The sequence below is a fragment of the Erwinia aphidicola genome (genome assembly GCF_014773485.1).
GTDB lineage: Bacteria > Pseudomonadota > Gammaproteobacteria > Enterobacterales > Enterobacteriaceae > Erwinia > Erwinia aphidicola.
Window position 1 is genome coordinate 341,451 of sequence record NZ_JACXBP010000001.1, and the last position, 56,314, is coordinate 397,764.

General features: G+C 55.7%; 56 protein-coding genes, 3 tRNA genes and 2 pseudogenes (1 of these 61 running past the window's edge). 37 read left to right on the top strand and 24 right to left on the bottom strand.

The genetic code is table 11. From position 1 onward, the window contains the following. Positions 1-42 precede the first annotated feature (42 nt). Both ID864_RS01600 and ID864_RS01605 read right to left on the bottom strand, forming a co-directional pair. Positions 43-567: a rhodanese family protein gene (locus ID864_RS01600; protein WP_191149308.1), complete on the bottom strand. Its 525-nt coding sequence runs from the start codon at positions 565-567 to the stop codon at positions 43-45. A 1-nt stretch (position 568) separates the two neighbouring features. After that, positions 569-883 carry an ArsR/SmtB family transcription factor gene (locus ID864_RS01605; RefSeq protein ID WP_062818141.1) on the bottom strand — a complete coding sequence of 105 codons (315 nt, stop codon included), beginning with the start codon at positions 881-883 and terminating at the stop codon, positions 569-571. A 276-nt stretch (positions 884-1,159) separates the two neighbouring features. Between ID864_RS01605 and ID864_RS01610 the strand changes: the two are divergent. From ID864_RS01610 to ID864_RS01635, 6 genes and pseudogenes are all read left to right on the top strand, one after another. Next, positions 1,160-2,364, top strand: a pseudogene (locus tag ID864_RS01610) (IS1182 family transposase). Positions 2,365-2,775: 411 nt separating this feature from the next. Then, on the top strand, positions 2,776-2,946 hold the full coding sequence (locus ID864_RS01615; RefSeq protein WP_180276796.1) for a hypothetical protein: 171 nt from the start codon (positions 2,776-2,778) through the stop codon (positions 2,944-2,946). 282 nt (positions 2,947-3,228) lie between these two features. Further along, a complete protein-coding gene (locus ID864_RS01620) occupies positions 3,229-3,726 on the top strand; it encodes a hypothetical protein (RefSeq protein WP_224750357.1) in 498 nt (165 codons plus the stop codon). Next, complete coding sequence (locus tag ID864_RS01625; protein WP_191149309.1) at positions 3,726-4,145, top strand: WapI family immunity protein; 420 nt, start codon at positions 3,726-3,728, stop codon at positions 4,143-4,145. The genes ID864_RS01620 and ID864_RS01625 overlap by 1 nt, the downstream gene beginning before the upstream one ends. Before the next feature lie 232 nt (positions 4,146-4,377). Continuing rightward, complete coding sequence (locus ID864_RS01630) at positions 4,378-4,998, top strand: dTMP kinase (RefSeq protein ID WP_048915704.1); 621 nt, start codon at positions 4,378-4,380, stop codon at positions 4,996-4,998. Next, positions 4,995-5,477, top strand: coding sequence for a glutathione peroxidase (locus ID864_RS01635; protein ID WP_191149310.1), 483 nt, complete (start codon positions 4,995-4,997; stop codon positions 5,475-5,477). Before ID864_RS01630 ends, ID864_RS01635 begins: the two co-directional genes overlap by 4 nt. Positions 5,478-5,547: 70 nt before the next feature. Here the strand turns inward: ID864_RS01635 and ID864_RS01640 are convergent. Next, positions 5,548-5,623: transfer RNA gene (locus ID864_RS01640), tRNA-Asn, on the bottom strand. Between the two features lie 377 nt (positions 5,624-6,000). Between ID864_RS01640 and katG the strand changes: the two genes are divergently transcribed. Beyond that, positions 6,001-8,169 carry a catalase/peroxidase HPI gene (katG, locus tag ID864_RS01645; RefSeq protein WP_230049209.1) on the top strand — a complete coding sequence of 723 codons (2,169 nt, stop codon included), beginning with the start codon at positions 6,001-6,003 and terminating at the stop codon, positions 8,167-8,169. Positions 8,170-8,228: 59 nt separating this feature from the next. On the opposite strand, the gene ID864_RS01650 is transcribed toward katG, so the two are convergent. Genes ID864_RS01650 through ID864_RS01665 form a run of 4 tightly spaced genes read right to left on the bottom strand, consistent with a single transcriptional unit; the run spans position 8,229 to position 11,618 of the window. Beyond that, positions 8,229-9,068 carry a metal ABC transporter permease gene (locus ID864_RS01650; protein ID WP_191149311.1) on the bottom strand — a complete coding sequence of 280 codons (840 nt, stop codon included), beginning with the start codon at positions 9,066-9,068 and terminating at the stop codon, positions 8,229-8,231. Next, positions 9,065-9,919, bottom strand: coding sequence for an iron/manganese ABC transporter permease subunit SitC (sitC, locus tag ID864_RS01655; protein WP_191149312.1), 855 nt, complete (start codon positions 9,917-9,919; stop codon positions 9,065-9,067). Before sitC ends, ID864_RS01650 begins: the two co-directional genes overlap by 4 nt. Further along, the gene (locus ID864_RS01660) at positions 9,919-10,710 is read right to left on the bottom strand and encodes a manganese/iron ABC transporter ATP-binding protein (protein ID WP_191149313.1); all 792 of its coding nucleotides are present in this window, start codon (positions 10,708-10,710) and stop codon (positions 9,919-9,921) included. The genes sitC and ID864_RS01660 overlap by 1 nt, the downstream gene beginning before the upstream one ends. Continuing rightward, complete coding sequence (locus ID864_RS01665) at positions 10,707-11,618, bottom strand: metal ABC transporter substrate-binding protein (RefSeq protein WP_048915693.1); 912 nt, start codon at positions 11,616-11,618, stop codon at positions 10,707-10,709. The genes ID864_RS01660 and ID864_RS01665 overlap by 4 nt, the downstream gene beginning before the upstream one ends. A gap of 252 nt (positions 11,619-11,870) precedes the next feature. Between ID864_RS01665 and ID864_RS01670 the strand changes: the two genes are divergently transcribed. Then, positions 11,871-12,164 carry a hypothetical protein gene (locus ID864_RS01670; protein ID WP_191149314.1) on the top strand — a complete coding sequence of 98 codons (294 nt, stop codon included), beginning with the start codon at positions 11,871-11,873 and terminating at the stop codon, positions 12,162-12,164. Positions 12,165-12,180: 16 nt separating this feature from the next. Here ID864_RS01670 and ID864_RS01675 read toward each other — a convergent pair. The 3 genes from ID864_RS01675 to ID864_RS01685 all read right to left on the bottom strand — a co-directional run bounded on the left by ID864_RS01675 (position 12,181) and on the right by ID864_RS01685 (position 13,928). Then, positions 12,181-12,256: transfer RNA gene (locus ID864_RS01675), tRNA-Asn, on the bottom strand. 100 nt (positions 12,257-12,356) lie between these two features. Next, positions 12,357-13,151 (bottom strand): DgsA anti-repressor MtfA, encoded by a 795-nt coding sequence (gene mtfA / locus ID864_RS01680; RefSeq protein WP_099754819.1) that lies wholly within the window; start codon positions 13,149-13,151, stop codon positions 12,357-12,359. 120 nt (positions 13,152-13,271) lie between these two features. Next, positions 13,272-13,928: a hypothetical protein gene (locus ID864_RS01685; protein WP_062818142.1), complete on the bottom strand. Its 657-nt coding sequence runs from the start codon at positions 13,926-13,928 to the stop codon at positions 13,272-13,274. A 585-nt stretch (positions 13,929-14,513) separates the two neighbouring features. On the opposite strand from ID864_RS01685, the gene ID864_RS01690 reads away from it, so the two are divergent. Then, positions 14,514-15,218, top strand: a complete 705-nt coding sequence (locus tag ID864_RS01690) for a phosphohydrolase (RefSeq protein WP_048915759.1) — start codon at positions 14,514-14,516, stop codon at positions 15,216-15,218. A 72-nt stretch (positions 15,219-15,290) separates the two neighbouring features. Then, a complete protein-coding gene (locus ID864_RS01695; RefSeq protein ID WP_048915708.1) occupies positions 15,291-15,536 on the top strand; it encodes a hypothetical protein in 246 nt (81 codons plus the stop codon). 44 nt (positions 15,537-15,580) lie between these two features. On the opposite strand, the gene ID864_RS01700 is transcribed toward ID864_RS01695, so the two are convergent. Then, positions 15,581-17,176 carry a methyl-accepting chemotaxis protein gene (locus ID864_RS01700; protein WP_048915709.1) on the bottom strand — a complete coding sequence of 532 codons (1,596 nt, stop codon included), beginning with the start codon at positions 17,174-17,176 and terminating at the stop codon, positions 15,581-15,583. A 246-nt stretch (positions 17,177-17,422) separates the two neighbouring features. Here ID864_RS01700 and ID864_RS01705 point away from each other — a divergent pair, with 246 nt between their 5' ends. After that, on the top strand, positions 17,423-18,835 hold the full coding sequence (locus tag ID864_RS01705) for a DNA cytosine methyltransferase (protein WP_191149315.1): 1,413 nt from the start codon (positions 17,423-17,425) through the stop codon (positions 18,833-18,835). 34 nt (positions 18,836-18,869) lie between these two features. Further along, positions 18,870-19,337 carry a very short patch repair endonuclease gene (locus ID864_RS01710; RefSeq protein ID WP_048915711.1) on the top strand — a complete coding sequence of 156 codons (468 nt, stop codon included), beginning with the start codon at positions 18,870-18,872 and terminating at the stop codon, positions 19,335-19,337. Positions 19,338-19,373: 36 nt separating this feature from the next. Here the strand turns inward: ID864_RS01710 and yedA are convergent, their stop codons facing one another. Next, positions 19,374-20,288, bottom strand: coding sequence for a drug/metabolite exporter YedA (yedA, locus tag ID864_RS01715; RefSeq protein WP_048915712.1), 915 nt, complete (start codon positions 20,286-20,288; stop codon positions 19,374-19,376). 161 nt (positions 20,289-20,449) lie between these two features. Here yedA and ID864_RS01720 point away from each other — a divergent pair, with 161 nt between their 5' ends. The 4 genes from ID864_RS01720 to ID864_RS01730 all read left to right on the top strand — a co-directional run bounded on the left by ID864_RS01720 (position 20,450) and on the right by ID864_RS01730 (position 22,175). Then, positions 20,450-20,725: a hypothetical protein gene (locus ID864_RS01720; RefSeq protein ID WP_099753920.1), complete on the top strand. Its 276-nt coding sequence runs from the start codon at positions 20,450-20,452 to the stop codon at positions 20,723-20,725. 11 nt (positions 20,726-20,736) lie between these two features. Then, positions 20,737-21,648, top strand: a complete 912-nt coding sequence (locus tag ID864_RS01725) for a DUF808 domain-containing protein (protein WP_048915714.1) — start codon at positions 20,737-20,739, stop codon at positions 21,646-21,648. Positions 21,649-21,684: 36 nt separating this feature from the next. Then, entirely contained in the window at positions 21,685-21,816 is a 132-nt protein-coding gene (locus ID864_RS23840; RefSeq protein ID WP_263575950.1) for a hypothetical protein, read from the top strand. 179 nt (positions 21,817-21,995) lie between these two features. After that, positions 21,996-22,175, top strand: a complete 180-nt coding sequence (locus tag ID864_RS01730; protein WP_048915715.1) for a YodC family protein — start codon at positions 21,996-21,998, stop codon at positions 22,173-22,175. Positions 22,176-22,281: 106 nt separating this feature from the next. Here the strand turns inward: ID864_RS01730 and ID864_RS01735 are convergent, their stop codons facing one another. Next, positions 22,282-22,605, bottom strand: a complete 324-nt coding sequence (locus ID864_RS01735) for a DUF6388 family protein (protein WP_048915716.1) — start codon at positions 22,603-22,605, stop codon at positions 22,282-22,284. Positions 22,606-22,810: 205 nt separating this feature from the next. Here ID864_RS01735 and yedD point away from each other — a divergent pair, with 205 nt between their 5' ends. Continuing rightward, complete coding sequence (yedD, locus tag ID864_RS01740) at positions 22,811-23,278, top strand: lipoprotein YedD (protein ID WP_191149316.1); 468 nt, start codon at positions 22,811-22,813, stop codon at positions 23,276-23,278. A 36-nt stretch (positions 23,279-23,314) separates the two neighbouring features. Here the strand turns inward: yedD and amyA are convergent, their stop codons facing one another. The 4 genes from amyA to fliD all read right to left on the bottom strand — a co-directional run bounded on the left by amyA (position 23,315) and on the right by fliD (position 27,122). Then, positions 23,315-24,793, bottom strand: coding sequence for an alpha-amylase (gene amyA / locus ID864_RS01745; protein ID WP_048915718.1), 1,479 nt, complete (start codon positions 24,791-24,793; stop codon positions 23,315-23,317). A 139-nt stretch (positions 24,794-24,932) separates the two neighbouring features. Continuing rightward, on the bottom strand, positions 24,933-25,298 hold the full coding sequence (fliT, locus tag ID864_RS01750; protein ID WP_048915719.1) for a flagella biosynthesis regulatory protein FliT: 366 nt from the start codon (positions 25,296-25,298) through the stop codon (positions 24,933-24,935). 12 nt (positions 25,299-25,310) lie between these two features. Next, the gene (fliS, locus tag ID864_RS01755; RefSeq protein ID WP_048915720.1) at positions 25,311-25,709 is read right to left on the bottom strand and encodes a flagellar export chaperone FliS; all 399 of its coding nucleotides are present in this window, start codon (positions 25,707-25,709) and stop codon (positions 25,311-25,313) included. A 9-nt stretch (positions 25,710-25,718) separates the two neighbouring features. Next, positions 25,719-27,122 (bottom strand): flagellar filament capping protein FliD, encoded by a 1,404-nt coding sequence (gene fliD / locus ID864_RS01760; protein ID WP_048915721.1) that lies wholly within the window; start codon positions 27,120-27,122, stop codon positions 25,719-25,721. Between the two features lie 279 nt (positions 27,123-27,401). On the opposite strand from fliD, the gene ID864_RS01765 reads away from it, so the two are divergent. The 11 genes from ID864_RS01765 (at position 27,402) to ID864_RS01815 (ending at position 38,454) form a co-directional block, all read left to right on the top strand. Beyond that, entirely contained in the window at positions 27,402-28,607 is a 1,206-nt protein-coding gene (locus ID864_RS01765) for a FliC/FljB family flagellin (protein ID WP_191149317.1), read from the top strand. A gap of 83 nt (positions 28,608-28,690) precedes the next feature. Then, positions 28,691-29,896: a flagellin lysine-N-methylase gene (gene fliB / locus ID864_RS01770; protein WP_191149318.1), complete on the top strand. Its 1,206-nt coding sequence runs from the start codon at positions 28,691-28,693 to the stop codon at positions 29,894-29,896. 73 nt (positions 29,897-29,969) lie between these two features. Continuing rightward, on the top strand, positions 29,970-30,938 hold the full coding sequence (locus tag ID864_RS01775) for an HNH endonuclease signature motif containing protein (RefSeq protein ID WP_048915727.1): 969 nt from the start codon (positions 29,970-29,972) through the stop codon (positions 30,936-30,938). A 158-nt stretch (positions 30,939-31,096) separates the two neighbouring features. Further along, positions 31,097-31,819 carry an RNA polymerase sigma factor FliA gene (locus tag ID864_RS01780; RefSeq protein ID WP_048915728.1) on the top strand — a complete coding sequence of 241 codons (723 nt, stop codon included), beginning with the start codon at positions 31,097-31,099 and terminating at the stop codon, positions 31,817-31,819. 43 nt (positions 31,820-31,862) lie between these two features. Next, the gene (gene fliZ, locus ID864_RS01785) at positions 31,863-32,366 is read left to right on the top strand and encodes a flagella biosynthesis regulatory protein FliZ (protein WP_099753916.1); all 504 of its coding nucleotides are present in this window, start codon (positions 31,863-31,865) and stop codon (positions 32,364-32,366) included. A gap of 210 nt (positions 32,367-32,576) precedes the next feature. Then, positions 32,577-33,557 carry a D-cysteine desulfhydrase gene (locus ID864_RS01790; RefSeq protein WP_048915730.1) on the top strand — a complete coding sequence of 327 codons (981 nt, stop codon included), beginning with the start codon at positions 32,577-32,579 and terminating at the stop codon, positions 33,555-33,557. A 13-nt stretch (positions 33,558-33,570) separates the two neighbouring features. Then, positions 33,571-34,374 carry a cystine ABC transporter substrate-binding protein gene (gene tcyJ / locus ID864_RS01795; protein ID WP_048915731.1) on the top strand — a complete coding sequence of 268 codons (804 nt, stop codon included), beginning with the start codon at positions 33,571-33,573 and terminating at the stop codon, positions 34,372-34,374. Beyond that, positions 34,374-35,042, top strand: coding sequence for a cystine ABC transporter permease (tcyL, locus tag ID864_RS01800; protein WP_048915732.1), 669 nt, complete (start codon positions 34,374-34,376; stop codon positions 35,040-35,042). The genes tcyJ and tcyL overlap by 1 nt, the downstream gene beginning before the upstream one ends. Then, on the top strand, positions 35,039-35,791 hold the full coding sequence (gene tcyN / locus ID864_RS01805) for an L-cystine ABC transporter ATP-binding protein TcyN (protein ID WP_191149319.1): 753 nt from the start codon (positions 35,039-35,041) through the stop codon (positions 35,789-35,791). The genes tcyL and tcyN overlap by 4 nt, the downstream gene beginning before the upstream one ends. A 351-nt stretch (positions 35,792-36,142) precedes the next feature. Beyond that, the gene (locus ID864_RS01810) at positions 36,143-37,237 is read left to right on the top strand and encodes an acyltransferase family protein (RefSeq protein WP_048915734.1); all 1,095 of its coding nucleotides are present in this window, start codon (positions 36,143-36,145) and stop codon (positions 37,235-37,237) included. A 143-nt stretch (positions 37,238-37,380) separates the two neighbouring features. Further along, positions 37,381-38,454, top strand: coding sequence for an acyltransferase family protein (locus tag ID864_RS01815; protein ID WP_048915735.1), 1,074 nt, complete (start codon positions 37,381-37,383; stop codon positions 38,452-38,454). Between the two features lie 60 nt (positions 38,455-38,514). Here ID864_RS01815 and pcaD read toward each other — a convergent pair whose 3' ends face one another. The 4 genes and pseudogenes from pcaD to ID864_RS01835 form a co-directional block, all read right to left on the bottom strand. Beyond that, positions 38,515-39,270 carry a 3-oxoadipate enol-lactonase gene (pcaD, locus tag ID864_RS01820; protein ID WP_099753913.1) on the bottom strand — a complete coding sequence of 252 codons (756 nt, stop codon included), beginning with the start codon at positions 39,268-39,270 and terminating at the stop codon, positions 38,515-38,517. A 1-nt stretch (position 39,271) separates the two neighbouring features. After that, positions 39,272-40,474: a 3-oxoadipyl-CoA thiolase gene (pcaF, locus tag ID864_RS01825; RefSeq protein ID WP_191149320.1), complete on the bottom strand. Its 1,203-nt coding sequence runs from the start codon at positions 40,472-40,474 to the stop codon at positions 39,272-39,274. Beyond that, positions 40,467-41,130, bottom strand: a pseudogene (locus tag ID864_RS01830) (3-oxoacid CoA-transferase subunit B). Before ID864_RS01830 ends, pcaF begins: the two are co-directional and overlap by 8 nt. 4 nt (positions 41,131-41,134) lie before the next feature. Next, positions 41,135-41,830, bottom strand: a complete 696-nt coding sequence (locus tag ID864_RS01835; RefSeq protein ID WP_048915739.1) for a 3-oxoacid CoA-transferase subunit A — start codon at positions 41,828-41,830, stop codon at positions 41,135-41,137. A gap of 209 nt (positions 41,831-42,039) precedes the next feature. Between ID864_RS01835 and ID864_RS01840 the strand changes: the two genes are divergently transcribed. Genes ID864_RS01840 through catA form a run of 3 tightly spaced genes read left to right on the top strand, consistent with a single transcriptional unit; the run spans position 42,040 to position 44,420 of the window. Then, positions 42,040-43,149: a muconate/chloromuconate family cycloisomerase gene (locus ID864_RS01840; RefSeq protein WP_048915740.1), complete on the top strand. Its 1,110-nt coding sequence runs from the start codon at positions 42,040-42,042 to the stop codon at positions 43,147-43,149. A 17-nt stretch (positions 43,150-43,166) separates the two neighbouring features. Continuing rightward, entirely contained in the window at positions 43,167-43,457 is a 291-nt protein-coding gene (gene catC, locus ID864_RS01845) for a muconolactone Delta-isomerase (RefSeq protein ID WP_048915741.1), read from the top strand. A 42-nt stretch (positions 43,458-43,499) separates the two neighbouring features. After that, a complete protein-coding gene (gene catA, locus ID864_RS01850; RefSeq protein WP_099753909.1) occupies positions 43,500-44,420 on the top strand; it encodes a catechol 1,2-dioxygenase in 921 nt (306 codons plus the stop codon). Positions 44,421-44,468: 48 nt separating this feature from the next. Here catA and putA read toward each other — a convergent pair whose 3' ends face one another. Continuing rightward, positions 44,469-48,419 (bottom strand): trifunctional transcriptional regulator/proline dehydrogenase/L-glutamate gamma-semialdehyde dehydrogenase, encoded by a 3,951-nt coding sequence (putA, locus tag ID864_RS01855; RefSeq protein WP_191149321.1) that lies wholly within the window; start codon positions 48,417-48,419, stop codon positions 44,469-44,471. A gap of 432 nt (positions 48,420-48,851) precedes the next feature. Between putA and putP the strand changes: the two genes are divergently transcribed. The 6 genes from putP (at position 48,852) to phoH (ending at position 55,189) form a co-directional block, all read left to right on the top strand. Then, the gene (putP, locus tag ID864_RS01860) at positions 48,852-50,336 is read left to right on the top strand and encodes a sodium/proline symporter PutP (protein WP_048915744.1); all 1,485 of its coding nucleotides are present in this window, start codon (positions 48,852-48,854) and stop codon (positions 50,334-50,336) included. A gap of 204 nt (positions 50,337-50,540) precedes the next feature. Further along, positions 50,541-51,374 (top strand): iron uptake transporter permease EfeU, encoded by an 834-nt coding sequence (efeU, locus tag ID864_RS01865; protein ID WP_048915745.1) that lies wholly within the window; start codon positions 50,541-50,543, stop codon positions 51,372-51,374. 55 nt (positions 51,375-51,429) lie between these two features. Then, a complete protein-coding gene (efeO, locus tag ID864_RS01870) occupies positions 51,430-52,557 on the top strand; it encodes an iron uptake system protein EfeO (protein ID WP_048915746.1) in 1,128 nt (375 codons plus the stop codon). Between the two features lie 6 nt (positions 52,558-52,563). Continuing rightward, the gene (gene efeB, locus ID864_RS01875) at positions 52,564-53,847 is read left to right on the top strand and encodes an iron uptake transporter deferrochelatase/peroxidase subunit (protein WP_191149322.1); all 1,284 of its coding nucleotides are present in this window, start codon (positions 52,564-52,566) and stop codon (positions 53,845-53,847) included. A 276-nt stretch (positions 53,848-54,123) separates the two neighbouring features. Further along, positions 54,124-54,336 carry a hypothetical protein gene (locus tag ID864_RS01880; RefSeq protein WP_048915748.1) on the top strand — a complete coding sequence of 71 codons (213 nt, stop codon included), beginning with the start codon at positions 54,124-54,126 and terminating at the stop codon, positions 54,334-54,336. Between the two features lie 64 nt (positions 54,337-54,400). Next, positions 54,401-55,189: a phosphate starvation-inducible protein PhoH gene (gene phoH / locus ID864_RS01885; protein WP_048915749.1), complete on the top strand. Its 789-nt coding sequence runs from the start codon at positions 54,401-54,403 to the stop codon at positions 55,187-55,189. 50 nt (positions 55,190-55,239) lie between these two features. Here the strand turns inward: phoH and ID864_RS01890 are convergent, their stop codons facing one another. Next, positions 55,240-55,980 carry an NADPH-dependent oxidoreductase gene (locus ID864_RS01890; RefSeq protein WP_048915750.1) on the bottom strand — a complete coding sequence of 247 codons (741 nt, stop codon included), beginning with the start codon at positions 55,978-55,980 and terminating at the stop codon, positions 55,240-55,242. A gap of 262 nt (positions 55,981-56,242) precedes the next feature. Continuing rightward, a tRNA-Ser gene (locus ID864_RS01895) sits at positions 56,243-56,314 on the bottom strand; it runs 16 nt beyond the window's last position.

Sequence of the window (56,314 nt, forward strand, 5' to 3'; positions counted from 1 at the left end):
CGGGTTATACTCGGTCCTCCAGCCACAGCCTCAGAAGCCCTCTCAGGAATTCCTGTTCCATGGCATTTTTAACAAAATGTTCGCCATTCCACAAAACCCCGTTAAGCCTGCAAAAAGTAGTCCTGCACCGACAAAGCCTGATAAAAGAAACAGCCTGCTGTCAACGGCGTATCCCAAAATAACACCGGTAAGAACAAGCGTGCCCGCAGCAATCTGGACTTGCCTCATCACAGGCAGTGGTTGCTTTTTGTCTTCGATTGTCGGAAGGCCGACGCGCTTCCACGCGTTAATGCCACCTGACATCAGTAAAACCGGCGCAGGGCTTGCGGTATGGGTCAGCGCGTTAGCATTTTGAACCGTGCGCATTCCTGCCTGGCAGTGGAAAATGACAGGCTGTCGCGCCGCATTTTCCACCGTTTTACCTGCCGTAATCTCAGTGAGCGGAAGCGAGTTCGCATGGGGTATATGCTCACGCAAGTATTCAGCGCGTTCCCGGATATCAATGAGCACAGCGCCTGCTTCAATAAGCTTTTGGGCTTCTTGCGGTGAAACTGATTCTGGTGTCATGTTAACAATCCTCAGGACAGTAAATGTCTTTTAAGGTGGAGATAACTTTTTTCACCGCATCGTTTTTGATGAAATAGTTGACTTTTTGCGCGACCCTTTTTGACTCAATCAAACCCTCGTCTTTCATTTTCGCAAGGTGTTGAGAGGTTGCAGAAGGTGTTAAGCCGGTCAGTTGCCCCAGTTCACCCGAAGAGGTGCCGGGTTTATCAATGAGAATACAGAGGATTAACAGACGACTGCTGTTACTCATCGACTTAAGCAGCGTGGTTGCCCGCAAGGCACCCTCTTGTATGTGAAGTAGACTCGTTTCTTTCATTCTTATTTTAGTTTTTTCTAAATTTAGTAAAATCTAAATCAAATGATGCTCACGTGCAATCAAAGATTCTAAGTGCAGCAGGATATCTGCCGTTGTTGATTGCAGGCGGTGTTCAACTTAGCTGTCCGCTTCGTGCCCAGGCTGTGTGAAAACTGCTGATCACTTTTTGGTCTAAGTAGTGACTTTATATGATCAACCATTCTTGATAAACCCATGCGGCAACCTACTTTATTTAATAAAATTAAAAGCATACGATTAAATATTGCGGGTGTAGATATGACTCACCACATTAAAGGTCAAGGCAGACATCAGGTGACGTTGCTGCCTGAAGTGCTGGATGATTTTGTCACAGAAGACATCCCTGTCAGGGTTATTGATGTCTTTGTTGAGGGATTACAGCTTGATACACTTGGCTTCGAGCGCGTTAATGCAAAACAAACCGGGCGGCCAGGATACCCCCCCCCCCCGCAACCATGCTGAAGCTGTACATTTATGGATACTTGAACCGCATTCAGTCATCCCGCAGGTTAGAAAAAGAAGCCCATAGTAACGTTGAATTGATGTGGTTACTTGAGCGATTAACACCTGATTTTAAAACCATTGCTGACTTCAGATAAAACAATGGTAATGGCATCAAAAATGCTTGCCGGGCTTTCATTGATCTGCGTCGGCAGATGCAGATGTTCACCGATGTGGTGGTTGCCATTGACGGTAGTAAGTTCAAGGCGGTAAACAGCAAATCGAACTACTTCACGCCCCAGAAAACAAAAGGTCACATCGAAAGGGTTGAGCAAAGTATCGCTCTTTACTTGAATAAGCTCGATGAAGCTGACAAGGCTGTGGAGCCCTAAAAAATGCAGGTTTAACCGCTGCAAAACTGGCATGGCTGCAAAAGCGTTTGAAAGAACTCAAGCAAATCCAGCAGGCCGTTGCGCAGCACCCTGATAAGCAACTGTCACTGACAGATCCTGATTCCCGACTAATGAAGATAAACAATGTTAACCGCCAGGTTAGCTATACGTTCAGGCTGCCGTTGATGCTAAATATCACCTGATTGTTGCGCATGAAGTAACGAATACACCAGACCGTGGGCAGCTAACAGCGGTGACAAAATTAGCGCAAGATGCTGTTGGCAAAGCGGATATTACCGTACTGGCTGATAAAGGTTACTACAGCCGGGGTGATATTAAAGCAACGCAGGCCTTAGGTGCCATAGCCTTGGTACCAAAAGGCGATACCTCTGGCGCTGACCGCAAAGGTCTTTCAATCGTTCATTGTTCAAATATGACCAGGAAAAAGATATTTGTATTTGTCCGATGGGTAGCGAGCTTCAGAATAGATTTACGGTGGTTGAGGATGGTTACTTCCTGACGCAACGGTTTAAAAACGTCAGCACAGAAATCAGTCTGCATGTGCTGGCTTATAACCTGAAAAGGACGATGTCCATCTGGGGTACCGAAGGATTGGCCATTAAGCTGTGAGAACAATGCAACTAGCGGGAGTAACCGCTTTACCCCCCTAATAACAAGCGATTAGCACTCCATATCTAGCCACAAAAGCCTCGTTCTGCCTGTGCATACAAATCACAGCGGATACAGTCAATACATCCCTGACTGAGACTGAGGATAGTACTCAGAAACTGCAAAAACTGAGTTTTCACACAGCCTGTGCCAGGAGCGGACATGTTGTCTCTCGATTCAGGCGGCCAAATTCAGTAAACCACTTCATAGTGCGTAATAAGGCCGATCTGTTTCATCACACTTACCCGGTGCTGAAATCAGTATAATGGCGCCGTGCTACGAAGAACTGCGAACCGGCTATCTGTATCTGTGTAACCAGCTGGACTACGCCTTACCGGTTTACGTGTTCTCACCAGGGAAAGGAGCACAGTAATGAGCGGTATGATGTTAGGTCAGGTAGTGCTGATGGCCATTGTGATAGCTTGGCTTTTGTTAGTGCTGAAGTTTGACGTCTGGAAGCGCGGCGAGACAAAGATAATCACCATGGCCATGCTGGCAGCACTTCTTGAGCTGGCGATCGCCGAGATCATCTACATGCTGTGAACCGTAAGAAAAAATAATGCTTTGTTTGCCATTGCAGGACATGTGGTATTTAATTCCCTGAGGATATCACTACATAGAATCTTGTAATGGCAGTTTTAAACCAAACGGATCGGAATGAACCAGGGCATCAATACAATTTCAGAACACCTCTACCGCCAGGCGAGTATTTCGCAATTACTCCCACCTATCGCCCTCCTCATAACGCTCAGCCCATAATCGACGAACAAACTGGCGTATGCATTGGCTACTCTGTAGCTCAGGCACCTGGCCTGTGGCAGATATATGACGCTGATGGACCGATTTGCGATACTCGAAGAAGTCCCCTTAGAGACGCCGCTAATTGACCCTACTGATATTGCCTTATTCATGTTTGGTGCATTTCGTCTGCTGCGCACGGGTGTGGGATTGTTTGAGTCGGGCATCAGCAACAGAGTCAAGGCTGCATTAAGCGGCGGGGCACTCAATATCTTGAAGGGACGCTTCAAGGCTGGTCTGTCAGTAAGGAACTTGCTGTTCACTCAGGCCACTGCTAGGCATATGGCTGATCCCGGAAGGTATATCCCCGTTCATATCCTTGAAAAAGCGGTAAGGTTCGGAAAGCGAGGCCCGGACCCACAAAAGATACCCGGCCAGTTCGAATACATCATAGGCATGACCCGCCTCACTAAAAGAGTTGAAGGGAATGCGATCGTTTATAGACCTAAGAAGTACACCTTGCAGGTTATCATCAGAGAGAAGGACTGGACAGTAATGCACTATCACATAGAGGCGGTTCGATAATGTTTGAAATCAAAAACGAAAGTGTCTTATTCCGCTTCGCCTTTGTCGAGCGAATCGAAGTTCTGGAAGACCGCCGACAAGATCTGATTGTGTGCTGGCTGGAGATTGAGGAACCTTCCATAAAGCTGCAATGTGAGTGTGAGCTGACTCTTTTTGATTTGGAAAGGCTTCGGGACATGCTTTCGCGGTTCTATGACAAAATTTCGAACAACATAGAAGCGGCTCCTGAATTATTTACGCCAAGAGTGCCGGTATTTGCGTTTGAAGTCCGTGAGGTGGAAGGCGGTGATATTATCGGCTTCAACTTTACTGCCAGCCCTCAAGAAGATGAAGGGTGGACGCTTAAGGGGGGCATAGTGATAGACCAGTCTTATTTCCCCGGCCTGATTCGTGGGGTTGAGTCCATACTGACTAATTGATGGACTGACCTGCTCCCTGATAATTCACTCAGAAGGCTGTTAGCAATGTCCGCTCCTGGCTCAAAGCTGCCTCTCAGCGCTTATCTGCTTAAAAACAGACCTGGTGTGATTTTACAGACGGATCCCTTAAACTACACCGCACAGGGTGGTTAGCCGTTAATACCAGGGAAGTAAAAATGCTTTTGTCAGAGTGGAGTTTTACCAAAACAGTATGCCAACCGTTATTTCAGCGATGAGCCGTCAGCTGTTTGTCTCTCTGGATGGCCCAAAGGGCGCGGGTAAAACCACCTTGTTGGAAGCCATGACCACCGTACTCAGGGCGGACAACAAGAAGGTGATCCGGCTGTGCGAGAAAAAAAGCGATCCCTGCAGAGGGGAAACCATGGCTCTGGTCAACCAGCTGGCCAGACATCCCAGCCTGGATTTGGAACGGGAAGTTTGTCAGCGACTGGCGGATAGCCGGGCATGGATTTCCCGGCATGTACTGACGAAACAGCCAGCGGACTGCATTATCCTGATGGATCGCTGGTACCCCTCTGATGCCGCTTTTCGCCGCATGATGCCATTCGACGACATTCTGAAGCTTAATCTTGAGCGAAACGTACGCGCGCCAGACCTGCATGTCGGCGTTGTTACCGCGCCAGACATTTCATGGGCGAGAGCCGCGGCCCGGGCGCGTGGGTTAGGCAGTACGGTGATGTCTAAGCTGGCAGAGCATGTCTCCTGTACCGAGGCGTTCGAGCGGGAAATTGCCGATCGCGGCTGGATTTTATGCCGCAATGAAGGAACGCTAGAGGAGGCAACGATGCAGCTGGTTGCTGAGATTAACAACGCGATGAGATCCCCAGGATGACCACCTTTTATCAACATAGTGCCATCAGCCTGAGCGGCCAGCTCATCTCGATGGCCGACTACGCTGGCAAGCTGATTCTGGTGGTAAACACCGCCAGCCATTGTGGATTTACGCCCCAATACGCAGGCCTGGAAGCGCTTTACAGGAAATATGCCACCCAGGGACTGGTGGTGCTCGGTTTCCCCTGTAACCAGTTTGGTAAGCAGGAACCCGGCGGTACAGACGACATTATGCAGACCTGCCATATCAACTACGGTGTGAGCTTCCCGATGTTCGAGAAAGTGGTGGTCAACGGCGCTGCCGCCCATCCGCTGTTTCGATACCTGAAGGATGAATTGCCCGGCGTACTGGGCGGGCGCATCAAATGGAACTTCACTAAGTTCCTGATTGGACGGGACGGCAAACCGCTTAAGCGTTTTGCTCCGATCGCTACGCCGGAGAAAATAGAAGCCGCTATCATCGCTGCCCTGGAAAGCTAAGTGGTGCTTTAATCTGACCACTAAACGCAAAAAGCCCGCTCGGGTTTCCCCGAGCGGGCTTCTCTAAATATGGCTCCTCTGACTGGACTCGAACCAGTGACATACGGATTAACAGTCCGCCGTTCTACCGACTGAACTACAGAGGAATCGTGTGAACGGGGCGGATAATAAACATGCCCTGGCGATGTGTCAACGCTAAAAATCATCCTCTGCGGTTCGGTTGCTGATGTTTGCAACAACCTGATGATTTGTTCAGCATTTCATGATGTTTTCTCAGGCACAGGGACGTTTTCTTTGATGAAGATAAACCCCTACGCTTTGGCTGGCTACTCTATACTCAGTAATCTCTGGCACCACACAACCGGGCGTGCCGACTGCAGTTCCCCAAGAGAAAGCCTATCAAATGCATAGGGTGAGACAGGTTTGTGCGGGTGAGTTCCGCGTATAGAGTGTCTGTAATCAAGCGAAAAGGAGAAAGACCGTGAGCAATTCTGTTGATAACGAAGCGAATAGTGCCGAGCCCATTGTTGAAGCGGACAGGGAAGCCTCTGCCGGTAAGTGCCCATTCCATGCCGGCAAGTCAAATGATGTCTCTGGCGGTGGCACCAGCAACCGCGAATGGTGGCCGCAGCAGCTGCGAGTCGACCTGCTGAACCAGCACTCAAACCGTTCTAACCCGCTGGGAGAATCTTTTGACTACCGTCAGGAGTTCGCCAAGCTTGATTATTCCGCACTGAAAGGCGACCTGCGCGCGCTGCTGACTGAATCACAGGCCTGGTGGCCCGCCGACTGGGGCAGCTATATTGGTCTGTTTATCCGTATGGCGTGGCACAGCGCCGGTACTTATCGCTCTGTTGACGGGCGCGGCGGTTCCGGTCGTGGTCAGCAGCGTTTTGCTCCGCTTAACTCCTGGCCGGATAACGTCAGCCTGGATAAAGCCCGTCGCCTGCTGTGGCCGGTGAAGCAAAAGTACGGTCAGAAAATTTCCTGGGCCGACCTCTATATTCTGGCGGGCAACGTCGCGCTGGAAAACTCCGGCTTCCGCACCTTTGGCTTTGGTGCCGGGCGTGAAGACGTCTGGGAACCGGATCTTGACGTCAACTGGGGCGATGAGACCACCTGGCTGGAGCACCGTCACCCGGAATCACTGGCTAATTCACCGCTCGGCGCCACCGAAATGGGGTTGATTTACGTCAACCCGGAAGGCCCGGAACACAGCGGTGATCCGGCTTCTGCTGCCCCAGCTATTCGTGCCACCTTTGGCAACATGGGCATGAACGACGAGGAGATCGTAGCGCTGATCGCGGGTGGACACACCCTGGGTAAAACTCACGGTGCCGCCGATGCCAAACATGTCGGCGTCGACCCGGAAACCGCCCCGATTGAAGCGCAGGGCCTGGGCTGGGCCAGCAGTCACGGCACTGGCGTCGGCGCCGATGCCATTACTTCCGGTCTGGAAGTGATCTGGTCGCAGACGCCAACCCAGTGGAGCCACTACTTCTTCGAGAACCTGTTTAAGTACGAGTGGGTGCAGACGCGCAGCCCGGCAGGGGCGATTCAGTTTGAAGCATCGAATGCAGAAGAGATTATCCCCGATGCCTTTGACAGCGCGAAGAAGCATAAGCCGACCATGCTGGTCACCGACCTGACGCTGCGCTTCGATCCGGAGTTTGAGAAGATCTCGCGCCGCTTCCTGAACGATCCGCAGGCGTTTAACGAGGCGTTTGCCCGTGCCTGGTACAAGCTGACCCACCGCGATATGGGGCCAAAAGCACGCTATATCGGTCCGGAAGTGCCGAAAGAAGATCTGATCTGGCAGGATCCGCTGCCGCAGCCGAGCTATCATCCAACCCCCTATGACATCGCGCTGCTGAAAGAGAAAATTGCCGCGTCGGGCCTGTCGGTGGCAGAGCTGACCTCGGTAGCCTGGGCTTCTGCCTCAACCTTCCGCGGCGGTGACAAGCGCGGAGGGGCCAACGGTGCCCGCCTGGCGCTGCTGCCGCAGCGCGAATGGGAAGTCAATGCCGTAGCTGCACGCGTGCTGCCGGTGCTGGAAGCGATTCAGAAGACCGAACAGAAGGCCTCGCTGGCGGATATTATTGTGCTGGCCGGTGTCGTCGGTGTTGAACAGGCGGCGAAAGCGGTTAACGTCGACATCGAAGTGCCATTCACCCCGGGCCGCGTGGATGCGCGTCAGGATCAGACGGATATTGAGTCGTTTGAGCTGCTGAAGCCGAAAGCGGATGGTTTCCGTAACTATCGCGCGGCACCGGGGCGCACCTCGACCGAGAATCTGCTGATCGACAAGGCGCAGCAGCTGACGCTGACCGTGCCGGAGTTAACGGTGCTGGTGGGTGGCCTGCGTGCGCTGGGGGCCAACTTCGACGGCAGCCAGCATGGGGTCTTCAGCGATAAAGTCGGCGAACTTAACACCGACTTCTTCAGCAACCTGCTGGATATGCGTACCGAGTGGAAAGCCACCGATGCCAGCGGCGAACGCTTTGAAGGGCGCGACCGTCTGAGCGGCCAGGTGCGCTTCAGCGCGACCCGTGCCGACCTGGTGTTTGGTTCCAACGCGATTTTACGCGCGTCAGCCGAGGTTTACGCCAGCAGCGATGCTAAGCAGAAGTTTGTCAAAGACTTCGTTGCCGCGTGGACCAAAGTGATGAACCTCGACCGTTTCGATATCTGAAACTAGCCTGAGTCTGCAACCAGCCCGCCCGGCAAACCGGTGCGGGCTTTTTTTTATTCTCAGCGGGCCGTGATAGCGTGGCGATCGCGCCTGGCCGAGAAGATAAACGCGGCGATAAACAGCACCGCGAACAGCAGCACAATGGTCGGGCCGGGCGCGCTGTCGAGGAAGAATGACAGGTAAGTGCCGCTAAAACAGACCACCACCGACAGCAGCACCGAGCAGATCATCACCGAAGAGAAGCGGCGCATCAGCAGAATGGCAATGGCCCCGGGCGCGATCAGCAGCGCAATCGACAGCACAATGCCGACCGCCTTCAGCGTGGCAACGATAGTCAGGGCAATCATACTTAGCAGCCCATAATGCAGCAGCGCGGTATTCAGCCCGCAGGCTTTGGCCTGCTGCGCGTCAAACGCGTGCAGGACCAGATCGCGCCACTTGATGCCGATGATCATGGCAATCACACCGGCAATTGCGCCGCTTTGCCAGATATCCGCAGGCGAGATGCCGAGCATGTCGCCAAACAGGATGTGGTCGAGGTGCACCTCTGACTTGACGGAGATATAGATAATCAGACCGACGGCAAACATCCCCGAGAAGACGATCCCCATCACCGTATCCTGCTTGATGCGGCTGTTCTCCTTCAGGTAGCCCGTCGCCAGCGCGCAGAACAGCCCGGCGCAGAATGCGCCAATCGCCAGCGGGATGCCGACGATCCACGCTATAACTACCCCGGGAAATACCGCGTGGCTCATCGCATCGCCCATCAGCGACCAGCCTTTGATCACCATAAAGCTGGAGAGCAGGGCGCAGGGAATAGCGACAATCACCGAGATGGTCAGCGCGGCATGCATGAAATCAAACTCAAACGGACTAAGCAGCAGCTCTGTCAGACTCATCGTACCTCCTCCTCCTGGCTGACCCGACGGCGGCGCGCAAGCAGCCCGTGTTTCGGGGCGAAGACAAAGGCGATAAGAAACACCAGCGTCTGCGCCACCACGATAATGCCGCCGGTTGCGCCGTCGAGATAGTAGCTAACCCAGGCGCCGAAGAAGCTGGTGACGCTGCCTATCACCACCGCAATCAGCAGCAGCCGCTGGAAGCGGTCGGTCAGCAGATACGCCGTCGCCCCCGGCGTGACCACCAGGCAGATCACCAGAAAGGCACCGACGGTTTGCAGCGCGGCGATGGTGCAGGCCGCCAGCAGGGTGAAGAACAGCAGCTTCAGGCGGGTGGGATTGAGGCCGACCGAGCGCGCGTGGTTCTCGTCGAAGAAGGTCACCATCAGGTCTTTCCACTTCACCAGCAAAATCAGCAGTGAGGTAAAGCCGATTATCGCCAGCTGCAGGATATCTTCCGGGGCAATCGCCAGAATATTGCCCAGTACGATGGTCTGAATATTTACCGAGGTGGGGTTAAGCGACACCATAAACAGCCCGAGGCCGAAGAAAGAGGAGAAGATCAGCCCGATAATCGCATCCTCCTTCAGCCGGGTGCGCTGGTTGAGAAACAGCATGCTGCCCGCCGCCAGCCCGCCGGAGAGAAAGGCACCCAGCGCGAACGGCAGGCCCAGCATATAGGCTCCCGCCACGCCGGGCACAATCGAGTGCGACAGCGCATCACCCATCAGCGACCAGCCCTTAAGCATCAGATAGCAGGAGAGAAAGGCGCACACGCCGCCGACCAGCGCCGAAACCCACATGGCGTTCAGCATATATTGGTAGTGAAAGGGTTCCGCCAGCCACGCCATCAGCGCTGCCCCCCAACCACCGTCAGGCCCGGCTGCGGCAGCGCATCGCTAAACTCGACGCCGCGCAGCGCGCCGCTGAAGGCATTTTCCAGATTCTCCCGCGTGAAGGTGGTGGCAGTTGGCCCGCAGGCCAGCACCGTGCCTTTGACGATGGCGGTATGATCGCAGTAGTCGCTGACGGTGGCGAGATTATGGGTAGAGACCAGCATGGTGCGGCCCTCGGCGCGCAGCTCATGCAGCAGGCTGATAATTTGCCTTTCGGTGTTAACGTCCACCCCGGTAAAGGGTTCATCCAGCAGGATCACCTGCCCGCGCTGAGCAATGGCGCGGGCGAGGAACACGCGTTTTTTCTGCCCGCCGGAGAGTTCGCCAATCTGACGCTGGCGAAAATCCGTCATGCCGACGCGCTCCAGCGCCGCAGCGACCAGCCGTTTGTCCTCCGCCCGCGCTATGCGCAGCATCCCCATGTGCCCGTAGCGGCCCATCATCACCACATCCTCCACCAGCACCGGGAACGACCAGTCGACGTCTTCGGACTGCGGTACGTAGGCGATCAGGTTACTTTTCAGGGCGCGTTTTTCGCTCATGCCAAGCAGGGTGATTGACCCGCTGGAGAGCGGCACAAAGCCCATAATCGCCTTAAACAGCGTGGACTTCCCGGAGCCGTTGATGCCGAGCAGCGCGGCAATGCTGCCGGCCGGGATCTGTAAGGTAGCGTCGCGCAGGGCCGTGTGCCCGTTACGGTAAGTGACCGTCAGCTGGCTGACGTCGATACCGGGCTGCTGGTTCATTTTGCTAACCCCTCGTTGATGCCGTTGACCACGGTTTCGCTGGTGACGCGCAGCAGGTCGAGATAGGTCGGCACCGGGCCGTCTGCCGCACTCAGCGAGTCGACATACAGCACGCCGCCATAGTGGCTGCCGGTTTCCCGCGCCACCTGGCGCGCGGCTTTATCCGACACGGTGCTCTCACTGAACACCGCCGGGATCTGCTGCTGCTTCACCGTGTCGATCACTTTACGCACCTGCTGCGGCGTGCCCTGCTGGTCGGCGTTAATCGGCCACAGGTACAGCTCCTTCAGGCCGAAGTCGCGCGTCAGGTAGGAGAATGCGCCCTCGCTGGTCACCAGCCAGCGCTTGTCGGCGGGGATCTGCGCCAGCGCCTGCTCGACCGGGGCAACGGCAGCGCTGATTTTGGTTTTGTAGGCTTCAGCGTTCTGGCGATAGGTTGCCGCGTTGTCCGGGTCATACTTCACCAGCGCATCGCGGATATTATCGACGTAGATCAGCGCATTTTTCGGCGACATCCACGCGTGTGGATTGGGTTTGCCGCTGTACGGCCCTTCGCTGATGCCCATCGGCGCGATCCCGTCAGAGACCACGACCTCCGGCACCCCGGAGAGATGACGGTAAAAGCGCTGGAACCAGAGCTCGAGATTGAGGCCGTTGGCAAGGATCAGCTGCGCCCCCTGAGCGCGCTTGATATCGCCCGGCGTCGGCTGATATTCATGGATCTCCGCCCCCGGCTTGGTGATCGAGGCGACATCGGCGGCATCCCCGGCGACGTTTTTCGCCATATCGGCGATCACGGTGAAGGTGGTGATCACCTTGAATTTTTCAGCGGCGCTGGCCGGGGCCAGCGGTAACAGAGCAACCAGCAGGGCGCACAGCCCGCGTTTAATCCAAAGCCGTTCAGGCATCACAACCCCCATAAAAGTATAAAAAAGCGGCATAGTTAGCTATTGCTATAAGGTATAGCACAGGCTATATCGCAGAGTGAATCATTTTTACAGGGGATGACAATTCGATATTCGCGACTCCGGGGTTTTGATCAACTATTGTTGATCCAGAGCCAGAAGTGGACTGAGAAAAGATGTGACTATTAACGCGAGCGCGGTGAATCGGCCCGCTGCTTTATCAGGCTGAGCAAATAATCAGATAATGGTAATGATATGATTAAAAAAGCAGTTTTCGCGGCGTTAGCATTAACGGTATTTTTTCAGTCTCCTGTGCACGCAATTTCTGAAAAGTACCGTCAGCAGCTTGAGCGTTCCGGCTGCACTCAGCAGTCGGAACTGCAGGGGTGTGATATACACAAATCTAGGCAGCAGAACGCCCGCGCGGGGTTTTCTGACAAAACCATGGCGGGTGCAACTAAGGCAACAACAGCTGGAAAAACAGTCATTCAGACACCAGCAACCCAGCACGCGCCGAATAAAGCAAAAAGCCCGCTCAGGTTTCCCTGAGCGGGCTTTTTAAATATGGCTCCTCTGACTGGACTCGAACCAGTGACATACGGATTAACAGTCCGCCGTTCTACCGACTGAACTACAGAGGAATCGTGTGAACGAGGCGAATATTAGCGGTCCGCCCCGTGACTGTCAACTGCAAAAAAAAGTTTAGCTTTCAACTGGCTGCGTTTAAATCAACCCGGGCGATTAGTGTACAGTTCCGCCGGGATTGTGGTGTAACTGCTGCTGCTCCAGTCGCTGATTGGGATCCTGACGATAGAACTGGCGAAATCGCTGGTAGAGTGACGGGAAGCGGGCAATCAGTAGCTCCGGCGCGCTGAAGAAATACTCCGACAGCACGGCGAAGCACTCGGCCGGTTCGCTGGCAGCATAGGCATCAATACTGGCGGCGTTTTCGCCCACCAGGTCAATCTCATCCTGAATGTGGTTCATTGCCGCCATCAGCTCGCGTTCCCAGCTTGCGACATCGCGCATGGCCATGGCCGGTACGCCGTTCGCTTCGCCGCTGCCGCGTGCGTCCAGCTTGTGCGCCACTTCATGGATCACCAGGTTGTAGCCGGAGCAGTCAAAGGAGTCCTGAATATCCAGCCAGTTCAGCACAATCGGCCCCTGCTGCCAGCTCTGCCCGGCGTGGACCATGCGTTCACGATGCACCAGGCCAAATTCATCCTGCCACTCGTCGTCCACCGTAAACGGAGAAGGGTAGAGCAGCACCTCATGAAAGCCGTCCAGCCAGTCATAGCCCAGGCTCAGCACCGGCAGGCAGAACAGCAGCGCAATGCGGCAGCTTTTCAGCTCATCCAGCTCAAAGCCCTGTAACGCCACCAGCCGCTTCTGGCGCAGAAAGCGGTCGGCAAGCTGGATCAGGGTTTTGCGTTCGTCACTGCTCAGCGCAGACAGTAGTGGAATGTCCAGCGCCTGTTGCCAGGGAAGCCCGCTATTTATCGCGTCGTCATCGCTTTTCCATGGCCACTTGATCATGCAGTTGACACTCCACAAAAGTAAATAAAGGGAATATTCAATCAGTTATCGGGAAGTCTGTCTGTGACTGAACGCAAACAGCGCCGAAAAAAATCAGCGCTGCGAAGGTACCTGCTGGCCTCAGATGCGGTCGAAATCGATTACCCACACCCAGGGATTCACTTCCCAACTGGTGCCGCCGTACTGAATAGCCCACTGCTTGCGGTAGGCATCCTTCGCCGAAACGGCTTCGCTGTGCATGGTGAAAAAATTATTGAGGAAGTGCGAATCAACCTGCACCCCTTCGGCCATAACGTCGTCGTCGCTGATATCCTGGATTCTCTCCACGCGCACGCCGGTGACAAGCAGGTTAATACGGCTGGCCCAGCGCGGCATATGAATCCCTGCCTGCCAACCGAACTGGTCGTCCTCTTCATCGGTACTGTAAATGCTGGAGTCAGCGCGGTACTGGCAGTAATCGATATTTTTGAACTGCAATGGGGAGTGCTGGTACTGAGCCATTTCCTGCGGGGGCACGACCGGCCCACGCCAGGTTTCTCGCACCCACAGACGGTCGCCGGGTTGACCATACGGGCAGTGGTAGCTGAGATTTTCCATTCCCAGTACGCGGTTTCCCTGCAGGTTATTGCTTAATACATCAATGCCGTAGCAGCCTTCGTGGTTATCCTGAACCGACCCAAACAGCTGGGACTTCATGATGCGCCTTGTCTGCCGTTGCTGACCGGAGAGCAGGGCGCGCACCCGTTGATCGCTAAATAAAATCGGGCGTTCTTTCATGGCTTGACCTCTAATATGACTTTCTTGACCAGTGCCTGGCTCATAAGCAAAGTAAAAATACAATACAGACAATTCCTAACTTTAGCTTAAAAAAACAAACAGGTGGGTATTTTCACTAATCATCAGCAAGTCTTATAAAAAAAATGGCGCGAAAAATTTGCACCGGGAAAGTGTGCCGCCTTCCGTCTTTGCGGTGTGGCTTAAACCTGGCTGTCGTGCGGTAACACAAATGACATTTTACCATAATACAATATGTTACTGCGACTAAAGCTTGTACGATCGCGGCCATTGATAATGGGTATCAGTTCACTTCGCTGGCGGGTCAAAAGCCGTTTAAACCGTGCCAGCGTATAATTTATTGCGCAGCGCATGACTTCGGATCATAACATTCATTTATCTTTTGATCGAAAATTAGTCACACGCTAACGCATTGGTAAAAAGCTGAAAATGCAAAAAATGTTGTGAGAAGGTTAAAACAATCGCTATAAGTTTGATGTGGATCTCATTTATGCTGATATGGCCGTCCCGTTACAGTGGGCAACCACCACTGACATCTCAAAAAGTCCAAAAAATAAGGAGAAGTCTATGAACCTGACCCATTGGCAATCCCGCTTTGACGCTTTTCTTTTCGAAACCTGGCAGCATGGCGATAAAGCCCATGATATCGCGCACCTTAAGCGCGTCTGGCAAAGCGCGCAGCGCATCATGCAGGGGACAGAGGCTGACGAACTGGTGGTGCTCACCGGTTGCTACTTCCACGACATCGTAAACCTGCCAAAAAACCATCCCGAGCGTCATCTGGCCTCGAAACAGGCCGCAGATGAAACCCGGCGCATTTTGCGTGAGGTGTTTCCTGATTTTCCCGCAGACAAAATCGAGGCGGTGGCGCATGCGGTGCACGCCCACAGCTTCAGCGCTGGCGTGACGGCAGAAACGCTGGAGGCGAAAATTGTGCAGGATGCTGACCGCCTTGAATCGCTGGGGGCGATTGGCCTGGCGCGCGTGTTCTACGTTTCGGGCGCGCTGGGGCGTTCGCTATTTGACAGTAATGACCCGCTGGGGCGCGACCGTTCGCTGGATGATGCCGAATGGGCGCTGGACCATTTCCAGAAAAAATTGTTGAAGCTGCCTGAAACCATGCAGACCGCTGAAGGAAAAAGAGTGGCCGAATTTAACGCCAGTTTCCTGGTAACCTATATGGCGAAGCTATGCGCTGAATTAAAAGGGGATTTCTGTGCCCTCGATCAAAGCGTGCTGGAGGAGTTCAGCCCGCTAGCAGAGAAATATTAAATTTTTGTGACAGTATGGTTAAGTCGCACATTACGGGTTAGCTTGTTGAGACAATTCTCAGGAGAATCAGGTATGACCGACAAAGTCAGTTTAACTATCAAGATCGATCCTTCCCTTAAGGAAACGATCAAAGCCGTTGCTCTGGAAAACCAGCTTTCGTTGAGTGAAGTTGTGACGACTCACCTGGTGAAAAGCCTCTCTGCGCAGCCGGCGGCTGTTGACAGTCTCGATACTGAAGAAGCCGTCACTGAACAGCTCAGCGCTGCAGAACTCAAGCAGATCCGCAGCCTGCTGAAGAAATCGAAAAAGAAAAAATAAACCGCTTCTCAGCGTCCCTTATTTCAGGGACGCCATTTAATCCTCTACAACACAAACTGACTGACGCTATGCGACAGCCGTTGCGCATGATCGACCAGCGCTTCTGAGGTGTCAGCACTGCGGCGCGTCAGCTGCTCGCTCTCTTTTACCTGCTGATTCAGGCGACCAATCTCCATGGCGATGCTGTTAACACGCTTACTCTGCGCGTCGGCGTTGTGCTGCAGCTCGCTCAGCAGCGTCACCACGCCGGAGACGGCAGAGGCGATCTCCTGATACAGGCCGTCCAGCGCCTGCACCTGGTTGAAGCCGCTGTCGATGTGCTGGTGGGTGCTACCGATCAGCCCGTCGATGGTGCGGGTGGAGGCGCTGCTTTTCTCCGACAGCAGGCCGATCTCCTTCGCCACGATAGAGAAGCTGCGGCCATACACGCCCGCATGAGCCGATTCGATGGCGGCATTGAGCGCCACCAGTTTGGTTTGCAGGGATATCCCCTCCAGCAGCGTCACGATCCCGGCAATCTCGCCGGAGGCATCGACGATCTGGCGCATCTGTGACTCGACGGCAATCACCACTTCGCCACAGCGCTGGGTCAGGCTGTCGGTAGCCTGGACCTGCTGCGTGGCGTGGCGGGTGAACGCTACGCTGTGGCCGACCTCTTCCGCCACGCGGTTGAGGCGCTGGCTGATATGATCAAACGCAGCCGTCTGCTGCTGATTGTGGGCGCTAAACTCGTCGCTCTGCTGCGCCATGCGGTCAGCGCTGTCGCGCACCGCGCTGGAGATGGCATTGATCTCACCGACGATATGCTGCAAGCCGTGCTGCATCGCGCTGATGCTATCGGTCAGCTGGCATATCTCTGCCGACTGAAAAGCGCTGAGCTGCGGCTGTCGGGAGATGTCCCCGGTGGCGATCTGCGCCAGCCAGCTGGATACGCGGTCTAACGGTTGGATCACCCCGCGCAGCAGCAGGCCACCGCCAAGCAGCAGCAGCCCGCCCAGCAGTGCGGAGATTGCCAGCGACAGGTTGCGGCTATTGGTCAGGGAGGAGAGCGTGGACTGATTCAGTTCGCCGGACCGCTGGTTTTCCTGCGTCAGCACCTGATAGTAAGCGTCATTGAACTGCTGCTGAAACGCCTGCATCGGTACCATAAAGAAGGTATCGATATCTCTGGCATTCAGTCCTTTCAACTGCTCCTGAAGCCCGTCGGCCAGCAAAGTGAAATTCTGCCGCAGCGGGCTCTCTTTGCTGGCGGGGTACTGCCCGAACAGCTTACGCGCCTCATCCAGCGAGGCCTGGGCGGTCTCTGCCAGGCTTTTCCAGCTGTCGACCGATCCGGTCTGGTTATCCTGCATCAGATAGATGCCGGCGCGGTGGCTGTTATCACTGGCGGTCAGCAGCTCCATGCGCGCTTTGTCCAGCAGTGCCTGGCGGCTGGAGAGGGCGTGGGTTGCCGCCACGTTATCACCAGTGCTGCTCACCAGCCGGGTCAGCAGCAGCACGCCAGCGCACTGCAGCAGCGAAAAAATGATTAAAAACAGGATAAAGCTGCCGCGCAGGCTTTTCAGCCAGCCGGGTAGCGCGGTAAAGGAAAAACGAGGGCGACGTAACAGGCGCAGCGGTAGAACGGTCAGCAGTGACATAGTGGGTCCCGTAAAATAAAACGGAGTATTCGCCGCTTTTATGTCACCCGTGTTACAGCGCACCCGCCGCGGCAGCAAACAGAAAGCTGTGCGTTACAAAGGCAAATTAGTACCGGTAAAAACTGCTGGCGCGATACTGCCCTGAGCGAGTTTTGTACATTCCCATGCAGTGTTAACGATTTGCGCCTGGCGCTGGGTCAATGAGGTGATAGACTGGCACCCGTTTATCCCTTTTATTGAGTGATTATGAGCGATTTTGACCGCGTGGCAGCTGAACTGGCCGAACAGGCACGCGCACAGGCGCAGCAGAAAGAGGACCAGGACCGTCAGCTGCTGCTGCGCGTGCTGGAAATTTACGATCAGAAAACCGTTGCGGCAACGCTGCGTAAGGTCAGCCAGCAGGAGTGGACGCGCGAGTCGGTGAATCGCTGGGTGAAAGGCAACAGCCGTAAAATGCTAAGCGAAGCCGAAGTCAGCATGCTGCACGGCATGTTGCCCGCGCCACCCGCCCATCATCCTCACTATGCGTTTCGCTTTGTCGATCTGTTTGCCGGGATTGGCGGCATCCGCAGCGGCTTTGAAGCGATAGGCGGCCAGTGCGTGTTTACCAGCGAATGGAATAAGCACGCGGTGCGCACTTACAAAGCTAACTGGTACTGCGATGAACAGCAGCATCGCTTTAATCAGGATATCCGCGATGTGACGCTGAGCGGCAAGCCGGAGATTAACGAACAGCAGGCCTATCAGCACATCAGCCAGCAGGTGCCGGACCACGATGTGCTGCTGGCCGGTTTCCCCTGTCAGCCGTTTTCGCTGGCGGGCGTATCGAAGAAAAATGCGCTCGGGCGCGCGCACGGTTTTGAGTGCGAAGCCCAGGGCACGCTGTTTTTTGACGTGGCGCGGATTATCACCGCCAAAAAGCCGGCGATATTCGTGCTGGAAAACGTCAAAAACTTAAAAAGCCACGATAAGGGCAATACCTTCCGCATCATCATGCAGACCCTCGACGAGCTGGGCTATGACGTTGCCGATGCCGATACTTCCGGCCCGCAGGACCCGAAGATTGTTGATGGTCAGCACTTCCTGCCGCAGCACCGCGAGCGTATTGTGCTGGTCGGCCTGCGCCGTGACCTGAAGCTGCCGACCTTCAGCCTGAGTCACCTCTCTTCTCTCTACCCGCCTAAACGCACGCCGCTAAAAGCGCTGCTCGACCCGGTGGTAGAGGCGAAATATATCCTGACCCCGACGCTGTGGAAATACCTGTATCAGTATGCGAAAAAGCACCAGGCACGCGGCAATGGCTTTGGCTATGGGCTGGTGGACCCGGAGCGCGAGCAGGGCGTGGTGCGCACGCTGTCGGCGCGCTACTACAAGGACGGCTCGGAGATCCTTATCGATCGCGGCTGGGATAAAGCGCTGGGTGAGCAGGATTTCGATAATGCCAGTAACCAGAACAACCGGCCGCGCCGTCTGACGCCGCGCGAGTGTGCGCGCCTGATGGGCTTTGAGCTGCCGGGCAGCGCTGATTTTCGCATACCGGTTTCGGATACTCAGGCCTATCGCCAGTTTGGCAACTCGGTGGTGGTACCGGCGTTTGCCGCCGTGGCACGGCTGCTGCTGCCGTGGATCGAGCAGGCGGTGCGTCAGCGCCAGATTTAGCTAAACTTAAGGTCTTGATGAAAGGAATATCACCATGGCCGACGTTCACACCTCCGAGGTGCGCAGTAAGAATATGCGCGCCATCCGCACCCGCGATACCGCGATTGAAAAGCGGCTGGCCGAGCTGTTGGTTGAGCTTGGCCTGAGCTACCGGGTACAGGATAAATCCCTGCCCGGGCGCCCCGACTTTGTGCTGCCCGATCATCACGCCATTATTTTCGTTCACGGCTGTTTCTGGCACCGCCATCACTGCCACCTGTTTAAGCTGCCCGCCACGCGCACCGCGTTCTGGATGGGTAAAATCGACAGCAATGTGGCGCGCGATAAGCGCTACGTTGAGGAGCTGACGGCCAGCGGCTGGCGCGTTTTGCTGGTGTGGGAGTGCGCACTGCGCGGTAAAACGCGCCTGCAGGAGCAGGAGTTAAGCGCGCGTCTGGAAGAGTGGGTGTGCGCTGCCGAAAGAAACGCGGAAATTGACGAGAACGGTATTCGCCAGCTGTAGGGGCCGATCCTCTTTTCGATCGGCCCGCACCCCCGATTAAGGCTCGCAGGATTTTACGATCGGCTTTGCCGGGAACAGATATTTCCCCAACGTCACCAGAATCACCGCCAGCACGATAATCGCCAGCGCCAGCCATTCGCGGGCTGACAGGCTCTCCCCTGCGAAGGCTATACCCAGCAGCACCGCCACCACCGGATTGACGTAGGCGTAGCTGGTGGCGATAGCCGGGGTGACGTTGCGGATCAGAAACATATAGGCGTTAATCGCAATCACCGATCCAAACAGGCTGAGATAGCCGAGCGAGAAGAAGCCCGCCAACGAGGGTTTCTGCACCAGGTGTTCGCCGCTCAGCGTGCTGGCAATCAGCAATACTGCGCCTGCTGCCAGCATCTCCACTGCGCCCGCCATCATGCCGTTGGGCAGCGTAATGCGCGAACCCCATACCGAACCAAAGGCCCAGCTCAGAGAGCCGCCGAGGATCATCAGCGCACCCCACGGGTTGCCCGCCAGATGGCCGCCGCTGTTCAGCAGGATAATCCCCACCAGCCCAACGGCGATGCCCAGCCACTCGATCCAGCGCGTAGGAATGCCAAACAGGCGGCTGAAACACATGGCAAACAGCGGCACGGTCGCTACCATTACCGCCGCCAGCCCGGACGGCACCTGCTGATGCTCCGCCACGGTGACAGCGCCGTTGCCGAGCGCCAGCAGCATAATACCAACCAGCGCGGCATTACCGGCCGCGCGCAGCGACGGCAGCTTTTCACCTCTCAGCAGCAGAAAAGTCAGCAGCACCACGCCAGCCAGCAAAAAGCGCAGCCCGGCCAGCATCATTGGCGGCCAGCTCTCGACGCCAATGCGGATCACCAGATAGGTGGAGCCCCAGATAAAATAGAGGCAGAACAGCGCGGCCAGCAGCGGCAGCAGGGCGGGGGCACGGCGTAACGTCATGTTAAAGTCGTCCTGGTTATATCAAGTTATTAAAATGTTATAAGTGGCTAATTCTGCCACTAATTATCACGGTCGGAAGGATTTTTTTTACAAAATTTGCACTCTTTGCGCATAATTGTTTAGATCATCCTCCTCTTAAATACTGCAAAGCCAGGTGGGCCATGGCCAGTGTCAAACTGACGGTAAGACGGTTGTATAAACTTAGCGGCGAACGCATGGTCAATACCCAGGCAACGGCGCGTATTTTTGTCGGCGATCGTCTGATCGCCACGGAAGAGATTAGCGGGATGACCGAAAGCCCGGTGAGTAAATATCTGCACCACGCTGAGCCGCAGGGCCAGCCGGTGCGCGTTGAGTGGGACTGTGATGGCATTGCCGATATGGCGGTCGCCGAAATGGAGCTGTGCCCCTGTTGTCAACATGACGAACATGAATAAGGAATACGACTTTGGCAGGAACCAGCTTACTAACCTTACTGGATGATATTGCGACACTGCTTGATGATATAGCCGTGATGGGCAAAGTGGCAGCGAAAAAAACCGCCGGGGTGTTAGGCGACGATCTCTCCCTTAACGCTCAGCAGGTCAGCGGGGTAAAAGCCAATCGTGAACTGCCGGTGGTGTGGAGCGTGGCAAAAGGCTCCTTCCTCAACAAGTTGATCCTGGTGCCGCTGGCGCTGCTGATCAGTGCGTTTGCGCCCTGGGCAATCACGCCGCTGCTGATGGTGGGCGGGGCTTACCTGAGCTATGAAGGCGTGGAGAAGGTGCTGCACAGCCTGCATAAAAACAAAAGTGAGGAGACGCCGGAAGCGCGCGAAAAGCGCCTGCTGAAGGCGGCGCAGCAGGATGCCGGTGAGTTTGAGAAGAAGAAAGTAAAAGGGGCGGTGCGCACCGACTTTATCCTGTCGGCCGAAATTGTGGCGATTACCCTCGGCATTGTCTCTGAATCCCCGCTGCTGAATCAGGTACTGATCCTCTCCGGGATTGCCATTCTGGTGACGATTGGCGTGTACGGCATTGTGGCGGGCATCGTCAAAATTGACGATCTAGGCTTCTGGCTGCAGAAGAAAACCTCGGCGCTGGCTAAAGGGCTGGGTAATGTGCTGGTGGCGGCCGCGCCATGGCTGATGAAGATCCTGACCCTGGTTGGCACCATTGCGATGTTCCTGGTGGGGGGCGGCATTATCGTGCACGGCATTCCGCAGCTGCATCATCTGGTGACGGAATACAGCAGCGAGATGAGCGGCCTGATGAGCAGCGTTGTCAGCAATCTGGCGAACCTGGTGGTCGGGTTCATCGTGGGGTCGATTGTGCTGTTGGTGGTCAATGGGGTTGCCAAAATGCGTCAAAAATCAGTATAAAGACGCCTGAAGTTAGTGAGTAAAACGGGAGTAATGATGAAAGACGATATTTTTGAGTTCGATATTGATGCGCAGTTAGAGCAGGCAGAAGCGAACGCCGAGAAAAAAGCCGCCGAAGTTCCGGCTGATTTAGGTGACGAAGCCGACTGCGAAGGCTGTAAAATCTAAGCGCAAACTGCGACGGATTTCACATAAAAAGCGAGTAATAAGTTTACTCGCTTTTTTTATGTCCAGCGTTTTTAACTGCTTATTTGTATTTAACAAATGTTTTACCTGCCGTTAACAGCGGTAATAAGGCTCAGATGCTATAACTATTTGGTGATTTTAACCGGATAGGGAGGTGCTTTATGAGCTTTATAATCAGTGATGAAGTGCAGCATAAGGACGGTGGGCCTGCGATGATTGTCACAGGTGTTGCCAGTGGAATGGTGGAGTGCCGCTGGTATGACGGTTTTAGCGTGCGGCGTGAAGCGTTTAGTGAGCAAGAGCTTTGCGTTCTGGCTGATGCAACGCCTTTGGCGGGTTAGTTTTGTCGGTGCATGCCAGAGCCCGTAGGGGCCGACCCTTTTTTCCGGTCGGCCCTTGATGTCCGGCGGGCCGATCTTCTTTTTCGATCGGCCCACAGCGTCTATTTTACAGCTCGTTCTTAATACAGAACTCTTCCCAGCTCATGCCCAGCGCTTCGGCGTGGCTATGCAGATAGGCCTCAATCGCATCGACCATCACCGCTTTATCCGGCTCTGCCAGCTGAATAGCAAACAGCACGCCGTCCAGTTTCTTCTCGCGCACATATGCCGCATAAGCCCGCTCTTTCTGCAACTCGCGCAGCTGCTCAACGCTCATGCCCATGGTGGACGCTTGCTCAGCGGTCAGATTTTCAATGCCGGCCTTCAAATCCGGGTGCGCCTCAAGAAACAGATCTTTGGCGATGGCGTAATACTCTTCAACGGTTTTCATAACGGTCCTGCGGGGTGACGGTCTGGATAATGGCGGCTAGTGTACACAAGGTGCAGGGCAGGTGAAAGCCGGGCGAGATGCGGGCCGGCGGCTGCTGATCTCAGCGTTTATTCTATCATTTTAGCTGCAGGCTGCGCTTGGTGCTTGCGGCGGGGCAGGTAAAAATTATAACGTAGCGCGTAATTGATTAGCTCAGGATGAAAAAATGAATAAGTGGATGATGGCGGCAGTGACGGCCGTTACGCTCAGCGGCTGTGCGCAGCTACCAAATTATGAAGCGGCGGTCAAAACCGCCCCTCCGGCAGCGCTGGTGGGTAACTGGCAGACGGTTGGCCCGCAGAGTGGGCTGGTGAGTGACCAGGCGATGGCCAGCCTGATTATCACCCAGGAAGGGGATACCCTGGACTGCCGTCAGTGGCAGCGCGTTATTGCCAAGCCGGGCAAAGTCACCTTTTTCGATGACGAGTGGGTTAACGTGAACAAGCAGATGCGCGTGATGACGCTGGATCTGGAAGGTAACGAGCTGCATTACGATAAGCTGAAGATGCGTAAAGTGGATAAACCGACCGTCGAGTGCCAGCAGGCGCTGGAAAAGCAGGCGCAGCCTGACGCCACCCCGCAGCCGTCAACCGTGCCAGCAGCCAGCACCACCATTGCCGCCCCTCAGCCGTAATTCCCAGGTCGTGGCCGTCCGGCCACGACCTGATATCTAGCTAATAATCCACACGCTAACCGATCCTGGCGCACAGCGGAACGTGGCAGTGCCCTGCTCGTCGCTGCTCACCGTCTCGCCGATATGGCCCAGCAGGTCGCGCCAGTTTTTCCCTCCGTAGTTTTCCCCCAGCGCCAGGGTTTTCTCACCCGCTTCACCGTTCGACATAATCACCACGCAACCGGAGTGATGATCGGTGCCGCTGCGCGCAAAGGCGATGCAGTTAGGGTGATCGAACCATTCGGTCTGCACTCCGTGGGCATACAGCTGGCGTGCCCGGATCAGCGCTTCCAGTTCGGGGATCACCGGCATCTCTATCTGATACTGCCCGCCGTCGTCACCCTCATCCTCATAGCTGGCGCCGAACAGGTCCGGGTAGAACACCGCCGGAACACCGTTTTCACGCAGCAGGATCAGCGCATACGCCAGTGGTTTGAACCAGGGGTCCACCGGGGCTTCCAGCGCCTGCAGCGGCTGGGTGTCGTGGTTGGCGACAATGGTCACCGCGTGCCACGGATCGGTGGTGACCAGCGTGTCGTTGAAGATCTGGCTAAGGTCGTAGTCAGCCCCCTGTTTCGACGCGTTATGGAAGTTCATCTGCAGTGGGGCGTCAAACAGCATGGTTTTACCGTCCACCTGCTGGATATACTGCTGGAGTTTATCAACCTCATGCGACCAGTATTCGGCGACGATAAACAGCGGCTGCTCCGCCACCTCCTGCACGTGTTCGATCCACTCTTTATAGAACCAGGCGGGAATATGCTTCACCGCGTCGAGGCGAAAGCCGCTGCAGTGCACTTCCTCCATCACCCAGCGCGCCCAGTATTTCAGCTCTTCGGTTACCGCGCGGTTGCGGAAGTCGATATTGGCGCCCATCAGATAGTCGAAATTGCCCAGCTCGTTATCGACCTGATCGTTCCAGCCTTCGCCGGTGTAGTCGTTAACGATTTTGAACACGCCGTTCTCATCGGGGTTTTCAATGTGGTCGACGCCGCTGAAGCACTTGTGGTCCCAGATAAACTGCGAATACTGCCCGGCGCGCACCGGGAAGGTGAAGCGGGTCCAGGCTTCGACCTCAATCACTTCCTCGTCGATCTCCTCACGGTTATCCGGGTTGACGCGGTTAACCTGAATGCGCTCTTTCTCGTCGGCACCCATTTTGTGGTTGAGCACCACGTCAAGGATCACGCCAACGCCGTTAGCCTTTAGCGCCTCCACTGCTGCCAGCAGCTGCTGCTTATCGCCGTATTTGGTGGCGCGTGAGCCTTTCTGCTCAAATTCGCCAAGGTCAAACAGGTCATAGCTATCGTAACCGACCGAATAGCCGCCGGATTCACCCTTATAAACCGGCGGTAGCCAGACGTCGCTGATGCCAATTTCAGCCAGCCATGCGGCACGTTCGGCCGCTTCCGGCCACAGTTTGCCGCCTGTGGGGTAGTACCAGTGAAAGAACTGCAAAAGGGTGGGATTGTGCATATCCGTGCTCCATTTTTCGCCAGACGGGAAAATGAAGTATGGAGTAAGCGCAGCGAAAGGGTGGGCCAGGACGAAATTAATTATTCCGCGCTGGCCCCGGAAAGGTGTTGTATAAAGTCATACTGAGTAAACGTGAGGTTTATCCGTTCGATCCGGTAGGGAACAGCACCACGCCGGCGACATTGGTATAGGCACGATTGACGGACTTCTGGCGGCCGGCCTGCTGGATCAGCAAGGAGATTTCATCCTGGCGTGACTTCAGCAGCTTTTTGACTTCGGCTTCATTATCAAGAATGTGGCGCAGTATCGGGCGCAGCTGCTCCTGAGTACGAGCCGGAACCGGCTCATTCTGCGTAGCCTTAGCCAGCTTTTCCACGGCGCTGAGGTAGTCAACTTCCATATCGATCAGGTCGTCCCACTGGCCTTCACCCGCAAGACGCAGCATCGACTGGCTGTGGGTCAAAATTTCCTGATATATCGCGAGCAGATGTGGGGCAATGTTCATTTATACAGAGTCCTAAACCAGAGCGGTTGTGCCGGAAACCTCTTTCCAGGCATCGGCGATATTGCGCAACAGCGCTTCAACTTCTTCAATTCCGTCGGCATCGTTATCGATATTCGCGCGCAGCAGGCGGTGCACCATATAGCGGTACAAACCCAGCAGATTTTGCGTTAACTCGTCTTCAGAGGACTCATCCAGACCCTGCTTCAGACCGTTGTCGATAATGTTAATGGCTTTGGAGAGCGACTCCCCTTTTTTAACCGTATTGCCGTCCTGCAAAAACAGGCGTGCGCGAACCAGGGCGCTGAGCGCCCCGTCGAACAGCAGAGTGATCAGCTGGTCATTGCTGGCACTCATCACTGCACTTTCCACGCCGACTTTTGCATAGGCCTGGGTACCGCTTGCGCTATACATCATGGCTCCTTACTTGGTTGTACTGCTTGAAGTCTCAAACTGCGACGTCAGATAGCTACTGGTGTTGTTGAGCTTGCTGATCGTCACGTCCAGCGCGGTGAACTGGGTTTTTAAGCGCGCAATAGTGGCATCGATATTGTCGCTGACCTTGTTGTACTGTTGGGTCAGATTGTTCAGCGTTTTGCTGACGCCGTCGGTGGCCGCCTGCACCATGCCGGTGCTGGAGAGCCAGCTGGTCAGGTTGTTAGAGAGCTTAGTCGCGATGCCGGTGGTTTTACCGTCGCCAACGATCATTGCCTTAATGCCGTCCGGATCTTTCGCCAGGGCCGCATCCAGTTTAGTCTGGTCGGTATTCAGCTTGCCGCTGGTTGGATCGGTCGTAATGCCAATCTGTGACAGGGTTTTGTAAGTCGAGGTGCTGCTGGTATTGGTCAGCATATCTTTCATCTGCGACTGTATGGTACGCAGAGTGCTGTCGCCCAGCAGTGCACCATTGGTGGTGTCCTGCGCATCTGTCCCGGCATCCACTTTGGTGTATTTGGTCAGGGAGGCAAAGGCATCCTGCAGGGTGTTATAGGCTGTCACCCAGGCGGCAATCGTGCTGGACGCGCTGCTGGTATCTTTAGTCACGGTCAGCGTCTGGGTGCCGGTGGTTTCCCCGCTCAGGTTCAGCGTGATCCCTTCCAGCGCATCGCTGATAGTGTTGCTGCTGTTCTCAATCTCGACATTGTTAACTGACAGCTTGGCATTCTGCGCCGCAATGCTTTGCGTCATATTACTGCTGCTGGTGCCGTCATAATTGAGCATGCTTTGCAGCGCGCTGTCACCGCTGACGCTGATCGTGGCCGCATTGTCTACGCCGGTTTCGTTCGACGTCATGGAGAGACGATAGCTGCCATCGCCCGTTTTAATAATGCTGGCGGTGACGCCGGCATCAGCTTTATTGATCGCATCACGAATGCCGGTCAGCGAAGAGTTCGCGGCGCTTACCGTCACGTCTACTGCTTTATCACTGCCCGCCAGCTTAATTGAGATAGTGCTGTCAGCCGTCGCCAGCGCGGTGCTGTTACTGCTTTGGGTCGCCGAGGTCAGCGTCTGGGCTGACGCCAGCTGCGTGACGGCAATGGTATATTTACCTGCTACCGCACCCGTAGTGCTGGTGGCGCTGAAAGCGGTAGAGCTGCTGACTATTTTATTGGCGCTGAACAGCGTGGCGTCATTCAGCTTGGTGTTTGCCGTCTGAAAGGTGGTCAGCGCGCTTTTCATGGTGCTGTAGGCGCTCAGCTTTGAGGTGTAAGCCGTCTGCTGTGTTGAGATCGGCTTTAGCGCTGCTTTTTCCGCCGCCTGCATGCTGTCGAGAATCGAGCTTAAATCCAGGCCGGAGCCGATACCCAGGGTAGAGATGCTAGCCATGATATTTCCTTTATAGAGTCAACACGGAGAGTGAATACCGTGGTTATCGGCCATTGATGCACAAAGTTTACGATTAATTATCCGGCGGCAATAAAACGAATAGCGGTAATAAAGAGGGGTATTTCAGCGAGTAGGGGGAAGTGAAAAAAAATCGGCGCGGAACTAAAAAAATTCTAAAGGTTACCGTGGGGCAGACGATAACAACTTTGACGGCGATGAAGCCGGGGGGCAAACAAGCCCAACCACTTAACCCGAAATGATTTAACAGGAAACTTTATCATGGCACAAGTAATCAATACCAACAGCCTCTCGCTGATCACTCAGAACAACATCAACAAAAACCAGAATGCTCTGTCTACCTCTATCGAGCGCCTGTCTTCTGGCCTGCGTATCAACAGCGCGAAAGATGACGCTGCTGGTCAGGCGATTGCTAACCGCTTCACCTCTAACATCAAGGGCCTGACTCAGGCTGCGCGTAACGCTAACGACGGTATCTCTGTTGCACAGACTACTGAAGGCGCACTGTCAGAAATCAACAACAACTTACAGCGCGTTCGTGAATTGACCGTTCAGGCTTCTACCGGTACTAACTCTGATTCTGACCTGTCTTCCATCCAGGACGAAATCAAATCCCGCCTGTCTGAAATTGACCGTGTATCAGGTCAGACTCAGTTCAACGGCGTGAACGTTCTGGCTAAAGACGGCAAAATGTCTATCCAGGTTGGCGCCAACGATGGCGAAACTATCGATATCGACCTGAAGAAAATCGACTCCAAGACTCTGGGTCTGGACAGCTTCAACGTGAACGGCCCTAAAGATGCAGCCGGCACTCTCGGTACCGTAGCAAACGCCGACTTTACCTCTTACTATGGTGCAACCACTCAGGTCACCAAAGCCACCGTAGCAGAAACTGGTGCGGCAAACGATCTGTCAACCCGTCTCGGCCTGGCGGCTGGTGGCGCGACCATCAAGGGTGATGAAGTTTATAAGGATGATAACGGCAACCTGTTTGCAAAAGTTACCATCAAGCCAACTGGTGCTGCAGAAGTTAACAACCTGAAAGCCAACGGTTTCGAAAGCACTGACGGTGTAGGCAAAGACTACTTCATCGCGCTGGATCCGCAGTCTGCTACAACCACAGGTGACACTGCTGCGTTCAAAGTTGACACCAAGAACATCAGCCTTTCCAGCCTGACCAGCGGTGCTTCTTCTGACCCACTGGCTAAACTGGATGCTGCTATCGCATCAGTAGATAAGTTCCGTTCTTCACTGGGTGCGATTCAGAACCGTCTGGGTTCTGCGGTAACCAACCTGAACAACACCACCACTAACCTGTCTGAAGCACAGTCCCGTATTCAGGATGCTGACTACGCGGTGGAAGTGTCTAACCTGTCTAAAGCGCAGATCGTTCAGCAGGCGGGTAACTCCGTGCTGGCTAAATCGAACCAGGTTCCACAGCAGGTTCTGTCTCTGCTGCAGGGCTAATCGATTCTTCGATAAGCAGTTCAAAGGCGACCTCTGGTCGCCTTTTTATTGAGGTAATATTTCGATTTTAAGCGAGAGGCATTATGAAAGAGATCACCATTATCGAACCCGTTTTTGTTGCAGAGTTCCAATGTGCGGGCAGTACCTGCCGTGACCATTGTTGCAAAGGATGGGATATATTTCTCGATAAAGCATCGGTAAATCGGTATCTGAAAAGCCCGCAGATTGAAATCAGAAATATTGCTTCTCAGCATATCGCTACCCCGAAGAAAAGCTTTCAGCACTGGGGTAAGATGAAGCTAACATCGTCAGGAAACTGCGCTTTCCTTGATGAAGAAAGCTTGTGTAAAGTGCATAAAAATATGGGCGGAGCAGCGCTAAGCCAAACCTGTTCTACCTATCCCCGCTCACAAAATATGAGCAAATATGAAATAAATAAATCGCTTTCGCTTTCCTGCCCTGAGGCAACTAAACGGTTACTGAGCCGCCCAGATGCCATGATGTTGCACCAGTCGGTACAAATTCAGCCCAATGCTAATAACTCAGCGGATGTGGATAATCTGCAGAAATTAGTAAATTTGATGTGTGTAAATATAGTTAAAATTGCCGGCTCCCGCGCCAGCGAGGGTATATATGGCATCGCCATGTTACTGCTGCATCTGGAAAAGCTGAATAAAGAACCCGAGTTCAACAGTGAAGCATTGGAAAATTATTATTTCACTATAATCAATGCGATCGAAGAGGGTTCAATTGCCCGTAGCATTGACGATCTGACACCGAATTATGACCTGCAGTGGGCGCTTCTGCTGCGCATGCAGCCCTATTTCTCTGGCCTGATGAACGTGCGTTCTGCAACTACGCTGAATCATTATCTTAATAAACTGATACATATTCAGGTGGAGGGAGCAAAAGAAAATGATGTCAGCTCTTCCATAATTCGCCTGGATACAGCGTGGAATGACAAGGTCGTTCCCTGGCTGGCCGAGAGACCTCACGTCATCAGTAACTATTTGCAGTACCGGATATACAGTGACAACTTCCCCGGCTATCAAAATCGTTCACCATTAGCTTGTCTTTATTTGCTGACGGCAGAATGGTTTATGATTAAGTCATTAATCGCGGCCAATGCTGAGCTGGTGGGTAAGATTGATGAGGATGATGTTGTTAATATTATTTACAGTTTTCACGCACTAACAAAACACACCGAGCATGCATTGGCGGCATTTTTTGCCGAAATTGATAAAGTTAAAGTCAACGACGATCTTTCCTTAATTTATCTTTTGAAATAATTGCTCTTTTACCCTAAATCCTTGTGTCTTCATTAATCCCGCACCTGCGGGGTTTTTATCTCTGGAGTGTACTATGCGCTTCAATTATGACTTGTTACCCGGGGAACTGCTGCCGTTTGAGGAGATAAACGACCGCTACAGCAAAAAGTACCCTGACGATAAATCGTTGACTACCCGGGGGTTGCTTAGCCCGTCGACCTCCAGCAAGAACTGGACTATCCGCGCGATATTCGCCAGCAAAGATAGCCATATTCCGCTGGAAGACCTGCTGTTTATCAGCAACGATAACGAACGCAAAAACTACCTGCAGCGCTTCGAACACTATTTGCAGCGCCAGGAGAGCTTCCTCTATTTCCGTCGTCCGCTGGAACCCGCGCCGTGGAACAGCTGGAAGGTGATGGGTGAGAGCAGGGTGCTGGCAATGCTGGATCCGGCATCCATTATGGCGCAAAGCCTGCTGCAACAGCGTGGCTATACCTTAACGCTGCTGCGCAGTGATGAAGAGGATGAGTACTGGCAGCTGTACGACCGCCAGTCGCAGCCGTGCTTCGAATACTCGCGCCAGCTGCAGTTTATTGTGGTGCTGACCTCGCCGCTGCTGCCGCCGCCTGCCGGGGTGATCCAGGGGACGCAGGTCGGGCGGCGTGTAAAAGCCCGGCTGTGGCATCGTGCCAGCCATCATGAGTTCAGCAATGCGGTACGCGCGCGCTACGGCGCCTGCGTCATCACCGGCACGCTGCTAACCGACGAGCAGGCGTGGCCGTGGGTGGAAGCCTGCCACATCGATACGCGGGAAAATGAGCAGGGCTTCCTGCTGGATAACAGCGCGGATAACGGCCTGTTTCTGCGCAGCGACCTGCAACGGCTGTTTGCCAGTAAACGGCTGTCAATTGACCCGTTGAGTGGTTCGGTGCATTTTCGCCGCACGTTACAGGAAGATAACACCCTGCTGCCGTTTTATCAGCAGCTGGAAGGGAAAGTCTGCGCCCTGTGGTCACAGGTGCCGGAGAGCACGCGCCAACGTTTATCACTGAAAGCCTGATTACCGGGATCCCCGCGTCCTTTTTTTGTGACGCCGGGGATCTTTCAGGGCGACAAAAATGAAATAACCCGCCTTTTTTACCGCTATTCCCCCAATCAAAATGCCCTACAGAAACAGATAATCGTGCCGATAACTTAATTAACGCAGGGTAGGTCAGAGTGAACGATCTATATACCGCCGATGGCGTGATGGACAAACATTCGCTGTGGCAGCGATACATACCGCTGGTTCGCCATGAAGCGTTGCGCCTGCAGGTCCGTCTGCCGGCCAGCGTGGAGCTGGACGATCTGCTTCAGGCTGGGGGTATCGGGCTGCTGAATGCCGTAGAGCGCTACGACGCCCTTCAGGGCACCGCATTTACCACCTACGCCGTTCAACGCATTCGTGGCGCGATGCTCGACGAATTACGCAGCCGCGACTGGGCACCACGCAGCGTGCGCCGCAATGCGCGCGAGGTGGCGGGTGCCATGCATCGGGTTGAACAGGCGCTGGGGCGCACGGCATCCGAGCAGGAAGTGGCTGCGCAGCTTGATGTGTCGCTGGAGGAGTACCGGCAGATCCTGCTGGATACCAATAACAGCCAGCTGTTCTCTTATGACGAATATCGTGAGGAACACGGTGACAGCGCCGAGCTGGTGACGGATGGCCACGAAGAGGCTAATCCGCTGCATCAGCTAATGGAAGGGAATCTGCGCGAACGCGTCATTGAAGCGATCGAAGCGTTACCCGATCGCGAAAAAATGGTGCTGACGCTCTATTACCAGGAAGAACTGAATTTGAAAGAGATTGGCGCCGTGCTGGAAGTGGGGGAATCCCGCGTCAGCCAGCTGCACAGTCAGGCGATCAAACGCCTGCGCGCCCGGTTATCGGGAGCGCGCTGACAAAGTCAGTTTTGCACTCTCAACACCAACCGGGGAATCTCGCATGGGATCCAAAATTAAAATGAGGCCGTTGAGCCGTTATTTGAAAGACTACAAACACAGCCAGAGTAACTGTTCCCACTGCGGTAAGGTACTGGACAGAATGGCGCTGGTTTTTCGTGGTCAGATCATTAACAAAGAGGCCATCGCCCGGATGGATCAGCTGATCGACGATCAGGTCTGGTTAAAATTACAGAATGAGCTTACGGCGCTGTGCCGTTTTTGTAGCGATATCTTTTGCAACACGCATCCGACTTACTTTGACATCATGGCGTTCAAGCAGTACCTGTTTGAGCAGACCGAAATGAGCCACAGCACCATTCGCGAATACGTTGTTCGCCTGCGTCGCCTCGACGATATGCTGTCAGCGCGTAATTTTCCGGCGGAAAAACTCAAAGGCCCGAGCTGGCATGAGTGCCTGGAAAATGATCTGCCGGATGCCGGCAACAATAACTACCGTATTGCCCTGCGGAAATACGATCAGTTTCTCGGCTGGCAGCGTAATTAATACCCTTCATCCTTGAAGCTGCAACTGCGTTGGCTGCATGCGCTCACCCCAGTCACTTACTCGTGTAAGCTCCTGGGGACTTACGCACTTGCCGCCCTGTTGCAACGCCAATTATTTTGGGTATAGGTAAGTATGAATTCGAAGGTGACCAACCGGTCATCTTCTGTAACACTGTAGGGATAATATTAAACGCCTGCTGCGGAGGCTGCGTTGTCCTTACTGAACATCAATAATTTCCCCCGTCTCGAACTACTGGGTGCGCCCACGCCGTTAGAGCATCTTCCCCGCCTGTCCGAATATCTGGGCCGCGATATCTTTATCAAACGTGACGATGTCACGCCGGTTGCCCTGGGCGGCAACAAGCTGCGTAAGCTTGAATTCCTCGCAGCGGATGCCCTGCGTAACGGTGCCGACGTGCTGCTGACGGCCGGGGCGATCCAGTCTAACCACGTGCGCCAGACGGCGGCGGTGGCGGCGAAGCTTGGCCTGAAGTGCGTGGCGCTGCTGGAAAACCCAATTGGAACCCACTCTGCCAACTATCTCAGCAACGGTAACCGCCTGCTGCTGGAGCTGATGGGCACCGAGATCATTATGGTCGATGCGCTGCACGCGCCGGATGCGCAGTTAGAAGAGCAGGCCACGCTGCTGGAAGCCCAGGGCTTTCGCCCGTATGTGGTGCCGGTCGGCGGGTCGAACGCGCTGGGTGCGCTGGGCTACGTTGAGTGCGCGCAGGAGATCGCCCATCAGAGCGAAGGCGTGGTCGATTTTGCCGCAGTGGTGGTTGCCTCCGGCAGTGCCGGGACGCATGCCGGGCTGGCGGTGGGGCTGGAGCTGCTGCTGCCGGACACCGAACTGGTGGGCGTCACCGTGTCGCGCAAAGTGGCGGATCAGCTGCCAAAAGTGGAGAAGATCCGCGCCGAGCTGGCGCACTCATTAGCCGTGACCAGCAGCGCGCCGATTACGCTGTGGGATGACTATTTCGCGCCGCGCTACGGCGAGCCGAATGAAGAAGGAATGGAAGCGATTAAACTGCTGGCGCGTCTGGAAGGTATCTTCCTTGATCCGGTCTACACCGGCAAGGCGATGGCCGGGCTGATCGACGGTATTGCGCAACAGCGCTTCCGTCGTGAAGGGCCGATTGTGTTTGTTCATACCGGTGGTTCACCGGCGTTGTTTGCATATCATCAATAATAATGGGGTTGCTATGAAATTTTCGAAAGTTCGTCGCCAGTTGGTGATGGGAACCATGGCGCTGGCGCTGGTCGGCGGTATGACTATGCAGGCACAGGCAGCGGATGAAAACCTGCTGGCGAAAGTCAAAGAGCGCGGTTCGCTGCAGGTGGGGCTGGAAGGCACTTATCCGCCGTTCAGCTTCCAGGATGAGAATGGCAAGCTGGCCGGCTTTGAAGTCGACTTCGCCGAGGCGCTGGCGCAGCACCTGGGCGTTAAGGCCAGTCTGAAGCCGACCAAGTGGGACGGTATGCTGGCGTCCCTTGACTCTAAGCGCATCGATGTGGTGATCAACCAGGTCACTATCTCCGACGAGCGTAAGAAGAAGTATGACTTCTCTACGCCTTATACCATCTCCGGTATCCAGGCGCTGACCAAAAAGGCCAACGCGGGCAGCATCACCAAGCCGGAAGATCTGAGCGGCAAGAAAGTCGGCGTGGGTCTTGGCTCAAACTACGAGCAGTGGCTGCGCGAGAACGTGAAGGGCGTGGACATCCGTACTTATGATGATGACCCAACGAAATACCAGGATCTGCGCGTAGGCCGTACCGATGCCATCCTGGTCGATCGCCTGGCGGCGCTGGATCTGGTGAAGAAAACCGGCGATACCATGGCGGCAGCAGGCCCGGCATTCTCCCGTCAGGAATCAGGCGTGGCGCTGCGTAAAGGCAACGCTCAGCTGCTGGATGCTATTAACAAAGCGATTGCTGATATGCAAAAAGATGGCACCATGAAGAAGATTTCTGAAAAATGGTTTGGTACGGACGTAACTAAATAATGCACGAAAGTCTGCAACTGGTGCTGGATTCAGCACCATTTTTACTTAAGGGCGCACTGTTCACGCTGCAGCTGAGTATTGGCGGGATGTTCTTCGGCCTGCTGCTCGGCTTTTTGCTGGCGATGATGCGCCTTTCCCATTTCTGGCCGATTGCCTGGCTGTCGCGTTTTTACGTTTCAATTTTTCGCGGCACGCCGCTGATCGCCCAACTGTTTATGATCTACTACGGCCTGCCGCAGTTCGGCATTGAGCTGGACCCGATCCCGTCGGCGATGATTGGCCTGTCGCTGAATACGGCGGCGTATGCTTCTGAATCCCTGCGCGGGGCGATTGCCGCCATCGAGCGCGGGCAGTGGGAAGCGGCGGCCAGTATCGGCATGTCGCGCTGGCAGACGATGAAGCGGGTGATCCTGCCGCAGGCGGCACGCACCGCGCTGCCGCCGCTCGGCAACAGCTTTATCAGCCTGGTTAAAGATACCTCGCTGGCGGCCACCATTCAGGTGCCGGAGCTGTTCCGTCAGGCGCAGCTGGTCACCTCGCGCACGCTGGAAGTGTTCACCATGTATCTGGCGGCATCGCTGATTTACTGGGTGATGGCGACGCTCCTCTCCTTCCTGCAAAGCCGGCTGGAAGATCGTGTCAACCGCCAGGATCGGGAGTCGAAATGAGTACCATTGAAGTCAGTCAGCTGGTAAAGAAATTTAACGGACAGACGGTGCTGCACGGCATCGATCTGACGGTCAATGCCGGGGAAGTGGTGGCGATTATCGGGCCAAGCGGCTCCGGGAAAACCACGCTGCTGCGCAGTATTAACCTGCTGGAAGTGCCGGATAGCGGCACCATTCAGGTCGGGGCGATCCGCGTGGATGCCGCACAGTCGATGTCGAAGCAGAAAGAGCGCGTGCGCCAGCTGCGCCAGCAGGTCGGCTTTGTCTTCCAGAACTTCAATCTGTTTCCGCACCGTACGGTGCTGGAGAATATCATTGAAGGGCCAACCATTGTTAAAGGGGAGCCAAAGGCAGAAGCGATAGCGCGCGCCCGTCAGCTGCTCGAACGGGTGGGGTTGCAGGGCAAGGAAGAGAGTTATCCGCGCAAGCTTTCCGGCGGCCAGCAGCAGCGTGTGGCGATTGCCCGTGCACTGGCGATGCGCCCGGAGGTGATCCTGTTTGATGAGCCGACCTCGGCACTGGATCCGGAGCTGGTGGGAGAAGTACTGAACACCATCCGTTCGCTGGCGCAGGAGAAGCGCACCATGGTGATCGTCACTCATGAGATGAGCTTCGCCCGCGATGTGGCCGACCGCGCCATCTTTATGGACCAGGGTAAAATTGTGGAGCAGGGTGCCGCCCGCGAGTTGTTCTCTAATCCGCAGCAGCCGCGCACGCGCCAGTTCCTCGATAAACTCCTCAATCATTAAGTCTTCAGCGGGTCGACCAGAAAAGAAGGTCGACCCCTGAGGTATTCCCATAAAAAATAATCCCAATATTATCGCGGAACGTCAGGCGTCAGGTTTCAGGAGGGAGCATCAGCGTCGCGGTTTGAAAATCCACAGCGAGCACGATGATAGTGGGGGATGAGCCTGGTCCGCAGGGACCGCCCACTGAAAGTCATTAAGGTTATTCTTAAAAGCCCACGGCAAACACCCGGAATAACCGTGGCTTGTTCCAGCAGCGGCTGGGATAACGGTCAATTAGGACGATCCTCATAGTGATTAGCAGGCTAACGAGAGATACTTATCCAGTTAAAATAATTTTACTGGATTTTGATTATGTCTGTCTCTGGCAAGCAAGAAGTATTATGGATTAATACATTAAAAGGTGGCTGTATACTGCTGGTGGTTTTACATCACACCATCATCACGACGTTTATTCCATCATTGCAGTATTTAACGGCGGGGTTGTTACCGGCTGATATGTGGGTAGTGTTTAATAAATATCTCTCGCCGCTGCGTATGCCAGCGTTCTTTTTTGTTTCAGGCTTGCTGGCGGCTAGTGCCATCAGCAAAAAGAGCTGGAGCGAGGTATTTACTAAAAAATTCACCAACATCATTTATCTTTACATTCTGTGGGGCATTATCCAGTGGGTCAGTATTTATAATATCTCGACCAATTTAATTGGTCAGAAGCTCTCCTCTTCGGTCAATGCCGCCTATGCAGGATCGCCACTGGAATTTATTAAATTACTGACGCTGTCGATGACCAGCCTGTGGTATCTGTACGCGCTGGCGGGTTATTTCCTCGTGGCGAAACTGTTCCACAGCCAGAAAGTGGCACTGCTGGTGGTGGCAATTTTAGTGAACTACGCCACCCAGTTTAATCTGGTTCCTGGCTGGGGGCCGAACAGCGTGGCGCAGAACTTTGTCTACTTCCTGCTGGGCGCCTTCTTTAGCCATACCCTGATTGAGATCAGTCAGCTGTCGCGCCGTCATCTGGCGCTGCTGGCCGGGATGCTGGTGATTGGCGTGGCGCACCACGCCGCCGGCATGATGAAGAACCCGTTCTACTGCATGGTCGCAATTGTGTTTGGCATCGTGCTGTGCCGGGCGCTGAACAACCGCTTCAATATGGGGTGGCTGAACTGGATTGGCCGCAATACGCTGCAGATCTACGTGCTGCACCGTATCTTTATTGAACTGCTGGGATTGACCATGCTGACGCTGGCAGTGAAGTACAGCTTGTTCGACAACCAGGCCTTCTCACTGGCGTGGGCGCTGGTACTGCCAGTGTTTGCCGTGAGTATCACAACCTGCATTTCGCTGGTCGCCTGGACGCTACTTAATCGTGGTCCTGGCAAGGCGCTGTTTATCTATCCGCGCCTGTTGCGTAAACCGCAGGCGGCGGAAAAAATTGCCAGCAATGGCTGACACTGTTCTCTCTGGCCGATTTATTCGGCCATTTTTTTACCATTAAATAAATATAAAAATAATTAATCAGTATCCATTCTGGCATGACGGAGGATGTACCAGAACCCTTTACCAACATCGGACCACTACAGCTGGAGTATTTAATGAATACACCTCAGAAGAAAGAGATCGCCTGGGTAAATACCCTGAAAGGCGGTTGTATTTTGCTTGTTGTGCTTTACCACGTCGTTTTACCCGGTTATGCCGAAATGGTTTCTCATCTTACTGCCGGGCTGTTACCGGCTAAACTATGGGTGGCCTTTAATAACACTCTATCTCCGTTACGAATGCCGGCATTTTTCTTTGTCTCCGGCCTGCTGGCGGCAAATGCTATTTCTAACCGGCCCTGGAAACAGGTGTTCACTTCACGCGTCACCAATCTTTTTTATCTCTATTTTCTCTGGGGCGTGATCCAGTGGCTGATGATTAATGGCGTATCCAACAATATCATGGGCGATCATCTGTCGGATAATATCAACGCCGCCTGGGCCGAAACCCCCTGGCAGTTTCTCAAGCTGATGCTGCTGGCGATGAGCTCCTCCTGGTATCTGTATGCGCTGGGGTTGTTCTTCCTGGCTGCCAAGCTGTTCCGCCAGCAAAAAACGCTGGTGATGCTGGCGGCGGTGCTGCTGAACTATGCGGCAGTTACCAAAGTGATCCCAGGCTGGGGACCGGAAAGCCTGTCGCAATACTTTATCTTCTTCCTGTTTGGCTCATTTTACAGTGCGATCCTGATCCGCTGGAGCGAATGGCGGCGGGATAACGTGCTACCGTGGATGGTACTGCTGGCGCTGTCGCTGGTGCACATCTGGCTGGGCCTGGATAAGAGCCTGTTCCTGTGCGTGCTGGCAATTCTCGGCTGCATCGCCGCCTGCCGTCTCCTTAATCAGTACTTCAGCATGAAGTGGCTCAACTGGGTGGGGAAAAACACGCTGCAAATCTATGTGCTGCACCGCATCTTTATTGAGTTCTTTGGTATGTCGGCGATCCTGTTTGCCGTCAGCCATCAGCTGTTTGCCAGTAAAGCATTTTCCATGCTGTGGGCAATCGCTTTCCCGCTGGTGATGGTGGGGCTGTGCGTCGCCTGTTCGGTGGGGATCTGGACGCTGCTGAACCGCGGCTGGGGTAAATCGCTGTTTATCTACCCGAAGCTGCTGCGCATGAAGTTCGATAGCTAAGTCGCGAAGGGAGCATGCCTGAAGAGGGTCGGGCATGCCCGACCCCCTGCGGCCGGTGCGTCACGTATGCAGGAAATTCACCACGCTAGTGTTAAATTCCTCTGGGCAGGCGATGTTGGACAGATGTGCCGCCGGTAGCACCTCCAGACGAGCTTTGGCGATATGCTGATGCAGCCACTGGGCCTGGACCAGCGGGGTAATGGTGTCAAATTCTCCGGCGACAACCAGCAGCGGCAGGTTAATCCGCCCGGCATCAGCATGCAGGTCAGCCTGAGCCAGGACATCGCAGCACGCGGCATAGCCGACGGCACTGCCGTGTGACAGCTGCATCACCAGTCGGCTGACTTGAGGATGCGCATGGCGGATAAATTCTGGGGTAAACCAGCGTGCGGAAGAGCCGGCAGCCACCGCTGACAACCCCTGTTCGCGTACCTGCCGCGCCCGCTGCAGCCAGGCCTCCTCACTGCCGATACGCGCGGCCGTATTGGCCACCACCATTTTTCGGAAACGGGCAGGGTAATGACGCGCCAGCCATAATCCGGTTAATCCCCCCATCGAGATACCGCAGAAGCTGGCATTTTCCACGTCGAGATGATCGAGCAGGGCGATAACGTCGCGCCCGAGGATCTCCAGATTCAGCTCACAGCTGGGTAGCGGTGTGCTGCCGTGCCCGCGTGGGTTATAGCGCAGCACGTTAAAGTCGCGGGTCAGGGCCGCCATTTGCGGCTGCCACATATCCCAGGTGGTGCCTAATGAGTTGGCCAGCACCAGCATCGGAGCTTCTTTCGGGCCATCCAGGCGATATTCAATATTCATCTCAACTCCTTTCAATGATCAGCGCAATGCCCTGGCCGACACCAATACACATTGCGCAGAGTCCAAAGCGTGCGCCGCTTTTTTGTAGTTGCCAGGCGGCATTCATCACCAGCCGGGCGCCGGATGCGCCCAGCGGGTGGCCGAGGGCGATGGCTCCGCCGTTTGGATTAACGTGCGCAGCGTTATCGGGTAAGCCAAGATCGCGCATCACCGCCAACACCTGGGCGGCAAAGGCCTCATTCAGTTCGATCACATCAATCTGATCCAGCCTCAGTTTTGCCTGGCTCAGGACCTTACGAATCGCACCGGCGGGGCCAAACCCCATCAGTGCGGGTTCAATGCCGCTCACCGCGCTGGAAACAATCCGCGCCATCGGCTGCAGCTGATACTGCTGCACGGCGCGCTCGCTGGCCAGCAGCAGGGCACAGGCGCCGTCATTCAGACCCGAAGCATTGCCGGCGGTGATGCTGCCCTGCGGATGGACCACCGGCTTGAGTTTTGCCAGCATCTCCAGCGTGGTGTGACGTGGATGCTCATCGCGCACCATGTGCAGGGCGGCCCCTTTGCGCTGAGGAATGGTCACGTCCATCAGCTGCGGTTGATAAAATCCGCTCTCCTGAGCGTCGACCGTGCGCTGCTGGCTACGCAGGGCGTAAGCATCCTGATCGGCGCGGCTAATAGTAAACTTCAGCGCGACATTTTCTGCCGTTTGCGGCATCGATTCGACACCGTAAAGGGCGTCCATTTGCGGATTAATCAAGCGCCAGCCCATGGTCGTGTCCTCCAGCTTCATACTGCGGCTGAAGGGGTGCTCTGCTTTGCCCATCACAAAAGGAGCGCGCGACATGCTTTCCACCCCGCCCGCGATCGCCAGTGAGGCTTCGCCGCTTTTGATCGCCCGCGCGGCTATGGCGACCGCATCAAGACTGGACCCGCATAAGCGGTTAATGGTGCAGCCGGGCACAGAAGCGGGTAGCCCGGCCAGCAGCAGCGCCATGCGTGCGACATTGCGGTTATCTTCCCCGGCCTGATTCGCACAGCCGTAAAGCACATCATCCAGCGCCTGCCAGTCCAGACGCTGGTAACGCTCGAACAGGGCCTTCAGCGGCAGGGCAGCAAGATCGTCGGTGCGAACCGTTGCCAGGCTGCCGTTGAGCTTGCCGAACGGGGTACGAACGGCATCACACAGCCATGCACTATTCATCAGCTCCTCCTGGGGCAAACGTCAGCGCCACCGGGGTAATTGCCTGCAGCTGCTGCGGGGTGATATCGGTTAATATCTCCCGCACCCTCAGTCCCTGCGGGCTGACATCCATCACGGCCAGATCGCTGTAAATCCGGCTGATGCAGCCAATGCCGGTCAGCGGATAGCTGCACTGCGCCACGATTTTGCACTGCCCTTTTTTCGTCAGATGTTCAGTCATTACAAACACCTGACGCGCCCCGCTGGCCAGATCCATCGCGCCGCCGACCGCCGGAATCGCGCCGGGTTGACCGGTGCTCCAGTTGGCCAGATCGCCATATTGCGACACCTGGTAAGCGCCAAGCACGCAAATGTCGAGGTTGCCCCCCGCGCATCATGGCAAACGAATCCCCGTGATGAAAATAACAGCCGCCTGGCAGCAGCGTGACGGGCTGCTTACCCGCGTTGATCAGGTCTGGGTCCTCATTGCCACTGGCAGGTGCCGGGCCCATGCCAAGGATGCCGTTCTCGCTGTGCAGGAAAATATCTTTATTGGCGGGAAGATAGTTGGCGATTTGCGTTGGCAGGCCGATGCCAAGATTGACGTAGGCTCCGTCCGGGATATCGCGGGCGATGCGCTGCGCCAGCTGGTTATGCGTGAGGCGGATGAGTTGCATTGTGTCACGCTCCTGAGGCGATCGTTGCGGGGCAGAGATTGGCTGAACAGACCACGCGCTGCACAAAAATACCGGGAGTCACCACCGCCTCCGGGTCCAGCTTGCCCAGCGCGACGTGGCGGGAGACCTCAGCGATGGTGCAGCGGGCAGCCATCGCCATAATCGGGTTGAAGTTGCGTGCCGCTTTGCGATAGACCAGGTTACCCCAGCGATCACCGCACTGTGCTTTGATCAGGGCAAAGTCTGCCTTCAGCGCCAGTTCCAGCACGTACTGCCGCCCCTCAATTTCGCGCGTCTCTTTGCCCGCAGCCAGCTCAGTACCGAAACCCGTTGGGGTAAAAATGGCCCCCAGCCCGCTGCCACCCGCCTGAATACGCGCCACAAGATTGCCCTGAGGCACCAGCTCCAGCTCAATCTCTCCGCGGCGGTAGAGGTCGTCAAATACCCATGAGTCACTCTGGCGCGGAAAGGAACAGATCATCTTGCGCACGCACCCCGCTTTGAGCAGTAGCGCCAGACCCGAATCAGCGTTGCCAGCGTTGTTGCTTACCAGCGTGAGGTTCTGCGGCCGCCGCCGAATCAGTGCGTCCAGCAGCGCATAGGGCTGTCCTGCCGGGCCAAATCCGCCAATCATTAGCGTGGCACCATCGTGAATGTCAGCCACGGCTTCATCGGCCAAAAACAGACTTTTGTCGATCATCTCGCTCCTCCTGAGTTGGAGTCATCAGGGTGCTGACTTCACCGGTGAAAAAATAACCTAAAAGTGTCATTGGCACTAAAAGACGGTTTTATCGCAAGTTATGTGAGCTGGGGCGAACAGGCGCGATCTGCGCATCCTGATACCGCGGGTCAATCATTTTCAGCAGGATTTGGCTATCCCCGATCGGCAGGGTTCTATAGCGTAAAGCGATGATCAAAACTATTGAAACGCTGCTTCTTGATGTTCCTGCTATCCGTCCACATCGCCTGGCAATGGCCACGCTTCGGGTGCAAACGCTGGTGCTGGTCCATCTGGTGTGTGAGGACGGGTTTGAGGGCTGGGGAGAAGCCACCACCATTGGTGGCCTGAGCTACGGCGACGAAAGCCCCGAGAGCGTCAAAGTCAATATTGACCGCTGGATGACGCCGTTACTGATCGGTCAGGATGCGCGCCGCATCGCCCAGCTGATGGCGCGCCTGAATAAATCAGTGCAGGGCAACCGCTTTGCTAAATGCGCAATTGAAACCGCCTTGCTGGACGCTCAGGCACGGCGCCTGAATATTGCGCTCAGTGAACTGCTGGGAGGACGGGTGCGCGATGCGCTACCGGTGGCCTGGACGTTGGCCAGCGGCAGCACCGATAAAGATATTGCCGAAGCCCGGCAGATGTTAGCCCTGCGCCGTCATCGTATTTTTAAACTCAAAATCGGCCTGCGCGATGTCGATGCGGACGTAGCGCACGCGCTGGCCATCAGGCATGCGTTGGGGGATGAGGTCAGCGTGCGCGTCGACGTTAACCAGGCCTGGAGCGAGCGACAGGCCGAGCGCGGAATGGCAGCACTGGAAGCCGGCGGCATTGAGGCGGTTGAGCAGCCGATTGCGGCAGAAAATCGTGCCGGGCTGGCGCGACTGGCGCGGCGTTTCAGCCTGCCGGTCATCGCTGACGAAGCGCTGAAAGGGCCGCACGATGCCTTCGAGCTTGCCCGCCATGCTGCCGCTGATGTGTTCTCGATAAAAATTACCCAGTCCGGCGGGCTGACGCAGGCGCGCCGGGTTGCCGATATTGCCCAGCTGGCAGATATCGCGCTTTACGGGGGCACTATGCTGGAAGGCGCCGTAGGCACGGCCGCCACGGCGCATCTCTGCTCCACCTTCAACGATTTGAGTTTCGGCACTGAGCTGTTTGGCCCGCTGCTGCTGACCGAAGATATTCTCAGTGAACCGCTAGTTTATCGTGATTTTATGCTGCAGGTCCCGACCGGGCCTGGGCTAGGCATTGCCCTCGATCGCGACAAAATCGCGGCGCTGCGGCGCCCTTAACAGGAGGAAATATCACCATGCTGTTTCACGTAACCATGGATGTGAATTTGCCGCAGACGATGGCGGAAAATGTCGCCAGCGAACTTAAGGCACGGGAAAAAGCTTACTCTCAGGCGCTTCAGCGCTGCGGCAAGTGGCGACATATCTGGCGCATTGCCGGGCACTACTCCAACGTCAGCGTATTTGACGTGGACAGCGTTGAGGAGTTGCACCAGCTGCTGAGTGAGCTGCCGCTTTACCCCTTTATGACGATGCAGATAGTGCCACTGTGCCGCCATCCTTCAGCGGTCCGCGTGGATGACCGTTAAAACTTTTCTCTGCCTGAGCTGTACCTGAAATGGAGCGTCAATATGAACAGCAAAGAGATCGACAACCTGGTTAACCGCTTTATCGTCAAAACCGCGAAAGGCACGGTGAACCCACGTATTCAGCAGGTCACCGTTCGTCTCCTGAGCGATCTGTTTAAGGCGATTGAGGATCTGGACCTGCAGCAAACAGAGATCTGGAAAGGGCTGGAATATCTGGCCGATACCGGTATCGCTCAGGAAATGGGGCTGCTGGCGGCGGGAACCGGACTGGAGCGTTTTATGGATATCCGGGCGGATGAGGCCGAAATCAAGGCGGGGCTGCACGGCGGGACACCACGCACCATCGAAGGCCCACTCTATGTGGCCGGGGCGCCAGTCTGTCAGGCCTGGGCGCGACTGGACGATGGTTCTGAAGATAACCAGGGCGAAGTGCTGTTTATGCAGGGCACGGTATGGAACGAAAAGGGTCAACCGCTACCCGGCGCCAGCGTTGAAGTCTGGCATGCCAATACCCTCGGTAATTATTCGTTCTTCGATAAAAGTCAGAGCGCGTTTAACCTGCGTCGTACCCTTATTACCGATCGACAAGGGCGCTATCAGTTCCGCAGCATTGTGCCGTCAGGCTATGGCTGCCCCCCTGACGGGCCGGTGCAGCATCTGCTTAATCAGCTGGGGCGGCACGGTCGGCGTCCGGCTCATATTCACTTTTTCGTGACTGCCGCCGGCTACCGTAAGTTAACCACCCAGATCAACATTGATGGTGATGAATACCTGTGGGACGACTTTGCTTTTGCCAGCCGCGAAGGCCTGGTGCCTGAAGTCCATAAAGTGAACTCGCCAGAACAGATAGCCAGTAAAAATCTGAGTAAACCCTTCACCTCAATCGACTTCGACTTCACGCTCTATCAGGAGCGCGCTGCCGTGCCTGACTCGGTCGTTGAACGCCGACATGCGCAGGGATAGATGAGACGGGTCGACCGCAGTAACCGGTCGACCCGGGCAATGTGCTGATTAACCAATCGTCATCAGACTGGCATTTCCCCCCGCCGCAGCGGTATTGACGCTCAGCGAACGCTCCAGCAGCAGGCGCTCCAGCAGCAAATTGGTTTCGCCGCGGGCAAAGCCCTGCACCGAAACAATTGCGCCGTCGCGGGCCGCTACGGCTTCACACAGGCTGCGCAGCTGATCGGCATCGCCATGATAAATCACCGCATCAAAGGTGGTGCTCTCCAGCGGCTTTGCGGCCAGCGAAATACGCTGCTGCACAATCGCAGGGAGCTGCTGGCGCAGAGTGCGATGCAGATCGTCGTCCGCCCACAGCGCCTGGCTACCGACTGCCGTCACGGCCGCCAGCTGCACCAGCGCGTCCTGCTCGTTATCCGCCAGGCACAGCACCTGTTCGCGCGGCAGCAGGGCAAAGGTGTTGCGCTCGCCGGTTGGGCCAGGCAGCAGGCGTACGGTTCCACCCTGGCCCAGCGCCTCGTAGCGCGCACAGCAGGCGGCGAGTTCCGGACGATCTTTCGCCCATTCGCTTAGCGCCTGATGCGACGCCAGCAGAGCAGGGCGCAGAACGGCATCGACCGGGCGCTCTTTATCCTGACGATCGAGCGTCACGCGCAGTGCGCCGTCCGGGCGGTGCGACAGCAGGCGGTAAAGATAGAGCGGGCCACCGGCTTTCGGACCGGTGCCGGAGAGACCCTCGCCGCCAAACGGCTGCACCCCGACCACGGCACCGACCATGTTGCGGTTAACGTACAGGTTGCCAACGTGGGCTTTCTGCGTTACCTGAGCAATGGTCTCATCAATACGCGTGTGCACGCCGAGCGTCAGACCGTAACCTGAGGCATTAATATGCTCGATAATCTGCGGCAGCGCGTTACGCGCATAGCGCACCACGTGCAGTACCGGGCCAAACACCTCTTTGGTCAGGTCCGTCACGCTGTTCAGCTCAATCAGCGTTGGCATCACAAAGGTACCGGTCTGCCATTCGTGGCGATCTGCTGCCTGCGGCTGCGCGGCCTGGAACACGCTAAAGCCCTTGCTGCGCATAGTCTGGATATGCTCATCAATATTGCTTTTGGCCTCGGCATCAATCACCGGGCCGATATCGGTTGAGAAGCGCTCCGGGTTGCCCATGCGGCACTCGGCCATGGCACCGCGTAGCATCTGCAGCGTGTGCTCCGCCACGTCATCCTGAATACACAGCAGGCGCAGCGCCGAGCAGCGCTGGCCTGCGCTGTCGAACGCCGAAGCGACGATATCCGTCACCACCTGCTCGGTCAGCGCCGAGGAGTCGACGATCATCGCGTTCATGCCGCCGGTCTCTGCGATCAGCGGAGTCGGGCGGCCCTGCGGATCGAGGCGCCCGGCAAGGTTACGCTGCAGCAGGGTGGCAACGGCGGTAGAGCCGGTAAACATCACGCCGCGCACGCGCTCGTCCTGCACCAGCTGCGCGCCAACGGTTTCGCCGGCGCCCGGCAGCAGTTGTAATGCGCCAACCGGCACGCCAGCCTCATGCATAATGGCCACGGCCTGCGCGGCGATCAGCGGGGTCTGCTCGGCCGGCTTCGCCAGCACGCTGTTACCCGCCGCCAGCGCGGCAGCCACCTGGCCGCTGAAGATCGCCAGCGGGAAGTTCCACGGGCTGATGCAGACCACCGGGCCTAGCGGACGGTGGGTCTCGTTATCAAAATCGTCGCGCACCTGGCCCGCATAGTAGTGCAGGAAGTCTACGGCTTCACGTACTTCGGAGATGGCATTGCTAAAGGTTTTACCGGCTTCACGCACCAGAATGCCGATCAGTTGCTGCATCTGGCCTTCCATCATTACTGCGGCGCGTTCGAGTATCGCGGCGCGCTCCTGCGGCGGGGTGGCAAACCAGATCGCTCCTTCGCTGACGGCGGCATTGAGCGCGGCGGAGACTTCTGCGCGGGTGGCGCTGCGCACATAGCCCACCACATCTTTCGGCTCGGCGGGATTAACCACCGCCACGCTTTCACCGCTTTCCCGTTCGGCATCAATCAGCGGCTCTACCTGCCAGCTCTGGCTGGCGCTGTTCAGCAACGCGCTGGAGAGCGAGGCAAGGCGATGCTCGTTAGCGAGATCCAGACCGGCGGAGTTCTGACGTTTCTCACCGTACAGATCGCGCGGCAGCGGGATTTTCGGATGCGGCAGGCCCAGAGCGCCTTCAGCGTGCGCCAGCTTCTCGACCGCTTCCACCGGGTCGGCGACCAGCTCGTCAAGCGGCAGCGTGGCGTCGGCGATACGGTTAACGAACGAGGTGTTAGCGCCGTTTTCCAGCAGGCGGCGCACCAGGTAGGCCAGCAGGGTTTCATGCGTGCCGACCGGAGCATAGATGCGGCAAGGGCGGTTGAGTTTGCCGTCCGCCACTTTACCGACCACCTGCTCGTACAGCGGTTCACCCATGCCGTGCAGGCACTGGAACTCATACTGGCCAGGATAGTAGTTGTTGCCCGCCAGCTGGTAGATGGCTGCCAGCGTGTGGGCATTATGGGTGGCGAACTGCGGATAGATCAGGTTTGGCACCGCCAGCAGCTTGCGCGCGCAGGCCAGGTAAGAGATGTCGGTGTAGACCTTGCGGGTATAGACCGGGTAGCCTTCCAGGCCGTCCATTTGGGCGCGTTTGATTTCGCTGTCCCAGTAGGCGCCTTTCACCAGGCGGATCATCAGGCGGCGACGGCTGCGCTGGGCGAGGTCGGTCAGGTAGTCGATCACCATCGGGCAGCGTTTTTGATACGCCTGAATCACGAAGCCGATACCGTTCCAGCCTTCCAGCTCCGGTTCGAAGCACAGTTTTTCCAGCAGGTCGAGCGACAGCTCAAGGCGGTCGGCCTCTTCAGCATCGATATTAATGCCGATGTCGTAGGAGCGTGCCAGCAGCGTCAGCGATTTAAGGATTGGGTACAGCTCCTCCATCACGCGCTCGTACTGGGCACGGCTGTAGCGCGGGTGCAGTGCGGAAAGCTTAATTGAAATGCCCGGACCCTCATAAATGCCGCGCCCGTTAGAGGCTTTACCAATCGCGTTGATCGCCTGCTGGTAGGAGAGCAGGTAGGCTTTCGCATCCTGCGCCGTCAGCGCCGCTTCGCCCAGCATATCGTAGGAGTAGCGGAAGCCTTTCTCTTCCAGCTTGCGTGCGTTAGCCAGCGCCTCGGCAATGGTCTCTCCGGTGACGAACTGTTCGCCCATCAGGCGCATCGCCATATCCACGCCTTTGCGGATCAGCGGTTCGCCGCTCTTGCCGATAATGCGGTTCAGTGAACGCGACAGGTTCGCTTCGTTGTGGGTGGAGACCAGGCGGCCGGTGAACAGCAGGCCCCAGGTGGCGGCGTTAACGAACATTGACGGGCTGCGGCCAAGGTGGGAGTGCCAGTTACCGTTGCTGATTTTGTCGCGGATCAGGGCATCGCGCGTTGGCTTGTCGGGAATACGCAGCAGCGCTTCCGCGAGGCACATCAGCGCCACGCCTTCCTGAGAGGGTAAAGAGAACTCCTGCAGCAGGCTTTGCACCATTCCGGCGCGCCCCGTTGCACCTTTTTGGTGACGCAGCTTGTCGGCCAGCTGGTAAGCGAGGCGATGCGTGGCTTCCGCCAGCGGCTTCGGTAAACGCGCCTGCTCCAGCAGCATCGGCACTGCTTCGGTCTCCGGGCGGCGCCAGGCGGAAGTGATAGCGGCACGGGCTACGGACTGCGGCAGAATCTGCTCGGCGAAGTCGAGGAACGGCTGATGCTGTGACTCCTCCGGCGGGCGCTCATCGCCCTCTACTTGCTGGCCGTTTGACGGGATCTCCGGCAGCGCGGTGCCCTGTTCCACCTGCTGCAGATAGTTAAATATGGCCTGCTTAATCAGCCAGTGGGGCGTGCGGTCAATCTGCTGCGCTGCCAGTTTAATGCGCTCGCGCGTTACGTCGTCCAGCTTCACGCCCATAGTGGTTGTGCCCATGCCTTACAGCTCCTGAATCAGTAATCAATATTCGATGAGGTGCAATATCACTGATGTTGCAACTTTGTGCAACCCGGTTAAATGTGACCTCGCCCTCATTCCAGAAAAGCGTCATTTTGTTAACGCGAAAAAAGCGGCATGGATATTGCTGCAAGAATCCGGCCAGTTATGAAATGTGACGTAATACCTGGTTTTAAGCGGGTGATGACCAAGGTGCAACCCGGTTAAATGTGACGCAGTGCAACCTGCTGGCATTTGAACGTAACTAGCAGGTGAAATGGCTGTGGAGGATGTGTTAAATCGTTTGTGCGTCAACGCCGATTACGGCAGGATACCGCCCCCGGCAGAAAGCCCCCTGTAAAACGTGCCCCGTTCCGGCAGTTTCACGAGCGTCTTTCGCCTGAGGATACTGATAATAAGTGGAGAATCTGAATGACTGTAAGTACGCCAATGATGGTGACATTTTGTATTTATATTCTCGGCATGGTTTTGATCGGTTTTATTGCTTACCGCTCAACGAAAAACTTTGACGACTATATTCTGGGCGGCCGCAGCCTGGGCAGCGTGGTTACCGCGCTGTCAGCCGGGGCATCTGATATGAGTGGCTGGCTGCTGATGGGCCTGCCTGGGGCCATTTTCCTGTCCGGCATTTCCGAAAGCTGGATCGCTATTGGTCTGACGATCGGCGCTTACCTAAACTGGAAGATTGTTGCTGGCCGTCTGCGCGTGCAGACCGAGCACCATGACAATGCCCTGACGCTGCCGGACTACTTCTCCAGCCGCTTCGAGGATAAGAGCAAAGTTCTGCGGGTGATTTCCGCCCTGATCATTCTGGTGTTCTTCACCATCTATTGTGCCTCTGGCGTGGTGGCTGGTGCGCGTCTGTTCGAAAGCACTTTCGGTATGAGCTATGAAACGGCCCTGTGGGCCGGTGCCGCAGCGACTATCGTTTACACCTTTGTTGGCGGCTTTCTCGCGGTGAGCTGGACCGACACCGTGCAGGCCAGCCTGATGATTTTCGCGCTGATCCTGACGCCGGTCATCGTTATTCTGGCAGTCGGTGGCCTGGGTGATTCACTGGAGGTGATCCGCGCGAAAAGCGTTGAGAACCTCGACATGCTGAAGAACCTTAACTTTATCGCTATCGTCTCCCTGCTGGGCTGGGGCCTGGGCTATTTTGGCCAGCCGCACATCCTGGCGCGCTTCATGGCTGCTGATTCCCACCGCTCGATTCGTAGCGCACGTCGTATCGGCATGACCTGGATGATTCTGTGCCTCGGCGGTGCCGTGGCGGTGGGCTTCTTCGGGATTGCTTACTTCCAGAACCATCCGGATCAGGCTTCCGGCGTGTCTGAAAACGGTGAGCGTATCTTTATCGAACTGACGCGTATTCTGTTCAACCCGTGGATTGCCGGGATCCTGCTGTCGGCCATTCTGGCGGCGGTGATGTCGACGCTGAGCTGCCAGCTGCTGGTCTGTTCCAGCGCGCTGACGGAAGATCTGTATAAAAACTTCCTGCGCAAAAATGCCACTCAGCGCGAGCTGGTGTGGGTAGGGCGCCTGATGGTGCTGCTGGTGGCGGTGATTGCTATTGCCCTGGCGTCTGACCCGAACAACCGCGTGCTGGGCCTGGTGAGCTACGCCTGGGCGGGCTTTGGTGCTGCCTTTGGCCCGGTGGTGCTGCTGTCGCTGATCTGGAAACGCATGACGCGTAACGGCGCGCTGGCGGGGATGATCGTGGGTGCGGCAACCGTGCTTATCTGGAAGCAGTACGCCTGGTTTGGCCTCTACGAAATTATTCCGGGCTTCCTGTTCGCCTGCATCGCGATTGTGCTGTTCAGCCTGCTGGGCAAAGGCCCGTCGGCGGCGGCGCAGCAGCGCTTTGATGCTGCGGAAGCGGAGTATCAGGCAGACTAACGCTCAAGGGCCAGCCCAGTCTGGCCCTTTTCTTTTACGCCCACCCCCACCGTTACATCTGCTTAATGTTTTCCCCCCTCGCAAATCTCGAAAATATCCCCCGGCTGGCTTGTATTTCTTTGGCCGATAATGATAATCGATATCGTTCGTATTTTACTTATCTTTACTGGATTTGACTGAAGTTAACAGTTAGAGGGTTATGGCATGTTTGTCCCGTTTCTCATCATGTTACGCGAAGGGCTGGAGGCGGCGCTGATTGTCAGCCTGATCGCCAGCTACCTGAAGCGTACTCAGCGCAGCCAGTGGTTCCCCGCAATGTGGATTGGGGTGTTTGCCGCTGCTGCGCTCTGCCTTGCCCTTGGCTGGTTTATCAATGAAACCACCGGTGAATTTCCGCAGAAACAGCAGGAGCTGTTTGAGGGTATCGTTGCCGTGGTTGCGGTGGTGGTGCTCACCTGGATGGTGTTCTGGATGCGTAAAGTGTCACGCAACGTGAAGGCACAGCTGGAAGACGCCGTCGACAGCGCCCTGCAGAAGGGCAATAGCAGCGGCTGGGCATTGGTGTTTATGGTCTTTCTTGCCGTGGCGCGTGAAGGGCTTGAGTCGGTATTTTTCCTGCTGGCGGCTTTTCAGCAGGACGTGGGCTACGCGCCCCCGCTCGGCGCGATGCTTGGCCTCGGCACCGCCGTGGTGCTCGGCATGCTGATCTACTGGGGCGGCGTGCGCCTCAACCTGGGCAGTTTCTTCAAATGGACCAGCCTGTTTATCATTTTCGTCGCGGCTGGCCTGGCGGCGGGGGCGATCCGCGCCTTTCATGAAGCCGGTTTATGGAATCACTTCCAGGACGTGGCATTTGATTTCAGTCATACCCTCACGACGCACAGCGTGTTTGGCACTCTGCTGGAAGGCCTGCTGGGCTACCAGGAAGCGCCGAGCGTCAGCGAAGTGGCGATGTGGTTTATCTACCTTGTTCCGGCTCTGCTGCTGTTTGTTATGCCGGGACGTGTTGCAACCTCCACAGCGCCTGGCGTGCGCTGATTCCGCCGGACGGGCCTGGCCCGCCGATGATAATACTTTGACAGGGATTACCTCTATGACCATGCATTTTCGCCGTCATGCGCTGAACGCCGCGCTGCTGGCTGCTATAACGACCTCCGGCGCGGTGCTGGCGGCAGATATTCCTCAGGTTAAGGTCAGCGTAAACGACAAGCAGTGTACCCCGATGACGCTGACGGTGGACGCGGGTAAAACCCAGTTCATCATTAAGAACGACAGCCAGAAAGCGCTGGAGTGGGAGATCCTGAAAGGGGTGATGGTGGTGGAAGAGCGTGAAAACATCGCGCCGTCCTTTACCCAGAAGCTGACCGCCAACCTGGAAGCCGGGGAGTACGATATTACCTGTGGCCTGCTGAGCAACCCGAAAGGTAAGCTGATTGTCAAAGCCAGCGGCAGCAAAGCCAATGATGGCAAGCCGGACGTGCTGCAGCTGGTCGGACCGATTGCCGAGTACAAAGTGTACGTGACCAAAGAAGTCGAGCAGCTGGTTGCCAGTACCAAAGCCTTTACCGATGCGGTGAAAGCCGGAGATCTGGAAAAAGCCAAAGCCCTGTTTGCGCCAACCCGCCAGCACTACGAGCGCATCGAGCCGATCGCCGAACTGTTCTCCGACCTCGACGGTGCCATTGACGCCCGTGAAGATGACTTCGAGAAGAAAGCGGAGGACCCGAATTTCACCGGTTTCCACCGCCTGGAGAAAGTGTTATTTGCTGATAACACCACCCAAGGGATGGATAAATTTGCCGACCAGCTGTACACAAATGTGCTGGATCTGCAGACCCGCATCAACGAACTGGCCTTCCCGCCGGGTAAAGTGGTGGGCGGGGCTGCCGGTCTGATTGAGGAAGTCGCGTCCAGTAAGATTTCGGGTGAAGAAGACCGCTACAGCCGTACCGACCTGTGGGATTTCCAGGCCAATGTTGATGGCGCGCAGAAAATTGTTAACCTGCTGCGCCCGCTGGTGCAGAAACAGAACCCGCAGCTGCTGGCGAAGGTGGACGGTAACTTTAACAAGGTGGACACCATTCTCGCCAGGTACCGTACCAAAGACGGCTATGAATCCTACGACAAACTGACCGATGCGGACCGTACCGCACTGAAAGGCCCTATCACGGCGCTGGCCGAAGACCTTTCTCTGCTACGTGGCACGCTTGGCCTGGACTAATCAGAAATGGCAAAATCCGTTGACGACGTGGCGCTGACGTCACGCCGTCGTTTACTGAAAGGAATGGGCATCCTCAGCGGTGCCTTGGCCGTGGCGGGCGGTTGCCCGGTTCATGCCGCCGCTGAAGGGGACTCTTTCTCACCGGGGGCGTTATCGCCAAATGCCCGTCAGGAAAGCCAGCCGTTTTACGGCAGGCATCAGGCCGGGATCGTCACCCCGCAGCAGGCGTCGATGATGCTGGTGGCCTTCGACGTGCTGGCGACGGATAAGACGAGCCTGCAGCAGCTGTTCAAGCTGCTGACGGCGCGCATCGCGTTTCTCACCCACGGCGGGAAAGCGCCGCGGGTGACCAACCCGCAGCTGCCGCCGATGGACTCCGGCATTCTCGGTGAGGAGATCTACCCGGATAACCTGACGATTACCGTTTCCGTGGGGCAGTCGCTGTTCGATGAGCGCTTTGGGCTGCAGGCGCTGACTCCGCTTAAGCTGCAGCGTATGACCCGGTTCCCCAACGACGCGCTGGATGCCAGCCTGTGTCACGGCGACCTGCTATTACAGATCTGCGCCAATACCAATGACACGGTGATCCACGCGCTGCGCGATATCATCAAGTACACCCCGGACTTGCTCAGCGTACGCTGGCGGCGCGAGGGGTTTATCTCCGACCACGCCGCGCGCAGCAAAGGTAAAGAGACGCCGATTAACCTGCTGGGCTTTAAGGATGGCACGGCGAACCCTGATACGGCAGATACCAGCCTGATGGATTCGATTCTGTGGGTGAGCAAAGGGCAGGGTGAACCGGCATGGACGCTGGGCGGCAGTTATCAGGCGGCACGCATTATTCAGTTCCGCGTGGAGTTCTGGGACCGCACGCCGCTGCGTGAACAGCAGACCATCTTCGGCCGTGAAAAGCACAGCGGCGCACCCCTGGGTATGCACAACGAGCATGATGTGCCGGACTACAGCCAGGATCCGGATGGCGACATTATCCCGCTGGATGCGCATATTCGCCTGGCCAACCCGCGCACGCCGGAAACGCAAAACAACCTGATGCTGCGCCGTGGTTACAGTTATTCGCTGGGCGTTTCCCGTTCCGGCCAGCTGGAAATGGGGCTGCTATTTGTTTGTTATCAGCACGATCTGGAAAAAGGATTTTTAACCGTACAGAAACGATTAAATGGCGAAGCGCTGGAAGAGTATATAAAACCGATCGGCGGGGGCTATTTCTTTGTCCTACCGGGCGTACCTGATGCACAACACTATCTGGCACAGGGATTGCTGGAAGCCTGACCTAATTAGCGGATTTGACTTAAATCCGCTAATTCTCCTTTTAACTTACGCTCCCTCAAAATGACATCAGACAATCTTAACTGATTATAAAACACCCAGCCGCTGTTTTTACTGACGCCATTGTTAATAAAGTGATATTTATAACCTGATGATTAATAGCGTATTATCGAAAGTGTCATTATGCTCGTAAAAAAAGTGTTGCATTTTTTTTGTAAACTGCTGAATATGAAATTGCTGTTGATTTTCGCATATAGTTTCCCACTACGGAGATAGCGAATGCTGAAGTCCTTTAACGGACCACAAGTGAAAAAGTCATACATCGCCTTGATTCGCGAGGAGCTCATTTCCTCGGTAGCTTTCTCTTCTTTTACAATCCAACTGCTGTTCCAACACTCCTTTAAACCTTTTTTGGTGCATAGCCTGCAAGCGTATCGCTATGCATTTTTACCAACGGCTAGACCAGGCTTAAAAGGAAGCCATGACCTCTAAAGCGTTCACGTAATCGCATCGATAATAGGGATGCGGGAAATGAAACCAACTGTAAGGTGCCACTATGGGAAGACAGAAAGCAGTGATCAAAGCTCGTCGTGAAGCAAAACGTGTGCTTCGTAGCGATTCACGCAGTCACCGTCAGCGTGAAGAAGAATCGGTCACCTCGCTGGTGCAGATGGGTGGGCTGGATTCGATTGGCATGGCACGCGATAGCCGCGACCATTCACCGATTGAAGCTAGAAATGAAGCTCAGGCGCACTATCTCAACGCCATAGAAACCAAGCAACTGATCTTCGCTACGGGCGAAGCAGGTTGTGGTAAAACCTGGATCAGCGCCGCAAAAGCGGCCGAGGCCCTGATTCATAAGGATGTTGACAGGATTATAGTGACTCGCCCGGTACTTCAGGCGGATGAGGATTTGGGATTCCTTCCAGGGGATATCTCAGAAAAATTCGCCCCGTATTTCCGGCCGGTATATGACGTTCTGGTTAAACGTCTCGGCTCTTCCTTTATGCAGTACTGCCTGCGTCCCGAAATTGGCAAAGTGGAAATTGCGCCGTTTGCCTACATGCGAGGCCGCACGTTTGAAAACGCCGTGGTGATTCTGGATGAGGCGCAGAACGTCACCGCCGCCCAAATGAAGATGTTCCTGACGCGCCTTGGGGAAAACGTGACCGTCATTGTTAACGGCGATATCACCCAGTGTGATTTACCGTCCCATGTTCAGTCCGGCCTGGCTGACGCGCTGTCGCGCTTCCAGGACGACGAGATGGTGAGCGTGGTCCGTTTCGGAAAAGAGGACTGCGTGCGTTCTCAGCTCTGTCAGCGCACGCTGCTGGCTTACGGTTAATCGCTTAAGGCCTGATGAAAGCCCGGCCAGTTGGCCGGGCTTTTTTATGGCTACTCGTCAGTGCCGAAGCCCTGTTTCAGCACGGCTGGCTGCACCTGCGGGAAATAAATATGGTCGTAATAGCTGGCGGTGTTGTTACCCCAGTTATCGCCATCGGTTCGCCCGGTCTGCTGCCAGTGCGCGACCAGCACCTCGTTATACGCTTTGATCACCTCAGGCAGCATCGCGCTGTTATAGCGCTCCTCGTGGCGGAAGCCCGCCAGCGACATACGTGGTTTCTGAACGGCAGGTTGATCAACATACCCCAGCACTACCCCTGCCACCGGGAAGGTCAGCTCAGGCAGGTTAAGCAGCTCAATCATCGCCTGCGGCTCGCGGCGGATCCCGCCAATTGGCACCACGCCCAGCCCGTGAGAGCGGGCAGCGGTCATCACGGTCGCCAGCGCGATTCCGATATCGGTCGCACCGGAGATCAGGCTTTCCAGGCTCTCATGCGCGATCTGCTGTTTGCCTTCCGCCTCAATTGCCAGCTGGCTTTTGTGCATATCCAGCACAAAGGTGATAAACACCGGGGCTTTCGCGATCCACGGCTGTCCACCGGCAATTTCCGCGATTTTTGCGCGGGTGGCAGCATCACGCACCACCACCAGCGATACCTGCTGGGAATTTACCGAAGTTGGCGCACGCCAGGCCGTTTCGACAATGTCATCAATAATCGTGTCGGCAATGGGGGTGTCAAGATAGCTGCGATCGCTGCGGTGGCTTTTCAGCAGTTGAGTGATTTCGTTCATGTGATACCTGGTGTTCTGAATATGTAGAGTGTGAAGGTAGTGAAGATCCAGGGGTAACGGCTACGCATTTTGTGCGGCAGATCACATTTTTTGCTGTAGGGGGCGACCGCTTTTCTGGTCGCCCCGCAAAACCTTCAAAGCGGCGCTGGATATTAAATAACATCCCGTTGGTCGCGCAGGTGTAGGGGCGGGGCATGCCCGACCCCTACGCAAAATGCAAAAAAAATGCCTGAACTTTCGCTCAGGCATTTCTCTTTGAATATGGTGGTGAGAGAGGGGTTCGAACCCTCGATACGTTGCCGTATACACACTTTCCAGGCGTGCTCCTTCAGCC

Coding starts and splice junctions, on each gene's coding strand:
- ID864_RS01670 (WP_191149314.1), top strand. CDS start 11,871: ATGATTAAAAAAGCAGTTTTCGCGGCGTTAGCATTAACGGTATTTTTT.
- putP (WP_048915744.1), top strand. CDS start 48,852: ATGACTGTAAGTACGCCAATGATGGTGACATTTTGTATTTATATTCTC.
- yedA (WP_048915712.1), bottom strand. CDS start 20,288: ATGACGTTACGCCGTGCCCCCGCCCTGCTGCCGCTGCTGGCCGCGCTG.
- amyA (WP_048915718.1), bottom strand. CDS start 24,793: ATGCACAATCCCACCCTTTTGCAGTTCTTTCACTGGTACTACCCCACA.
- fliD (WP_048915721.1), bottom strand. CDS start 27,122: ATGGCTAGCATCTCTACCCTGGGTATCGGCTCCGGCCTGGATTTAAGC.
- efeU (WP_048915745.1), top strand. CDS start 50,541: ATGTTTGTCCCGTTTCTCATCATGTTACGCGAAGGGCTGGAGGCGGCG.
- ID864_RS01810 (WP_048915734.1), top strand. CDS start 36,143: ATGTCTGTCTCTGGCAAGCAAGAAGTATTATGGATTAATACATTAAAA.
- ID864_RS01730 (WP_048915715.1), top strand. CDS start 21,996: ATGAGCTTTATAATCAGTGATGAAGTGCAGCATAAGGACGGTGGGCCT.
- ID864_RS01665 (WP_048915693.1), bottom strand. CDS start 11,618: ATGCCTGAACGGCTTTGGATTAAACGCGGGCTGTGCGCCCTGCTGGTT.
- ID864_RS01710 (WP_048915711.1), top strand. CDS start 18,870: ATGGCCGACGTTCACACCTCCGAGGTGCGCAGTAAGAATATGCGCGCC.
- mtfA (WP_099754819.1), bottom strand. CDS start 13,151: ATGATCAAGTGGCCATGGAAAAGCGATGACGACGCGATAAATAGCGGG.
- sitC (WP_191149312.1), bottom strand. CDS start 9,919: ATGGCGTGGCTGGCGGAACCCTTTCACTACCAATATATGCTGAACGCC.
- ID864_RS01690 (WP_048915759.1), top strand. CDS start 14,514: ATGAACCTGACCCATTGGCAATCCCGCTTTGACGCTTTTCTTTTCGAA.
- ID864_RS01685 (WP_062818142.1), bottom strand. CDS start 13,928: ATGAAAGAACGCCCGATTTTATTTAGCGATCAACGGGTGCGCGCCCTG.
- fliZ (WP_099753916.1), top strand. CDS start 31,863: ATGGGATCCAAAATTAAAATGAGGCCGTTGAGCCGTTATTTGAAAGAC.
- ID864_RS01615 (WP_180276796.1), top strand. CDS start 2,776: ATGAGCGGTATGATGTTAGGTCAGGTAGTGCTGATGGCCATTGTGATA.
- tcyL (WP_048915732.1), top strand. CDS start 34,374: ATGCACGAAAGTCTGCAACTGGTGCTGGATTCAGCACCATTTTTACTT.
- fliS (WP_048915720.1), bottom strand. CDS start 25,709: ATGTATAGCGCAAGCGGTACCCAGGCCTATGCAAAAGTCGGCGTGGAA.
- efeB (WP_191149322.1), top strand. CDS start 52,564: ATGGCAAAATCCGTTGACGACGTGGCGCTGACGTCACGCCGTCGTTTA.
- catC (WP_048915741.1), top strand. CDS start 43,167: ATGCTGTTTCACGTAACCATGGATGTGAATTTGCCGCAGACGATGGCG.
- pcaD (WP_099753913.1), bottom strand. CDS start 39,270: ATGAATATTGAATATCGCCTGGATGGCCCGAAAGAAGCTCCGATGCTG.
- ID864_RS01775 (WP_048915727.1), top strand. CDS start 29,970: ATGCGCTTCAATTATGACTTGTTACCCGGGGAACTGCTGCCGTTTGAG.
- ID864_RS01840 (WP_048915740.1), top strand. CDS start 42,040: ATGATCAAAACTATTGAAACGCTGCTTCTTGATGTTCCTGCTATCCGT.
- ID864_RS01625 (WP_191149309.1), top strand. CDS start 3,726: ATGTTTGAAATCAAAAACGAAAGTGTCTTATTCCGCTTCGCCTTTGTC.
- ID864_RS01765 (WP_191149317.1), top strand. CDS start 27,402: ATGGCACAAGTAATCAATACCAACAGCCTCTCGCTGATCACTCAGAAC.
- ID864_RS01735 (WP_048915716.1), bottom strand. CDS start 22,605: ATGAAAACCGTTGAAGAGTATTACGCCATCGCCAAAGATCTGTTTCTT.
- phoH (WP_048915749.1), top strand. CDS start 54,401: ATGGGAAGACAGAAAGCAGTGATCAAAGCTCGTCGTGAAGCAAAACGT.
- ID864_RS01705 (WP_191149315.1), top strand. CDS start 17,423: ATGAGCGATTTTGACCGCGTGGCAGCTGAACTGGCCGAACAGGCACGC.
- efeO (WP_048915746.1), top strand. CDS start 51,430: ATGACCATGCATTTTCGCCGTCATGCGCTGAACGCCGCGCTGCTGGCT.
- pcaF (WP_191149320.1), bottom strand. CDS start 40,474: ATGAATAGTGCATGGCTGTGTGATGCCGTTCGTACCCCGTTCGGCAAG.
- ID864_RS01630 (WP_048915704.1), top strand. CDS start 4,378: ATGAGCCGTCAGCTGTTTGTCTCTCTGGATGGCCCAAAGGGCGCGGGT.
- fliT (WP_048915719.1), bottom strand. CDS start 25,298: ATGAACATTGCCCCACATCTGCTCGCGATATATCAGGAAATTTTGACC.
- ID864_RS01650 (WP_191149311.1), bottom strand. CDS start 9,068: ATGAGTCTGACAGAGCTGCTGCTTAGTCCGTTTGAGTTTGATTTCATG.
- ID864_RS01890 (WP_048915750.1), bottom strand. CDS start 55,980: ATGAACGAAATCACTCAACTGCTGAAAAGCCACCGCAGCGATCGCAGC.
- tcyN (WP_191149319.1), top strand. CDS start 35,039: ATGAGTACCATTGAAGTCAGTCAGCTGGTAAAGAAATTTAACGGACAG.
- ID864_RS01835 (WP_048915739.1), bottom strand. CDS start 41,830: ATGATCGACAAAAGTCTGTTTTTGGCCGATGAAGCCGTGGCTGACATT.
- ID864_RS01720 (WP_099753920.1), top strand. CDS start 20,450: ATGGCCAGTGTCAAACTGACGGTAAGACGGTTGTATAAACTTAGCGGC.
- catA (WP_099753909.1), top strand. CDS start 43,500: ATGAACAGCAAAGAGATCGACAACCTGGTTAACCGCTTTATCGTCAAA.
- ID864_RS01620 (WP_224750357.1), top strand. CDS start 3,229: ATGACGCTGATGGACCGATTTGCGATACTCGAAGAAGTCCCCTTAGAG.
- ID864_RS01695 (WP_048915708.1), top strand. CDS start 15,291: ATGACCGACAAAGTCAGTTTAACTATCAAGATCGATCCTTCCCTTAAG.
- tcyJ (WP_048915731.1), top strand. CDS start 33,571: ATGAAATTTTCGAAAGTTCGTCGCCAGTTGGTGATGGGAACCATGGCG.
- ID864_RS23840 (WP_263575950.1), top strand. CDS start 21,685: ATGAAAGACGATATTTTTGAGTTCGATATTGATGCGCAGTTAGAGCAG.
- ID864_RS01635 (WP_191149310.1), top strand. CDS start 4,995: ATGACCACCTTTTATCAACATAGTGCCATCAGCCTGAGCGGCCAGCTC.
- ID864_RS01605 (WP_062818141.1), bottom strand. CDS start 883: ATGAAAGAAACGAGTCTACTTCACATACAAGAGGGTGCCTTGCGGGCA.
- ID864_RS01660 (WP_191149313.1), bottom strand. CDS start 10,710: ATGAACCAGCAGCCCGGTATCGACGTCAGCCAGCTGACGGTCACTTAC.
- ID864_RS01600 (WP_191149308.1), bottom strand. CDS start 567: ATGACACCAGAATCAGTTTCACCGCAAGAAGCCCAAAAGCTTATTGAA.
- ID864_RS01815 (WP_048915735.1), top strand. CDS start 37,381: ATGAATACACCTCAGAAGAAAGAGATCGCCTGGGTAAATACCCTGAAA.
- ID864_RS01880 (WP_048915748.1), top strand. CDS start 54,124: ATGCTGAAGTCCTTTAACGGACCACAAGTGAAAAAGTCATACATCGCC.
- ID864_RS01700 (WP_048915709.1), bottom strand. CDS start 17,176: ATGTCACTGCTGACCGTTCTACCGCTGCGCCTGTTACGTCGCCCTCGT.
- putA (WP_191149321.1), bottom strand. CDS start 48,419: ATGGGCACAACCACTATGGGCGTGAAGCTGGACGACGTAACGCGCGAG.
- yedD (WP_191149316.1), top strand. CDS start 22,811: ATGAATAAGTGGATGATGGCGGCAGTGACGGCCGTTACGCTCAGCGGC.
- fliB (WP_191149318.1), top strand. CDS start 28,691: ATGAAAGAGATCACCATTATCGAACCCGTTTTTGTTGCAGAGTTCCAA.